The organism is Streptomyces sp. ASQP_92, from assembly GCF_025399895.1.
In the GTDB taxonomy this organism is placed as follows: domain Bacteria; phylum Actinomycetota; class Actinomycetes; order Streptomycetales; family Streptomycetaceae; genus Streptomyces.
Genome location: NZ_JAODUA010000005.1, coordinates 165,805 through 223,475, shown reverse-complemented (window position 1 = coordinate 223,475; position 57,671 = coordinate 165,805). Strand labels below are relative to the sequence as shown.

The window sequence follows — 57,671 nt, the reverse complement described above, 5'->3', positions numbered from 1 at the left end:
CCCGCCGCCCGGAGCGTGCGCCGAGCCGCGGACATCGGTGCCGCTGCTCGCGGGCGCGGCACAGCGCGCCTTGGTGTTGAGTTTGGGGGTGTCGAGGGTTTCGAGGCCGTTGCGGTAGACCGTGCCGCCGTATCCGTCAGTGCAGGGCAGCGGGGCGAAGAAGGTGACCGCCATGCCCAGCTTGGCTCCCTTGGTGTCGATGGCCGTGGCGCCCGCAGCGGTCAACGGCGGTATTTTCACCAGGAGTTCCTCGATTCCGCGCTGCCGGGTCACGGCCACGTCCGCCGTCGTGAGGAGGTTGGCCAGCACCACGCTGAGCTCCGGGTTCAGGTCCCTGAGCAGCCCGCTGAGCTGGCCGGCCGCGTCGGGGGCCGCGGCGATCAACCGGCGCAGGTCGGTGTCGGAGCCCTTCAGGGTGGCGGCCAGGCGCTGCGCGCCCGAGGCGAAGGTCTTGATGGCCGCGCTCTCCTCGGCCTGGGTGCTCAGGACGGTCTGGCCGTCCGTGAGGAGCGCGACCGTGCTCGGCAGCGCCTTGTCGGCGGCCTTCACGAAGTCGTCACCGTTGTCGAGGAGCACCTGAAGGTCGTCGCCACGCCCCTCGAAGGCCTTCCCGAACTCGTCGACGACCGTCCGCAAGGACTCCGGCGGCACTGATGAGGCAAGGCTGTCGACGCTGGTGAGTACGGTGGTGACGGGGGCCGGGGTGCTCGTGTCGTACTGGTCGATCTCGCCGCCGTCGCCCAGATAGGGCGCCCCCGTGGAGGTGGGCCGCAGATCGATGTACTGCTCGCCGACCGCCGACAGGTTGGCCACCACGGCCTTGAGAGCGCTCGGGATGGGCGGGGCCGAGTTGTCGATGCGCAGTTCGGCGACGACGCCCTCGTCGGTGAGCCCGATGGGGCCGACCCGGCCCACCGACACACCCCGGTAGGTGACATTGGAGTGCGTGAACAGGCCTCCCGTCTGGGCGAGATGGACCTTCACCGTGTAGTAGTCGCGGATGCCGATGTAGTGGCCGACGTCGGCGTACCGGAAACCGGTGTAGCCGAGCACGAGCACCCCGATGACGAGGAACGCGAGGTTCTTGAGCCTGGTCGAGAGCGTCAGCATCAGCTCGCCCCTCCGGAGCCGGCGACGGACGGCAGCGCCAGCGGTGCCTTCGTGGTGCTCGGCGCGTTCTTCGCGCTCGGCGGCTTGGACGCCGATGGTGCGGCGAGCGGCGGAATGAGCGTGGTGCCCGGCGCGGCGGTCACCGTGAGGTACACGTTGAGGTAGTCGCCCTTGACTCCGTGCAGCACCTCGTCGGTGAACGGATAGGTGAGCAGCACCTGGAGCGAGTCCGGCAGGTCCTTGCCGGAGTCCGCCAGGGTCTTGAGGATCGGTGCGATCGCCTTCAGATCGGCCACCATGTCGTCCTTGCTCTTGTTGATCGTCGAGACGGCGACCGTGGAGAGGGTGTCGAGCGACTTGAGCATCGTCAGGAGTGAACCCCGTTGGTCCTCAAGGACTTTGAGGCCCGGGGACAGCCCGGTGAGCACGGTGGCGACCTGCTCCTTGCGGGTGGCGAGGGTGGCCGAGAGCCGGTTGACGCCGTCGAGCGCGCCGGTGATGTCGCCGCGGTGGCCGTCCAGGTCGGTGACCAGGGTGTTGACCCGCTGAAGCATCGAGCGGACCTCGGGCTCGCGTCCGCCGATCGCCTTGTTGAGCTCGGTGGTGATGGTCTTGAGCTGGTTGACGCCGCCACCGTTGAGCAGCATGGAGAGCGCTCCCAGAACCTCCTCGACCTCCGGGTTGCGGTTGGTGCGCGAGAGCGGGATCGCCGCGCCGGGACCGAGGCGGCCCTGGGCGTTTTCCCTGGCCTCCTTCGCCGGCGCGGAGAGCTGGACGAACTTCTCGCCGAGCAGGCTCGACTGTTCCAACTGGGCGTAGGAGTTGGCGGGCAGCTTCACGTCTCCCCTGATCCGCATGGTGACCTTCGCGGACCAGCCGTCGGAGGCGAGGGACACCTTGGTGACCCGGCCCACGGCGACGTCGTTGACCTTCACCGCGGCCTGCGGGACCAGGCTCAGCACATCGGCGAAGTCGGCGGTGACGTCGTACGGGTGGCTGCCGAGGTCGGCGCCTCCGGGGAGCGGGAGCTGGTCGATCCCGGAGAACGACGGCATCGAGCACCCGCCCAGGGCCAGGGCGACGACGACCGCGAGACCCGCAGCCACCGCGGCCCCCGTCCGTCGGGCCGGACGCGCCGTCGTCATCGGCTTCCCTTCGTCGCCGCGCCCTCGGGAGACGCCCCGGCGGTGCCGCCCGCGGGGCCCTTCGCCGGTTCGGCGGCGCTCGCGTACACGGTGCCGACCGGGGGCAGCGGCAGCGTCGGAAGCGCTCTCAGACGGTCTTGCGGTACCGGTACGAGGCCGGCGCCGCCCGCCACCGAGGGGTTGCGCGGGAACACGATGTCACCGCCCATGCTGATCTCGTTGATGTTGCCCCGGCCGTCGAGGGTGCGGTGCACCGGGTCGTAGGCGTTGAGAGCGTTCCCGGCGGCCAGTGGAGCGGTGTCCAGGGCTTCGGCGAGGGAGGCCCGCTGGTCGACGAGGAGCTGGGTGAGGGGGGCGAGCTTGTCGACCTCGGTCTTGAGGGCGCCGCGGTTGTCCCGGATGAACGTCTTGACGTTGCCGAGCGCGGTGCCGAGTTCCTTCAGGGCGCCCGCCAGGTTGTCCTTGTTGTCGGCGAAGAACGAGGTCACGTCGGCGAGTTGGTTCTGCGCGTCACGCACCGCGCCGTCCTTGTTCTTCAGCATGGTGGTGAACGTCTGGAGATAGGAGAGCGTCGCGAAGAGGTGCTCGCTGCTGCCGTCCAGGGTCTTGGCGGCCTTGCCGAACTGCTCGACGGAGTCGCCGATCGCCGCGCCGTTGCCGTCGAGGTTCTTGGCCCCCGTGTCGAGCAGCCCTGAGAGCGCTCCCTTGGAGTTCGCCTCGCCGGGGCCGAGCGACGAGCTGAGTTGGGTGATGGAGGCGTAGAGCTGGTCGACCTCGACGGGGGTGGCGTTGCGGTCGGCGGGTAGTTCCGCCCGGTCGGCGATCTCGGGGCCCCCGGTGTAGGCGGGGGCGAGCTGGACGTACCGGTCGGCCACGACACTGGGCGAGACGATGGCGGCCCGCGCGTCCTTGGGCACCCGTACGCCCGGGTCGAGCGTGACCACCACCTCGACCCGCTGCCCCCGCGGGGTCACCGAGTCGACCTCGCCGACCTTCACCCCGAGGATCCGCAGGTCGGACCCGGGGTAGATGCCGATGGCGCGGTCGAAGTAGGCGGTGATCCGTTTGCCCGCGGGAGCGGCGAACACCCGCAGGCCGCCGATCACGGTGACGGCGATCACCGCGAGCGCCAGCGCGATGGTGAGAGCGCGTCGCCGGCTCATGGGTAGCCTCCGTTCTTCGGCGGCATGCAGCCGGTGCCGGGGAGCGACTTCGCCGGGAGGTAGTTCCGGGGGACGAGACCGCAGAGGTAGGTGTCGAACCAGCGGCCGTTGCCGACGGTGTTGCCGACGAGCCGGTAGTAGGGCCCGGCCAGGGCGAGGGTGCGCTCCAGGCCCTGCTGGTTCTTGACGAGTACATCCGTGACCCGCCCCAACGCGGCCAGGGTGGGCTTCAGTTGGGCCGTGTTGTCCTTGACGAGGCCGGTGAGCTGGGTGCCGAGACCCCGGGTTCCGGTGAGGAGCGCCTGGATGGCGTCGCGGCGCTGTCTGAGTTCGCCGAGGAGCAGTCCGCCGTCGTCGATGAGGGTCTCGAAGCTGCTCTTCCGGTGGGCGAGCGTCTTGGTCAACTGCTCGCTCCCCTTGAGGAGTTGGGCGAGTTGGGCGTCGCGCTGGGAGACGGTCCTGGACAGGGCGGAGAGCCCGGACACGGCGGTGCGGACATCGGGCGGCGAGTTCTTGAAGGTGTCGGAGATCGTCTCGAAGCTCTTGGCGAGCTGAGCGGTGTCGATGTCACCGATGGTGTTGCTGAGCCCTTCGAAGGCCTGGGTGACGTCGTACGGGGAGGTCGTGCGGGTCAGTGGGATGCGGCGGCCCGGGTTCTGGCGGGCGCCGCCGAGCGGGTCGATGGCCAGGTACTTCTCGCCGAGGAGGGTCTTGATGGCGATGGCCGCGGTCGAGGCGTCGCCGATCCAGGCGTCCTTCACCTTGAAGGAGACCTTCACCTTGGCGCCGTCCAGAGCGACGCCGCTGACCTCGCCGACCTTGACCCCGGCGATCCGTACCTCGTCGCCGTCGCGCAGCCCCGCGGACTCCGAGAAGTCGGCGCTGTAGGTGGTGCCGCCGCCGATGAACGGCAGCGAGTCCGCGTGATACGCGCCGACGCCGATCAGGGCCAGGACCAGCAGGCCCACCAGGCTGACCGCGACCGGGTTGCGTTCCTTCATGGGCTTGAGGCGGGGGCGCCGGAGCGCGGGGAGTCTCATCCCTGGCACCTCGATTGGCTGACCGGGATTCCGGTGGGCGGCGGGCTGCCGTCCTCGGTCTTCACGCCGGACACCTTCGCCTCACAGAGGTACAGGTTGAGCCAGGACCCGTACGACGCGATCCGGGTCACCGCGCGCATCTTGTCCGGGGTCTTGCGCAGGAAGTTCTCGACCTGGGGAGCGCTCTCGGCGAGGTTCGAGGAGAGCCGGCCGAGCTGTTTGACGTCCTCCTTGAGCGGGGCCCGGCCGTCCTCGAACAGTCCGGCGGTGACCGTGGTGAGGTCGCCCATAGCGGCGAGCGCCTCACCGAGCGGCTTGCGGTCCCCTGCGAATCCGGACACGAGGCGCTGGAGGGTGACGACGAGGTCGTTGAAGCCCGCTTCGCGGTCGTTCACCGTGGTCAGGACGGTGTTCAGGTTGGTGACGACCTCGCCGATCACCTTGTCCTTGGCGGCGACGGTCGTGGTGAGCGAGCCGATGTGCTTCAGCAGGCTCTCCACGGTCCCGCCCTCGCCCTGGAGTACCTGCACGATGGAGCCCGCGAGGTCGTTGACGTCCTTGGGTGAGAGCCCTTCGAAGAGGGGCTGGAAGCCGTTGAAGAGCTGGGTGAGGTCGAGGGCGGGCGTGGTGTGCTCGAGCGGGATGGTCGCGCCCGGCGCGAGCGTGGCGCCGACCGTCCCGGCGCCCCGGCCCAGTTCGACGTACCGCTGGCCGACCATGTTGAGGTACTTGATCGAGGCGGTCGCCGCGGCGGGCAGGGCCCGGCCGCGCTCCACGGAGAACGTGACCTGCGCGAGTCTGCGGTCCACGACCTCCACCCGGTCGACCTGGCCGACCTTGACGCCCGCGATGCGGACGCTGTCGCCCTCGACGAGGCCGGTGGTGTCGGTGAACCGGGCCCGGTAGGACGTGGTGTCGCCCACACCGGTGTTGGCGATGGACAGGGCGAGCACGGTGGTCGCGACCACCGTCACCAGGACGAAGACCAGCGACTTCACGAGCGGGCCCGCGATGCTGCGGCGCCTCACTTGATGCTCACCTCCGCCCCCCTCAGGGCCGGCCCGAGCAGCAGACTGCTCCAGTCCGGCAGGGACTGCGGGGCCTGCCGGAGGGCGGGCGCGAGCAGTTCGTTCACGAGCTGGTTCTCCTGGGGCGAGTTCGGCAGCCCGAGCCCGGCGCCGGCGGCGGACACGGTGCCGGTGAGAGCGCTCTCCGCGGGGAGCGGCGCTCCGAGGTAGGGCACCGGGTAGCAGTGCGGGCCGTCGCCGCCGGTGTAGGCGGGGGTGTCCCGTCCGGGGACGTACTTGCCGAGCGGGGGCACGGCCTTCACGGTGACGTGGAGTCCGGGTCTGTCCGTGCCCTTGCCGAGCGCCTTGTCCATCGCGGGCACGAACCCGGCCAGGGTGCGCAGGGTGCAGGGGAAGGACGCGGAGTACCGCGCGAGCAGCTCCAGGGTGGGGCGGCTCACCTCGCCGAGCCGGATGATGTTGTCCTTGTTCTGCTGGAAGAACGCCGTGAGGTCCTGGGCGGTCCTCGTGGTCTGCCCGTACACGCCGAGGAGTTGGGTCTGCTGGTCGACCAGGGTGCCGGTGGTGGTCGTGGCGTCCGTGAGCGCTCTCAGGACGTCCGGGGCGGCCTCGCTGTAGGTTCCGGACACCTTGACGAGCTGCACCAGGTCGGCGTTGAGGGCGGGCAGGTTCGGGTTGAACTTCTTCAGGTGCGCGTCCAATGTGACCACGATGTCGCCCAGTTGGGAGCCGCGCCCGCGCAGCGCGGTGGCGACGGCGGAGAGCGTCGCCGACAGCTTGTCGGGCTTGACTGCGGTGAGCAGCGGCAGCACATGGTCGAGCACCTGCTCCAGCTCGATGGCGTTGCTCGACCGGTCCTGGGGGATGGTCGCATCGGCCGAGAGCGCTCTCGGCGAGGGGTTCGGCGGCGGTACGAGCGCGACGAACCGTTCGCCGAAGAGGGTGGTCGGCAGCATCTGCGCCCGTACGTCGGACGGAATGTGGCGGCGCTTGTCCGGCTGGAGGGCGAGGGTGAGCCGCGCGCCCTCGCCATCGGCGCTGATGGTGCGGACCTCTCCGACCACCACCCCGCGCAGCTTCACCTCGGCGCCCGGGTGCATCTCGTTGCCGACGCTGCCCGTCTCCACGGTCACCGTGTCCGCGCGGACGAAGTCCTTGTCGTACACGGCGATCGACAGCCAGACGAGGAGCGCCGGAACGAGCAGGAAGACGACTCCGGCGGTGCGTCGCCGCACCGTTCGCGCGTTCATCCGGCCACCTTCACGGTGGTGGTGGCGCCCCACAGGGCGAGCGAGAGGAAGAAGTCGGTGACGGCGATCAGCACGATCGCGTTGCGGACCGAGCGGCCCACCGCGACGCCCACCCCGGCCGGCCCGCCCGTGGCGCGGAAGCCGTAGTAGCAGTGGGCGAGGATCACCATCACGCTGAAGATCAGCACCTTGAGCACGGACAGCAGCACGTCGGTCGGCGAGAGGAAGAGGTTGAAGTAGTGGTCGAAGGTGCCGCGTGACTGGCCCTTGAAGACGACCGTGGTCAGCCGGGAGGCGAAGTAGGAGCTGAGCAGGCCGATCGCGTACAGCGGGATGATCGCGACGACGCCGGCGATGATCCGGGTGGTGACGAGGTAGGGCAGGCTGCGGATGCCCATGCCTTCGAGGGCGTCGATCTCCTCGTTGATGCGCATCGCGCCGAGCTGGGCGGTGAAGCCCGCGCCGACGGTCGCGGAGAGCGCGAGTCCGGCGACGAGCGGGGCGATCTCACGGGTGTTGAAATAGGCGGAGACGAATCCGGTGAACGCCGCGGTGCCGATCTGGTTCAGGGCGGCGTACCCCTGGAGGCCGACCACGGTCCCGGTGAAGAGGGTCATGGCGATCATCACGCCGATGGTGCCGCCGATGACACCGAGGCCGCCGCTGCCGAAGGCGACCTCGGCGAGCAGCCGCTGCACCTCCTTGAGGTAGCGCCGCAGGGTGCGCGGGATCCACAGCAACGCCCTTGTGTAGAAGACGAGTTGGTCGCCAGAACGGTCGAGGAAGCTGAAGACGGCCATGGGTCAGCCGCCCTTCGGGGGGACGATCTGGAGGTAGATCCCGGTGAGCACCATGTTCACGAAGAAGAGCAGCAGGAAGGTGATGACGACGGACTGGTTGACCGCGTCGCCGACGCCTTTGGGGCCGCCGCGCGGGTTCAGTCCGCGGTAGGCGGCGACGATCCCGGCGATGAACCCGAAGATCACCGCCTTGATCTCGCTGACGTAGAGGTCGGGGAGCTGGGCGAGGGCGGAGAAGCTGGAGAGATAGGCGCCGGGGGTGCCACCTTGGAGGATGACGTTGAAGAAGTAGCCCCCGAGCGTGCCGACGACGGAGACCATCCCGTTCAGCAGCACCGCGACGAACATGGTCGCCAACACCCGGGGAACGACCAGCCGTTGGACCGGCGAGACGCCCATGACCTCCATGGCGTCCAGCTCTTCACGGATCGTACGGGAGCCGAGGTCGGCGCAGATCGCGGAGCCGCCGGCGCCCGCGATGAGCAGCGCCACGATCAGCGGGCTGGCCTGCTGGATGACGGCGAGCACGCTGGCGCCGCCGGTGAAGGACTGGGCGCCGAGCTGCTGGGTGAGCGAGCCGACCTGGAGGGCGATGACGGCGCCGAACGGGATGGAGACCAGGGCCGCGGGCAGGATGGTGACGCTGGCGATGAACCAGAACTGCTCGATGAACTCCCGTACCTGAAACGGCCGTTGGAAGACGGCCCGGATGACCGCGGCGGCCAGGGAGAAGAGGCGGCCGGTCTGGCGGAACGCGCCGAGGCCGGGCACGGGCCTGCGGGGCCGGCGGTCCGCGGGGGGCGGCGCGGGCTCGGAAGCCCTCTCGGCCTGCGTCGTCATGGTGTCGCCTCCTGGGCCGGGGCCATGCCCTTCTCGACGGCGCGGCGGGCCGCGGGCGGCAGCTCGTCGAGCATGCCCATCACCCGGAGCTTGCGGCGCAGCACCGCCTGCCGAGCGGGCAGACCGGGCGACGGCTCCAGTTGCGCGACGAGGGGGCGGGGCGAAAAGGGCGGCCCCTGCGCCGAGTTGAGCTGCTCCTTGGCGAGGGTGGCGGCGTCCTTCTCCTCGGACATGCCGATGGGGCCCTCGCGGCGCCCGCTGAGGAACTGGGCGACGACCGGCTCCTCACTCGTCAACAGCACCTCGCGCGGCCCGAACGTGACGAGGTTGCGACGGAAGAGCATGCCCATGTTGTCGGGGACGGTCGCGGCGATGTCGAGGTTGTGGGTGACGATCAGCATCGTCGCGTCGATCTGCGCGTTGAGGTCGATCAGGAGCTGGGAGATGAAGGCGGTGCGCACCGGATCGAGCCCGGAGTCCGGCTCGTCGCAGAGGATGATCTGCGGGTCCAGGACCAGGGCGCGGGCGAGCCCGGCGCGTTTGCGCATGCCGCCGGAGATCTCGCCGGGCAGCTTCTCCTCGGCGCCGAGCAGGCCGACCATGTCGACCCGCTCCATGACGATGCGGCGGATCTCCGACTCCTTCTTGCGGGTGTGCTCGCGCAGCGGGAAGGCGATGTTGTCGAAGAGGGACATCGAGCCGAACAGCGCGCCGTCCTGGAACATGAGGCCGAAGAGTTTCCGGGTCTCGTAGATGTCCCGTTCGGGGCTGCTCACCATGTCGACGCCATTGATGAGCACCCGGCCGCGTTCTGGTTTGAGCAGCCCGATGAGCGACTTGAGGAAAACCGTCTTTCCGGTGCCCGAGGGTCCGAGCATGACACTGACTTCACCGGCGGGCAGGGTGAGGGTGACGTCCTGCCAGATGTTCTGCTTGCCGAAGGACTTGGTCAGACCTTCGACCACGACTTCGATTCCCATCCCACCTCCAGCAGGCACATACGAAGTGACGAGAGAGCACCGAGGGGCGCACGGTAAGGTGCCCGATGGCGCCGAAACAAGATCCCGGACGGCCACATCGGTGAAATCCCTCGCGATTGTCACTCGTTGACAAATTCCCGAGTCGGCCTGGTGGACGACTGCGCAACAATGGAGCGGTACGGCGGTGGTGCGAAAGCGCGGGCGCCGACGAGCGGCGGTACGGCGTGGTGCTCAAGAACGGGGGCGCGGCGGCCGGGGGGAGGTGAACCGCGGCGCCCCCGCCCCGGGAAGAGCCCGGGCCCGACCGGCAGGGGTGGTCGGGTACTTCGTCCAGGTGGCCCCCGGCCGAAGAGCTCGGCCGAGAGCCCGGACATCGGCGGACCGGATGGTGCCTGAGCTGCCCGGACCGACCGCACACCGGACGCTACGGCCGGGTAACCTCGCTCTGCAATACCAGTTCCAGAAGTTTCCGCGAGCCCGCGCCCGGCCGTCGCCAACTTGTCATCCGAGCAGTACTCCCCGCACGAAATTTGTCACCTGTTGATGGGTTTCTCTTGTCACTGGACAAGGTGTGGACGGTGGTACGGAGAGAACCGGGAACATCGGCACGAAGGGCCGGGTGGAGTCGGCGGTATTGCGCACGGATCGACAAGAAAAACCGGCCGGTTGCTCATCGTGGACACAAGGAAGAACCCAGCTCGGCACAATCTTGAACGGCAGGATTGTGCGCCGATGTTTCTCGCAAGTAACGTCCGCATCGTCACGGATCGTACGTGGCCGAATCCGTACCCGTAGCTGGTGAAACCGGAGGAATTACTGTGCGAAGCACCCTAGGAAAACTGGCGCTGATATGCGGCGCCGCGACGGCGGCGTTCACGCTGGCGACCGCGCCCGCTCTGGCCGCGGCGCCCACGCACTGGGTCGTCGGCCCGAACTCGCCCGAGAACTTCAGCGCCAAGTCGAGCAATGTCGTCCTTTCGATCAACGGCATCGACATGACGTGCACCTACTCCGACGCGGGCGGCTCCCTCCACAGCGCCACCGGCAACCCGGCGGCGGTCGGCACCATCAACCCGGTGCACTTCGGCAGAACCGGTGAGCCGTGCACCAGCTTCCTCGGCGCGGTCGACACGGTCGCCAACACCCCCTGGACGCTGAACGTGACCGGCTACAACGCGGCCACCGGGGTGTCGCAGGGATACATCTCGGGCGTCAACGCCCGTGTGACCGTGTCGACTTGCGCGTTCACGGTGACCGGCACCGCGCACGGCACGTACACCAACTCCACCGGTGACCTCAAGGTCGCCGCCAACCCGACCGAGCTGACGGTCTCCGCTCCGACGGCGGGCTGCGCGGGCGTGGTGTCCGCGGGCGACCACCCGTCATTCAACGGCGACTACTACGCGGTGGTGAGCGGCACCAGCACGCACCCCACCATCGTCGGCTCGTAGCACCGCATGACACATCGCTACTCCCCCGGACCGCCCGGCCAGGCACCCGACAGGCCGGGCGGTCCCCCAGACGCGGCGCACCGCGCGCCGGACGTTTCGAGGAGCTGAGCCAGTGGAGCTGAACGCGACGTGACAAGCACGCACGGACCGGCCGGCCGGTGGCGGAGCGTGGGCACGCGGGGGGCGGTCGCGGCGGCCACCGTGGTCCTGGCCGGGATCGTGCCCGGCGCGGACGTGGCCCTCGGAGACCAGCGGACCAGTACGGAACTCACCTACACCTGTGCCTTCCCGGCCGGCCCGCATCCGGTGAAGGTGGGGATCGGGGCCCGCTTTCCGGCCCGGGCCGCGACAGGCACCGCCATCCGGCCCACCGACGTGACGACCTCCCTGACGCTGCCCGACGCCGCGGTCGCCGAACTCACCCGGCTCCGGGCCGCCACCACCGGGGCCACCACCCGGCTGACCACCGAAGTGGCCCAGAACGGTGCCACCGCCCAGGCCCTGTGGCAGGGCGCGGCCCCCTCCGTGCCGCTCACCCCGGCGGGCGGCGTCGTGCTCAGGGCGACCGGCGAGGTCCCCACCGTCACCGCGAACAGCCCCGGTGCCCTCACCCTCACGGCGGCGGGTCTCACCCTCGACTTCCGCCCGGTCACCACCGAGGGCGGCCCCACCGACCCGGCCACGCTCTCGGTGCCCTGCACGCTCGCCCCGGGCGCCAAGGGCCTGCTGGCCACCGTGCCGGTCGGCCCGGCGGCCTCTCCCACCGCGCCGGCCCCCAGCACTTCGGCGACGGGCCCGGGGACCGGCGGCGGACACGGCCCCGCTGAGAGCGCTCCCACAGTGGTCGCGCCCCCCGCACAGGGCGCGAAGCCGACCGCCACCGCGCCGGAGTGCCGCGGCGACACCACCCAGCCGCTCGCGCTCTCGGCGTACGCCACCGGCTATGCCGACGTCACCAAGATGAGCGGCGCCTCCCTGATCCCCGTCTTCTGCGCCCAGGTCGTCCAGGGGCCCAACCGCCTCAAGCGGATCGAGGTCAGGCCGGGCGTCTTCGAACTCCATCTGCTCCAGTCCTCGACGGGCCGGCTCGACTATCGCGGCCGCGCCCAGACCCCGCCGGGCCCGGCGACGTTCCTCACCTTCGGGTTCATGCCGACCACCGCCACGATGACGCTGGAGCAGACCGGCCCCATGACCATCGACTCCGACCTCAACAACACGGCGGGGCACGGCGAGACGTACATCAGGATCCCGCTGGTGCTGCGCGTCTCCGACGTGAAGGTCAACGGGACCCCTCTGGATGTCGGCCCCAACTGCCGTACCAGCGCGCCGGTTTACTCCGCCGACCCGGACCCGGCACGCGACACCAAGGACCACATGGTGCTGCTCGGGGTGCTCAGGAAAGGCACGGACACGGTGTGGCGCGGGTACTCGCTGTCCCGGGGCGGACCGCTCGACGGCTCGGTGACCATTCCCCCGTTCTCCGGCTGCGGAGTGGGCGAGGACCTGAGCCCGCTGTTCACGGCGTCGGTGTCCGGGCCCGCCAACACGGTCAAGCAGAACCAGGGAGCGCCGTGCGCGTCCGGCATCCCGGACGACCCCGCAGAGCTCTGCACCGCCGACAAGCAGCCGACGACCGTTCCGCCGCCCCTGCGGTGAGCGCCCCCGGGCACGAACCACCACGCCGAGCAGTACCACCGCGGTGCTATTCGGCCAACTCCCGTACGACCAGCGGCCGTTGCCGCATCCGCCCATTTTCCGGACAGGACGTCGTGAGTCGAGACGTCCGAGAGGGGACGACCTCATGAGACCCGTATCCACCCGTCTGCGCGCGGGACTGCTGGCCACCTGCACGGCGTTGACCGCTCTCGCGGCCACCGGGCCGGCCTCCGCCGACGCCCAGGCAGCACCCCAACTCAACGGCGCCTGGGCGCCGTTCACCCGCTGCCCGGTGGACGCTCCGGCGATGCTGGCGGCCGACGGACGCATCGACATCGTGCAGTGCATCGCCTCCCACGCGGCGAGCGGCTCCATCAAGCTCGGCTCCACCGAGGTCGTCACCGGCGCGAGCGACCTCCAGCTCGGCGTGGTGCAGCACACCACCGGGGCGCCCACCCTCGTCGCCCCGGCCGGCGGCGCCCTGATCGCGGACTCCGCCGACATCCCGGGCGGACTGCTGGGCCTGATGTGCCCGAGCGACATCCCCGTCATCAGCGACATCTGCCGGGGGATCACCAACGCCACCCTCAACCGGGTGGTCGCCACCGTCGAATCGGCCGGTACGCCCAGCGACTTCAACCTCACCGCGGGCGCCACCTCGGGACAGCCGATCATCGCGATCCCGGTCCGCATCCACCTTCAGAACCCGCTTCTCGGCGGCTCCTGCTACATCGGCTCCGCCGCCCATCCGGTCGTGCTGCGCCCGCAGAACATCACCGCGCCGACGCTCGGCATCCAGCGCTTCGACGGCAACGGAACGGCCAACACCGCGGGTGTCATGAACCGGCTCAGTCTGGTCGACGCGAGCCAGACGGACACCACGTTCGCGGTGCCCGGTGCAAGCGGTTGCGGGCTCGCCGGGATGCTCGACTGGGCGGTCAACCTCAAGACCGGACTGCCCTCGGCGGCGGGCAGGAACAGCGTCGTCCTCAACAGCGCCTCGACGTATCTGGCCGGTCTGCGGGCCCCCGGCACGGTCGTCCCGAACAACGGCAAGCTGCTCTCGGAGTACTGGCACTCGGCGGTGCGGTAGCCGTCGCCGCGGTTCCCCGGTCCGGTCCGTCCACACTCCCGGCGGACCGGTCCGGAATCGGCCGACAACCGATGCGCAGGCAATCGAACGCCGCCCCAAGTGTTGTCCACGGCACGGGAGTTGTTCTAGGTTCAGCAGTCCGCGAAAGGTACGCACCTGTCGGTCGGTGGGAGCGCTTTCTCCATCGGCCCTCCCCCCGCCGGGGCGCCGTAGTGCAAGGGGAGTGAGATGCCCACAGCCGCGCAATCACCGGACACCCAGGAGCCGTTGGGACCGCTCCCACAGGAGTTCGCCGCCATCATGCGCCCCGAACTGCCGGGTCTACTCAAGGAGATCGGCGCGGAGGTCACCCGCGCCTACCCCGAGTACGCCCGATTACTCGAAGGCCCCTACGGCGAGGCGATCCGGGTCGGCGTGGAGCAGAACCTCACCGTCTTCGTCGACCAGGTCGCCTCCCCCAGCGCCCCCTCGACCCTGCGCGACGAGATGTGCCGGCGCTTCGGCCGGTTCGAGGCGTACGAGGGCCGCAGCCTGGAGACCCTCCAGGGCGCCTACCGGCTCGGCGCCCGGGTGGCCCTGCGCCGCGCCAAGAAGATCGGCCGGCGCTACAACCTCTCCCCCGCCCTGATGCTCAGCTTCGCGGACGCGCTGTTCACCTACGTCGAGGAGCTGGAAGCGCTCTCACGGGAGGGCTACCTGGAGGTCACGTCGTTCTCGGGGGAACGCTCGGACGCGCTGCGCCGGCGGCTGCTGCATCTGATCCTGGCCGGCTCTCCGGTGCCGCGCGCCGCGATCGCGGAGCTCGCGGAACGGGCCCGCTGGCCGCTGCCCGAGCGGGTCACGCTGGTCGCGCTCCGATCCGGTGGAAGCCTCACCCGCACGGCGCTGGACAACGATGTCCTGGCCGATCCGGGCGAGCCGCTTCCCCATCTTCTGGTGCCGGGTCCGGTCGACGAGGTACGAAGACGGATGCTGGACGCGGCCCTGCACGGCTCATGGGCGGCGGTCGGCCTCGAAGTTCCCATCGGCGGTGCGTCCGATTCGCTGCGCTGGGCCCGCCGCGTACTCGAACTCGCCGCCTGCGGAGTCATCGACAGTGACGCGGGGACCCTGTACTGCGAGGACCACCTCGTCACCCTGTGGCTGCGCTCCGACCCGGCCCTGCTCGAACACCTCGGCCGCCGCGAACTCGCGCCGCTGGACGCGCTCACGCCCGGCCGCCGCGACCGGCTCATCGAAACCCTGCGAACCTGGCTCGCGACCCGGGGCACCGCCGCCCACATGGGCCAACTCCTCGATGTGCACCCGCAGACCGTGCGCTATCGGATGCGCACCCTGGAGTCCATCTTCGGCGACCGCCTCACCGATCCCGAACACCGGTTCGCCACCGAACTAGTGCTACGCGCAAGGGACCTCGGCCACCGGGAACGGCCCTGAACTTGCCCCGATCGGCGCCATAATCATCCGAATCACTTCGAAAACAACGGATAAATATCGTCAAGTACCCCGGTAGGGGCGAACCCGCCGCGGGATATGCCCGTCTGAGTGGGCGGATGTCCGAAGGATGTCCGTACCACCCGCACTACGCCAGAGGCATACCCCATGTCTTCGCATCTGCCGGCTGTCTTCCGGGGCTCCGCCGCCCCCCACCCCCGCACCCTGCTCGACGTACTGGACGCGACGGCGGCCGCCCATCCGGACGCGCCCGCACTCGACGCGGGCGGCGAGCGGCTCACCTACCAGGACCTGTGCGACCGGATCACCGAACGCGCCGTACGGCTCACCCGCCACGGCATCGGCCCGGGCGACCGTGTCGGCATCCGGATCCCGTCCGGCACCTGCGACCTGTATCTCGCCATCCTGTCGGTCCTGTTGTGCGGCGCGGCGTATGTGCCGGTCGACGCGGACGACCCCGAGGAGCGCGCGGCGACCGTCTTTCGCGAGGCGGGGGTGTGCGCCGTGATCGAGGCCGACGGGCGGATACTGCCGGGGCCGGCGGCGCCCCTCGCGGCCCGCTGGCGGCCCGCCCTGCCCGACGACGACGCCTGGATCATCTTCACGTCCGGCTCGACGGGCCTGCCCAAGGGCGTGGCGGTCACCCACCGCTCGGCCGCCGCCTTCGTCGACGCGGAAGCCCAACTCTTCCTCAGCGAACGGCCGTTGGGGCCCGGCGACCGCGTGCTCGCCGGCCTCTCGGTCGCCTTCGACGCTTCGTGCGAGGAGATGTGGCTGGCGTGGCGGCACGGCGGCTGCCTCGTTCCGGCGCCCCGGTCCCTGGTGCGGGCGGGGCATGAACTCGGCCCCTGGCTCGTCGAGCGCCGCATCACGGTGGTGTCCACGGTGCCCACCCTCGCGGCGCTCTGGCCGGACGAGGCGCTCGATGAGGTGCGGCTCCTGATCGTCGGCGGGGAAGCCTGTCCGGGCGCCCTCGCGGACCGGTTCGCGGTCAAGGGCCGCGAGATGTGGAACACCTACGGGCCCACCGAGACGACGGTCGTGGCGACCGCCGCGCGCATGCTTCCCGGCGAGCCGGTCCGCATCGGACTTCCCCTCGCGGGCTGGGAGTTGGCGGTCCTCGACCCGTCCGGCCACCCCGTCCCGTACGGCGGCGAGGGTGAGCTGGTCATCGCCGGCGTCGGCACCGCCCGCTATCTGGACGCCGCCAAGGACGCCGAACGGTTCGCCCCGCTGGCGCTCCTTGAGACGCGGCGCGCCTACCGCACCGGCGACCTGGTACGCGCCGACGCGGCCGGCCTCGTCCACCTCGGGCGCGCCGACGACCAGGTCAAGGTGGGCGGGAGGCGAATCGAACTCGGCGAGATCGACGCCATGCTGAGAGCGCTTCCAGGCGTGCGCGCCGCGGCCGGCGCGGTGCGCGGCACCCCCGCGGGCGGGCAGATCCTCGTTGGTTATGTGGTGCCCGACCAGAGCGGCTTCCGCACCGACCAGGCCCGCGGCTTCCTCGCGCAACGGCTGCCGGCGGCGCTCGTACCGCTGCTCGTCGAGGTCACCGAACTGCCCACGCGCACCTCCGGCAAGGTCGACCGGGACGCGTTGCCGTGGCCGCTGCCGTCCCAGCGCGGCCCCGCCGGCGACGGACCGCCGGCCGGCTCCACCGCGGCACGCCTCGCCGGGGCGTGGGAGCGGATGCTGGGGGTGCGCCCCGAACCGGACAGCGATTTCTTCGCGCTGGGCGGCTCCAGCCTCAGCGCGGCCAAGCTCGCCTCCGAGCTGCGCGAGCACTACCCCGGGGTGTCCGTCGCCGACCTCTACCGCCGCCCCGTGCTGCGCGACATGGCCCAGCACCTCGAATCCCTCGACGGGCCGGCCGCCGAGGCACGGCCCGTGCGGCCGGTGCCCCGCAGCACGGGTGTGGTCCAACTCCTCGTCACCACAGCCCTGTTCGGGATCTCGGGAGTGCGCGGGCTGCTCGGGCTCGCCACCCTCGACAACATCCTGGGCTGGCTCGCGCCACAGGCGTGGGCGCCGCATGTGTCCTGGTGGTTCGTGCTGACCGGCACCGTCGTCCTGATGAGCGCGCCCGCCCGGTTCGTCATCGGTGGCGCCGCGGCCCGCCTCCTGACGTGGGGGGTGGTGCCGGGCGCGTATCCGCGCGGCGGCCGTGTCCATCTGCGGCTGTGGACGGCCGAGCGCGTCGTGGCCGCGTTCGGCGTGCCCTCGCTGCTCGGTACGCCCTGGGCCCGTCTGTACGCGCTCTCCCTGGGCTGCCGGGTGGGCCCGCAGGCGGCCCTGCACGCCATGCCGCCGGTGACCGGACTCGCCACCATCGGCCGGGGGGCCGGGGTGGAACCGGAGGCCGACATCAGCGGATGGTGGCTGGACGGCGCGACGCTGCACATCGGCGCCGTGCACATCGGCGAGGGCGCCCGCGTCGGCCACCGCAGCACCCTGATGCCCGGCGCGGTCCTCGGCGCGCACGCCGAGCTGGAGCCCGGCGCCTGCCTGGACGGGCAGGTCCCGCCGGGCCGGCGCTGGGTCGGCTCCCCGGCCCGCCCGGCCGACGCCTACGAGCGCGTCGCGGGTGTCGGCCGGCCCGAGCCCCGCCGGGAGCGCTCTCACCGCTGGGCCGCCGCGTATGCGCTCTCCCTCACGGTGCTGCCCCTGCTGAATCTGGTCGCCGCGGCCCCCGCGCTCATCGGGGTCTACTACCTGGTGCGGTCCTGCGACACGCTCTCGGCGGTCGCGCTGCGGCTGTTCCTCGCGGCACCGGTCATCACCGTGGTCACCACGCTCACCTCGATGCTGACGCTGGCCGCCCTGGTCCGGCTCCTCGGCCGCGGTCTCAAGCCCGGGTTCCATCCGGTGTGCGGGGGCGTCGCCTGGCGGGCCTGGCTGGTGACCCGGCTGCTCAGCGGGGCCCGCGGCAGCTTCTTCCCGCTGTACGCGAGTCTGGCGACCCCGGTGTGGCTGCGGATGCTGGGCGCCAGGGTGGGCCGGCGCGCCGAGATCTCCACGGTGCTGCCGCTGCCCTCACTCCTGACGGTCGAGGACGGAGCGTTCCTCGCCGACGACACACTGGTGGCGCCCTTCGAACTGCGGGGCGGCCGGCTGCGGTTGGGGACGGCGTCGGTCGGCCGCAAGGCCTTCGTCGGCAACTCCGGCATCGTCGGGCCCGACCGCCGGGTCCCCGACGGCGCCCTGATCGGGGTGCTCTGCGACGCTCCGGCGCACAGCGAGCCGGGCAGTTCGTGGCTCGGGCGCCCCGCGCTTCCGCTGCCCCGGGTCGCGGCCACCGTCGACCCCGGCCGCACCTTCGACCCCCCGCGCCGCCTGGTGCTGGCCCGGGCCGGGGTCGAGCTGTGCCGGGTGGTGCCGGTGATGTGCTCGGTGCTGCTGGCGCAGGCCGTTCTCATCGGCGAACAGAGCGCTCTCAACCGGGGCGGGCTCGCGTTCGCGGCGCTGGCCGGGACCGGGCTGCTCGTGGTGGCCGCCGCGGTGGCGGGCCTGGTGGCGACCGCCGCGAAGTGGGTGCTGGTGGGCCGGTTCACGGCGGGCGAGCATCCGCTCTGGTCGTCCTTCGTGTGGCGCAACGAGCTGTACGACACCTTCGTCGAGTCGTTGGCCGTGCCCTGGATGGCGGGTTCGTTCACCGGCACCCCGGTCCTCAACTGGTGGATGCGCAGCCTGGGCGCGCACATCGGGCGCGGGGTGTGGCTGGAGACGTACTGGCTGCCGGAGACCGATCTGATCACCGTCGGGGACGGGGCGAGCGTCAACCGCGGGTGTGTGCTGCAGACCCATCTCTTCCACGACCGCATCATGCGCCTGGACACCGTACGGCTCGGCGAGGGCGCGTCGCTGGGCCCGCACAGCATCGCGCTGCCGGGCACCGATGTCGGCGCCCGGGCGTCGGTGGGGGCCGCGTCCCTGGTGATGCGCGGGGAGAGCGTGCCCCCGGACACCCGCTGGGCCGGCAACCCCATCGCGGGTGAGCAGACCACGCCACGGAATGCCCAACAGTCCTGCGCGACACCGATTCTGACGGTGCATCAGGACCAGGAGCGCGAGGGGAGCGCCGCATGATCCGGTGCAGTCGGCGCTCACTCGTGCGGGTGGCCGCCCTGTCCGCGCTCGGCACGATCTCCGTGGCGCAGGACGAGGCCGCCGCCCGCCGGGACCGCTACTTTCCGCAGCACGGCTCGTACGGACACGACACGCTCGCCTACGACCTGCGGATCGCCTACGACTCGGCCAGTGGCCGGCTCGCGGGCACCGCGCTGATCCAGGCCGTCGCCCTGCGGCCCCTCGATCGCGTCGAGCTCGACCTGTCCCGGCTCAGCGCGCAGGCGGCCCATGTCGACGGCAGGGCGGCCCGCATCCGCCAGCGGCAGGGCAAGCTGTATGTGACACCCCATCAACCGGTCCCGGCCGGCGCGGTGTTCACCACCAAGGTGCGGTACGCGGGGCGGCCCGGTCCGATCCGTTCGCCGTTCGGGAGCATCGGCTGGGACCACACCGGCGACAGCCACGACGGCACGCTGGTTGCCTCCCAGCCGCTGGGCGCGCCGTCCTGGTTCCCGTGCAACGACCGGCCCGACGACAAGGCCGCGTACACCTTCCGGGTCACGGTGCCGCGCGACCGCCAGGCGCTGGCGAACGGAACACTCACCGAGTGCCGCAGCGAGGGCACCACCGATGTGTGGACGTACCACCACCCCGGCCCCATGGCCACCTATCTGGCCGCGCTCTACACCGGCCGTTTCCAGCACGACAGCGCCCTCGCGCCCGGGCCGCCGGGCGCCGCGGCGATCCCGGTGCACAACGCCTATCCGTCCCGTATCGCCGAGGCGGCCCGGCACGACCTGGGCCGCCAGCCCGACATGCTGCGGCACTTCTCGGAACTGTTCGGGCCCTACCCGTTCGAGGCGTACGGGGCGGTGGTGGTGGACGCCGACCTCGCGGCGCCGGTCGAGAACCAGACGCGGTCGGTGTTCGGGCGCAACCACATCGACGGGCGGCGCGGCTGGGAGACGCTGGTGGCGCACGAGTTGGCGCACCAGTGGTTCGGCAACAGCGTGGGCATCCGCGAGTGGCGGCACATCTGGCTCAACGAGGGCTTCGCGACGTACGCCGAGTGGCTGTGGTCGGAGCACATCGGCGAGGACAGCGCCGACGAGATCGCCCGCCGCGAGTGGCGGGGTCTTGCGCGGCGTGGCCAGAACCTGCGGCTCGCCGAACCCGGGCCGCGCCGCATCTTCGACGACCGGCTATACACCCGGGGCGCCTGCACCCTGCACGCGCTGCGTCTGACGCTGGGCGACGAGCGGTTCTTCGCGGTGCTGCGCGGCTGGCACGCGGCGCGGCGCGGCCGGATCGGCGACACCGTCGCCTTCATCGCCCACGCCGAGACCACCACCCAGGAGACCCTGCGCCCCCTGCTCCATGCCTGGCTCTACGACAAGAAGCTGCCGGACTTACCGACGCGCATCGCCGACTGAGGGCGCCCCGGGCCGGGCTCGTGCCATCGTCCGGGAGCGCTCTCACCGCCCTGTCGTCGTATACAAACCTTTCCGACCACACGCCCCCGATGCGGTTCTATGTCGTCATTTCTCCGGCATGGGGCCCTTGCCGAGTCCCCCGGGCCACCCCTTACTGTGCGCTTGGCTGTTACCGGCCGATGTCACAGGACTTGGGGGGGGAGGGCCGGGTGCGGATGCCGCGCGCTGGACGAGGGGGACGGTTCGCGGTGCATGTGCTGCGCGGCCAGGCGCAGGTGCACTTCCTGCCGAGCGCGCCGACCGGCCTGATCTTCACGGTGGCCCTGTTCACCGCGGACTGGCGGTACGGGCTCTACGGGCTCGTCGGCACCGCGATCGGCACCGGCACCGCGCAGTTGCTCGGCGTGGACCGGGGCCGGGTGGCCGCCGGGCTCGAAGGGTTCAACGCCTGCCTCGTCGCGGTCGGCTTCGCCGTGTTCCTCGGCCCCGGGCATCCCTCCACGATGGTCCTCGCGGCGGGCGGCTGCGCCGTCGTCACCGTCGTCACGGCCGCCGCCACCACGCTGCTGCGCGGCTGGGGGCTGCCCACCCTGACGCTGCCGTTCTGCCTGACGGCGAGCGCGATGACGATCGCCGCGCCGCGCTTCGAGCGGGTGTGGCACGGCGGCCCCGCGACGGCCGCACCGATCCGGGCCGCCGGGGGCGCCGTCGCGCTCGCGCTCGACGACATCGGGCGCGCGTTCTTCGCGAACATCGCGCAGATCTTCCTCGTGCCCCAGTGGTACGTCGGCGCGATCTTCCTCGTCGGCATCTTCGTGGCCAGCCGGACGGCGGGCGCGATGGCCTGCGTCGGCAGCGCCGTCGGGCTGGTCACCGCGTGGGCGCTGGGCGCCCCGACGCCCAGGATCGTCGACGGCACGATGGGCTACAACGCCGTGCTCGTGGCGATGGCGCTGTGCGGGGTGCTGCTCGCCGCCGACCGGTGGAGCCTCGGCTTCGCGGTGGTCGGGGCCGCGGTGGCCACGGTGCTCGGGCCCGCCCTCGACGCGCTGTTCGCTCCGTCCGGCGGGCACTCCTTCACCTGGCCGTTCGTTCTCACCACCCTGGTGTTCGTGGCCTCCGTACCGGCGCTGCCCCGCCTCCACCGCACGGGAGCGCCGACCGTGCTGCCGCTCACCGAGCCGGTCGGCTCCGGCGTGGTGCTGGGCGCCTGAGGGCGCGGGGAGACCTCCTCACTCCCCCGGCCGACACGGCATGCGCGCCCCCTGGGGCGGTGTGAGGGTGCCAGTGTGACCACCGCCAGCGATACAGCACCCGTGTCCGCGCCGCCCGTGCTCGATGTGCGGCAGCGGAACATCGTGTTCGGCACGATCATGCTCGGCATGCTGCTGGCGGCACTCGACCAGACGATCGTGGGCACGGCCCTGCCCACGATCGTCGCGGACCTCGGCGGCGCCGCCCACATGTCCTGGGTGGTCACCTCCTACCTGCTCGCGGAGACCGTGGCGACCGCGCTGGTCGGCAAGTTCGGCGACCTGTTCGGCCGCAAGGTCGTCTTCCAGGTCTCCGCGGTCACCTTCATCACGGGCTCGTTCCTGTGCGGCCTCGCGACGAACATGTCGCTCCTCATCGCCTGGCGGGCCCTCCAGGGCATCGGCGCGGGCGGCCTGATGGTGACCGCGATGGCGTTGATCGCCGATGTGATCCCGCTGCGCGACCGCGGCAAGTACCAGGGCGCGATCGGCGCCGTGTTCGGCGTCTCGACCGTCATCGGTCCGCTGCTCGGCGGCCTGTTCACCGACCATCTGAGCTGGCGCTGGGCGTTCTATGTGAACGTGCCCATCGCCGTCCTCGTCGTGATCGCGGCCGCCCGGAACATCCCCTCGGTCCGCTCGGTCGCCAAGCCCGTCATCGACTACCTGGGCATCGGCCTGGTCGCGGTCGGGGCCAGCGCCCTGATCCTGGGCACCAGTTGGGGCGGCAACGAGTACGCCTGGGGCTCGGCGACGATCATCGCGCTGTTCGCGGGCGGCCTCGCCGCGCTCGCCCTGTTCTGCTGGGTGGAGACCCGGGCCGTCCAGCCGATGCTGCCGATGCGGCTGTTCCGCAACCCCGTCTTCACGGTGTGCTCGGTGCTCAGCTTCATCGTGGGCTTCGCGATGCTCGGCGCGATGACGTTCCTGCCGACCTATCTCCAGTACGTCGACGGCGACTCGGCGACCGTCTCCGGGGTGCGCACCCTGCCGATGGTGATCGGCCTGCTCATCGCGTCGATCTTCAGCGGCAACGTGGTGAGCAGGACTGGCCAGTACCGGATCTTCCCCATCGTCGGCGCCCTCGTCATGGGCGTGGGCCTGTATCTGCTGTCGCTGATGGGCCCGGATGTCGGCGCCTGGCTCGAATCGCTCTACATGTTCGTGCTCGGACTCGGCATCGGCCTGTGCATGCAGGTGCTCACCATCGCCGTGCAGAACACCGTCGACTACGCGGATCTGGGCACGGCGACCTCGGGTGTCACCTTCTTCCGTACGCTCGGCAGCTCGTTCGGCACCGCCGTCTTCGGCACCATCTACGCCAACACCCTCAAGACCAATCTCCAGGACGGGGTGGCGGCGGCCGCGCGGATCGGCGGTGGGGACCCGGCCCGCATCGCGGGCGCCGCCCAGTCCCCGGCGGGGCTGCACCAACTGCCGCCCGCCACGGCCGCACCGCTCGTGCAGGCGTACGCCGACAGCCTCCACACCGTCTTCCTGTGGACGGTGCCGGTCGCCGCCATGGGCTTCGTCGTCGCGCTCTTCCTCAAACAGGTCGAACTGCGCGACAGCGCGCGCTCCTCCTCCACCGACATGGGTGAGGGCTTCGCCCAGCCGACGACGGGCGACTCGGCCAAGGTGCTCGAACTCGCCGTCGGCAAGATCGTGCGCGGCGCCGACATGAACACCGCCCGGCGCATCGTGGCGGCGTCCGACAGCCGGCTCGACGTGGCCGGCGCCTGGGCGGTCATGCAGGTCGAGCAGTACACGCGGATGGTCGGCCACGCGAGCCTCGGCCTGATCGCGTCCCGCCGCCAGGTGCCGCCCGAGGTACTCGTGCCGGTGTTCCAGCGGATGGTCGAGGAGGGCTTCCTCAGCCGCGAGGGCAGCTACTTCTCGCACACCCCGGCCGGGGAGCGCGAGGTCGAGGCCATCACCCACTCGTGGTCGTCCTGGCTGAACGAACAACTGGAGAAGGACCGCGGCCGCCCCCGCAGCGCGGAACTGCGCGCCGCCGCCGACACCATCGCCAAGCGCCTGATGGCCGAGGACCTGGCGAACGGACTGCCCTCGGCCCGTGCGAAGGCGGGTGCGGCGGCGGGTGCGGCGGCGCCGTCCTGAGCGCGCGGCACGCGCACTTGCCAACTCCCTTGCCCTAGCGGGTACTTACGCCCCGCACCGCGCTTGGGCCCCGGCCCGGCCGGTCAGTCCGTGAACACCGCGTCGAGGTAGACCCAGGCACCCGCGACCCGCGAGAAGCGGCTCTGCTCGTGCAGCGAACCGGCCTCCCCTTCGTGGGTGTAGTGCGCGCGGAAGGTGACCGTGCCGGTGGTGTGGAAGGCGCTGCCGTCGGCCGTGTCCAGGATCTCCAGGCGGGTCCAGCGCATCCCGGGGTCCAGGTCCAGCTCGGTGGGCCGGGTGTCCGGGTGCCAGGTGCGCAGCAGATACGGCCCGTCCTGCACCGCGAAGGCACTGAACCGCGAACGCATGAGCGCCTCGGCGGTCGGAGCGGCGGCCGCACCGGAGTGGTAGCGGCCACAGCACTCGGCGTACGGGGCGGGCAGCCCACAGGGACAGGCCTTCGGAGGGGCCGGGCGCGCCGGGCGTGCGGGGCGCTTGGTGCGACGGGACGACATGGCTTCATCTGACCACAGCCGACGGACCGGACGGCTCGCGGGTGGCACCCGCGCTCGCGGGGCGGGTGTGGCGGGGTGCCCCTCGGAGCGCCCCCTGCCTCCGGCCTCACGGCCTCCTTAGGATGCCCGCATGCCACGGTGCCCCGCGCGTACCCCCTCGCTTCCCATCGAGCACCCCGAGCGCCCGCAGCACGCACCCGCCCCATCGACGCCTTCGACAGGGAACCCGTCATGACCACAGCACGAGACCTGCTGATCGTCAGCATGGACGTCACCACCGCCGACCACTCCGTCCAGCAGGGCGAGCTCTCGCTGGCGCTGGCCGGGGCCGAGCTCCTCGACCTCGCCGACGCCTTCGTCCTCACCCTGGAGGGCGATCGCATCGTGCCCGCGCCGACGGCACCGCTCGACCTGGCGGACCGGCAGTTGACCGAGGCCGCGGCGGCCCTGTCGCGACAGGAACCGTACGAGTCCGTGGAGGACTGGCTGTGGCGCCGGGGCCGCGGCCTGTACGCGGCCCATCTCGCCGCTCTGGAGGCGGACGGCGGCGTGACCCCGCAGCACCGGCACTGGCTCCCCCTGCGTACCGAACGCAAGGCGGTCGCCGACTCGCCGGACCGGCGTGCGGCGGTGGAACGCTGGGCCTCCGGCGAACCCGTCCTCGCCGCTCTCGCGCTCGCCGCCCGGCTGCGCGACGAGCCGGTGGAGGACCTCGCGGGCCGCGCCGGTGACACCGTCGTGACCGTGGTGACGGCCGTCGACGACGCGGTGACGGAACTGGTGGCCGTGCGGCAGCGCCGCGCCATCGAGAACGCGGCCTTCGACAACATCTGGCGAGGGCAGTGACCGTCAGGTACGCATACGCCCGGCGCCATTGCCTGGACACTCCCGGGGGTGCGCCCGGCGGCTCCCCCCGGGGCGCACCCCCGCCGCACGGACGCCCCCACCATCCACTATCGGCCATACGTGGAGTTACCGTCGTTAACCATGTGTCACGCCCCCTACGGTGATCCACATGTGCCGTGACGCGGCAAAGCGGCCCACCGACAAGGGAGTTGAGGCATGAGGCAAAGGGTGCGGGCACTGGTCGCGGTCGGGGTTCTGGTGCTGGGGACGGGAGGTGCCGGCACCGCGCAGGCGGCCGTCGCGGCGCCCCGCTGCCCGACGGCGGAGCTCTTCGCCACGGCCAACACGGCGATCATCACCGACCCCGCCGACCCGCGGCTCAGGGACCGCCTCCAGCGCTTCGGCCACGACGTACGCAAGATCATCCACGCCAACGGCGCACGGCCCGGGGCCTCGACGCTGCTCGACGGGGTGTTCTGGTCGGGCGAGTTGAAGCGGGCGACGTATGAGCGCTCGCGCGTGTTCGACGTCTCCGAGGTCAATCGCGACGGGCTGCGCCACATCGCCGGGGTCGTCGCCAAGCGGTACCACCAGGAGTCGGTGCTGACCTTCCGCTGCCTGCCGCGCACCTCACGCGAGGTCGACGCGGTGGAGATCCGGGCCGCCGGGGTGTCGGCGCGGGCGCTGCACGACACCCTGGTGGCGGACCCCGAGGCGCGCGAGGAGCTGGGCGGCGGCTCGGTCACCCGCGACGGGCGCCTCATCCTGGTCGCCCCGCTCGGCGACCTGCCCCTGGCGCGCGAGTTCACGCAGTCCCTGGGTGTCGACTGGCGCAAGGCCGAAGTCCGTTACGGGGATGAGGAATTCGTCTCGTAATCGCCGTGGGCCCGATGCCCGATCCGTCTTCCGGGATCGACGGGTCGACCGTATGCTCCTGCGCCGGACGTGACCGTTACCACCGGTAATAGGGAGCACTGTGGCGCGCACGGGCAGTACGAGACGGACTTTTGTCGCGGGTACGGCAGCGGTGGGCGCGGCGGCCGCCCTGGGAGTGGAGGCGCAACCCGCCTCGGCGGCCTCCCCCATCACGGCAGGCACCACGGCAAGTACCACGGGCGGCACCGGCGGGCCCGGCCAGAGCGTCGCCGTGCTCGGTGGCGGCGTCGCCGGGCTCACGGCGGCACACGAGCTGGCCGAGCGGGGGTTCAAGGTCACCCTCTTCGAGCGCCGGGCGCTCGGCGGCAAGGCCCGCTCCATGGACGTACCCGACAGCGCCAGGGGCGGACGCAAGCCGCTGCCCGCCGAGCACGGCTTCCGCTTCATCCCCGGCATCTACCACAACCTGCCGGACACGATGCGGCGCATCCCGTTCCCCGGCAACGCGCACGGCGTCTGGGACAACCTGGTGGCGCCCAGGGAGATGATGTTCGCGCGGACCGGCCAGGAGGACCTGCGGCTTCCGATGCCGGGCGCGGGCACGCCCCAGCCGCTCACTCTCGACGACATCCGCCGGGCCCTGACCGGGGTGCTGGGCACCTTCCAGCGGTTGCCCGCCCGCGAGATCGCCTACTTCGTGGACCGCCTCGCGGTCTTCCTCACGAGCTGCCAGGAGCGCCGCGACGGCCAGTGGGAGTCCGTCCCGTGGTGGACGTTCACCCGGGCCGCGCGGATGAGTTACGACTACCAGCGCATCCTCGCCGTCGGCGTGACCCGCAACATCGTGGCGACGAAGGCGGAGGAGGCCAGCACCCGCACGGTGGGCACCCTGCTCGAAGCCTTCGTGTTCAACGCCCTGGGCCGGGGCGCCGACGGGCCACTCGACCGGATCCTCAACGCGCCGACCAACGAGGCGTGGATCGACCCCTGGGTTGCTCAACTCCGTTCCCTGGGCGTTGAGTTCAAGGTGGGCTGGACCGTACGCGAAGTGACGTGCGCGGGCGGCCTGGTGACGGGTGTTCAGGCCGAGGACGGCACCGGCGCCATCCGGACGATCACCGCCGATCACTATGTGTCGGCGCTGCCCGTGGAGCACGCGCGGGCCACCTGGAGTGCGGCGATGCGCGCCGCCGACCCGCAGTTGGCGCGCTGCGACCACCTGCGCACGGACTGGATGACGGGCATTCAGTTCTATCTGACCGAACGGCCGGGTCTGGTGCACGGCCACCTCGACTGCATCGACTCGCCGTGGTCGCTCACCGCCATCGCCCAGGCCGAGCACTGGCCGCTGCACCCCTTCGCGGCCGATTACGGCGACGGTTCGGTGGTCGACTGCCTCTCGGTCGACATCTCCGAGTGGGACAAGCCCGGGATCCTGTACGGGAAGACGGCCAAGCAGTGCACCCGCGAGGAGGTCGCGCGCGAGGTGTGGGCGCAGCTCAAAGCCGCGCTCAACGACACCGGCAAGACCGCTCTCAGCGACTCCAAGCTGCACTCGTGGTTCCTCGACCCGGGCGTCTCCGGCATCGGAACGCCCGACCCGCGCAACGAGGACGAGCTGCTGATCCACCCCACGGGCACCTTCCACAACCGCCCCTCGGCCGCGACGAGGATCCCCAACTTCTACCTCGCCGGTGACTACGTGGCCGTCCCCATCGACCTGGCCACCATGGAGGGGGCCAACACCTCCGGCCGGCTCGCCGCCAACGCCCTGATGGACCGGGTGGGTTCGAGCGCGCCCCGCTGTACGGTGACGCCGCTGTACAGCGCCCCGGAGCTGGACTTCCTCAAGAACACCGACCGGCTGCGCCTGCGGCTCGGCCTGCCGAACGCGTTCGACGTCGGCTGAGGGCACAACGGCCCGGGAGGAGTGGCGCCGGCGGGCGGGCACGGCCGGCCGGGGCCGCGCCCGGGGCCTCACACCTTGCGGGCCACGCCCGCGTACACGGGAATGGTGGCGTCGCCCTCGGCCGCGCTCTCGCCGAGTTCGGGCTGCCAGGCGGCGGCGAGGCCCACACCCGGTTCGGCGAGTTCACGGCCGTGGAAGAACCGGGTGACCTCGGCCTTGGTGCGCGGACGCAGGGTGACGCCGCCGCTCTTGTAGAGCTCCACCGCGCGGGCGGCGCTCTCCGGGTCGAAGTCGCCGGTGATCTGCGAAAGGACCAGATAGCTGCCCGGGGCGAGGACGTCGAGGAGGCGGTCGACGATCCCGTACACATCGTCGTCGTCACCGATGAAGTGGGTCAGCGCGATGAGGGAGAGCGCGATCGGACGGTCGAAGTCGAGCGTGGTGTGGGCGAGTTCGAGGATGCGCTCGGGTTCGCGGACATCGGCCTGGATGTACTCGGTGACGCCCTCGGGGGTGGAGCGCAGCAGGGCCTCCGCGTGCCGCAGCACGATCGGGTCGTTGTCCGCGTACACGATGCGGGCGTCGGGGGCGGTGCGCTGGGCGACCTGGTGGAGGTTGGGCTCGGTGGGGATGCCGGTGCCGATGTCCAGGAACTGGCGTACGCCCTGCTCAGCGAGCCAGCGCGTGGCACGGTGCATGAAGGCCCGGTTGACGCGGGCGATGTCGCGGCCGCGCGAGTCGAGCGCGAGCAACTGCTCGGCGAGCGCCTCGTCGACCGGGTAGTTGTCCTTGCCGCCGAGGAACCAGTCGTACACCCGGGCCGGATGGGGCTTGCTCGTGTCGATCGTCACGGCGGTGCGGTCTTGCCCGGTCATGTGCGCTCCATGGGGATGAAGGTCAGTGAACAGGTGGAAGAATCACGGCGGTTGAGGAACTGCGAAGGGCGCCGCGGCGGCGCGGTTCAACGGGTGGATCGGCCGCGGGGGCGGGCCGGCGGACGGGTCACGTCAGGAGGAAGTCGGCCTGTCCGGACTTCGCGCCCTGGATGAAGGCGGCGATCTCTCCGGGGGTGTAGATCAGCGCGGGGCCTTCGGGATCGGCCGACTGGCGCACCGCGACCCGGCCGTCGGCCAGCTTCATGGCCTCGAAGCAGTTGCCGCCGTTACCGCCGCTCCACGGCTTGTGCCAGCCCTCGGCGCCGAGCAGGGCCGCGGGCATGCCGTTGTAGATGTGCCCGCCGACCGGCCCGCCGTCGTATATGTGATCCATTCACAGCTCCTTGCGGAGATCCTTGAGGATCTCCTTCGTGCGTTGTGCAGTCGCGGCCTGAGCCGCCATGCGGTCCATGACCTCCAGGTGGGTGGCCACCTCGGGGCGCGCGTCGAGATAGACCGCGCCGGTCAGGTACTCGCTGTAGACCATGTCCGGCAGCTCGGGCACGGCGAAACGGAAGAGGACGAACGGCCCGTAGGTGCCCGGGTGGTGCCCGGAGGAGAACTCGGCGAGCTGCACGGTGACGTTCGGGAGCGTGGACGCCTCCAGGAGGCGGTCGATCTGGTCGCGCATCACCTGCGGCGAGCCGACCGGGCGGCGCAGCACCGTCTCGTCCATGACGACCCACAGGCGAGGGGCGTCCTCGCGGGTCAGCAGCGACTGGCGCTCCATGCGCAGCGCCACGTGCCGGTCTATGTCGGCGTGGCTGGTCGCGCCGAGCGCGCCGCTGCGCATCACCTGGCGGGCGTACTCCTCGGTCTGGAGCAGCCCGGGCACGAAGTGCGGCTCGTACGACCTGATCAGCGAGGCCGCGCCCTCCAGGCTGACGTACATGCTGAACCAGTCGGGCAGGATGTCGTGGAAGCGCTGCCACCAGCCGGGCTTGTTGGCCTCCTCGGCCAGGGCGACGAAACCTTCCGCCTCCGTGTCGGCGATGCCGTACGCCTGGAGCAGCAGGACCACATAGGGGATCTTGAGGGAGACCTCGGCCATCTCCATGCGCCGGATGGTGGCCGGAGCCACCCGCAGCACCTTGGCCGCCTCCTCGCGCCGGAGACCGGCCCGCTCGCGCAGGTCCTGGAGGCGTCTGCCCAGCACGACCTGGCCCACGGTCGGGGCGGACCGGGGTTCACTCACGACGACCTCCCCACGCGCTGTTGCGAGCAGTGTGCCATGTCGTTGCAGATAGGAGAACGGCACTCTGCATTTTTCAGAGTGCCCCTTGCCAAGTGTCCGCCGCGGGTACAAGGTAGGTCGGTGAACCAGTTCACACGCGGTGGTGGTGCACAGCCTTGAGAAAGGCGGTGTCCGGCTCCGCTTCCCCACTGTGAGGATTCCGGTCGTGGCTCCTGGTAACGCGCTCGTCCCGCAGCTCACAGGCGCCCGCTCCGGGACCGCCGTGCGGCGGTACGCCTTCGACGTGCCCGCCCGCACCGAATCGGTCTCCCTCGCACGCCGGCGCAGCAGGGACATGCTGCGGGGCTGGGGACACCACGAGGAGCTGCACGAGACCGCCTCCCTGGTGATCTCGGAGCTCGTCACCAACGCCGTCGTGCACACCGCCGGCGACCACATACTGTGCGAACTCACCGATCTGCACCGCGCGCTGCGGATAGCGGTCAGGGACCTGGGCTGCGGCTCGGCCGGGCCCCGGCTCTGCTACTCGGACGACGAGGAGGAGCGCGGGCGCGGCCTGCTGCTCGTGGACGCGGTGAGCAGTGCCTGGGGCTCTCACGACGCCCCGTACGGGCCCGGCCGGATCGTCTGGGCCGAGCTCGCGCACGGCGGGCCCGGCCAAGCGGGCCGCCCGTGCTGAGGGAAAAGCTTCCTTGGGGACCACGGTCCGGGCGACAGGGCCCGCGACCGGATGGGTCCGGAACCGCCGGGCCCCGTGGCCCCGTGCGCAGTGGGGGTGCGCACGGCGAGCCCGGGCCCGGCGGCTCCGCCGCTCCACCCGACGACGGCCTGCTGCTGCCGTCGGTCCGGCCCGCGGCTCTTGGCCGGGATGCGGTGGGGGTGCCCGCCGCGCACGGCTTCCGGCTGCTGTCCCGGCTGCCCCGCTCCGGCTGCGTGTTCGCCTCCACCGACTGGTGGTGGTGGATCGTGCCGGCCGGCTCCGACCACGAGCTGCCCTGGCCACGGCCCGTCCGCTACGCACCGGGCGCCGTGGTCCCGGACGCCGACCGGCCACGCCTGATCAACTTCCCCGACGGCGCGACGCCCTACACCCCGCCGATCCCGCTGTACCTGGTGGTCTGCCAGCTCACCGGCACCGCCCCGGCCTGGGCCTGAGGCCCGGCCGCGTCCGGAAGCGGCCCACCAGACCTCCTGCCCCGCCCCTCACCAGGCGGCGCAGTGCGGTCCCGACCTGATCGACTCGAAATTCGCCCTGAAGGCGTCGTAGACGGCCGCGTTGTCGATCTTCAGCAGCGTCTCGTCGTTGGCCCGCAGATTCGGGAACGTGTAGTTGTGACTCCCCGTGAAGACCAGCTTGCGGTTGGCCCCACCCAGGTAAGTACCCTCGATCAGAAGGTACTTGGAGTGGATACCGATGGAACGCGAAGCGCCGGAACCGTCCACCGCGGTCCCGGCGCAGCGGGCCGCATAGGTGAGGTTTCCGGCGATCGAGGCCCGCACGGCGCTCCCGAGGTGCCCGTCCTCACCGTCGTGGAGCAGCTCCACCCCGCATCCGGCGCGCTTGAGGGCCACGAGCTTGTCGGCGATCTGGACGCGGGTGAAGGCATACATGCCGATCCGGATCCGGGTGGCGCCGCCCGCGCAGTCCACGTTGTTCAGCAAGGACACGACGGTGTCGGTGCCGGGGTCGTTGTCGAACGTGGCACCCGCCTTCTCCTGACGGGGGAAGAAGTAGGTCTTGTAGGCGCCGGCGTCCTGGGTCTTGTAGTACGTGGCCAGGCCCGGCCCCGAGGAGCCGGAGGACACCAGGTCCTGCCAGTAGGCCCGGTAGGAGGCGTAGAGGCCGGAGCCCGCGTCGGGAATGGTCACGGCGTTGTTGAACAGGTTCCGCCGCTGGCTCGTGGTCAGGTTCGCCGAGGTCTGGAACACCACGTCGTCCGTGCTGCCCGCCTTCGAGAACAGGAAGAACTTGTTGTGGTTGATGGCGCCCGTGTCGCCGCTTCCGCCCAGCGCGCGGTTGCCGACGCAGCCGCGGTTCGCCGGGCACGCCAGCACCCAGGAGTCCGCGGTGCGATCCGTGCCCAGGCCGGTCGCGGCGGCGAGCATCGAGTACTCCGAACCGGTCGCCTTCCCGTTCGCGTCCACATCCGCGACGGCGTCACCGTCCACGACGAGCTTGACCTTCACCCCGCGCTGCTTCGCCGCGACCAGCGCCCCACTGACGCCGCCGTCGGTGAACAGGTAGACCGAGCCGTTGATCTCGGCGCCCGCCGGAGTCCGGTTGATGAGCGAGATCAACTGGTTGCGTATCGCGTCCTGTTGGGCCGGGCTCCCCGCCGGGTCGTTGAAGGTGGCGGTGAGGGCGACCGCGTCGTCGACGGCCACCGCCTGCGGCGCCCCCAGCAACGAAGCCCCCATCACAAGAACCGCCGCCGCGGCCGCACTTCGTATGCGCACGTACCCACCCGTTCTGAAGATCCACACATCTGACGCCCCGGAAACTACCGCACCCGCCGGGCCTGTCGATGACGCGATGTCAGTCGGTGGGCAGGCCCCGGGCCGCCTCGGCCAGCGCTTCGAGGACCGGCCGGAACAGCGGATGCCCCTCGGCTCCCCTGCGGACCGCGGCGAACACCCGCCTCGTCGCGGCCGGGCCCGCCACGGGACGCACCACGGTGTCCTTGCGCTCCATCCCGCGCAGCGCCGAACGCGGCACGAGCGCCACCCCCGCCCCCGCGCCCGCCAGCGCCACCACCGCCCGGAAGTCGTCCGACGAGTGCACCAACTCGGGCTGGAACCCCGCCAGTTCACAGGCGAGCAGCATCACGTCGTGGCAGGGGTTGCCCGGATAGGGCCCGATCCAGTCGTCGTCGGCGAGCGCCGAGAGCGGCACCTGCGGGTCCTGGGCGAGGGGATGTGAGGCATGCAGTACGGCGTCGAACGGCTCGGCGTACAGCGGCACCCGCCACAGCCTGCTGTCGTCCTCGCGCGGCGCGCCCCGGTACTCGACGGCGAGCGCCAGGTCGGCCTCGCCGTCCAGGACCAGCGGCAGCGCCTCGTCGCCCTCCGCGTCACGCACCCGTACCCGGATCGCGGGACGCGTCTCGCGCAGCCGGGCGATCGCGGGCGCCAGCACCTCGGCGATACCGGTCGCGAAGGCGGCCACGGTGACCTCCCCGGCCGCGCCGCCCGCATAGGCTGCCAGCTCCGCCTCGGCCCGCTCCAGCTGCGCCAGGACCGCGTGGGCGTGCTCCAGGAGGATCTCCCCCGCCGCCGTGAGACGGACACCCTTGCCGCTGCGGGTGAGCAGGGTGTGCCCGGTCTCCTGCTCCAGGGCGGCGAGCTGCTGGGAGACGGCGGAGGGGGTCAGATACAGCGCTGCCGCCGCGGCGGTCACCGTACGGTGGTCCGCCGCGGCACGCAGGATGCGGAGCCGTCGGGGGTCGATCACTCAGCCATTGTCGCGCGCGGGTCAGCCCTTCATCGACGCGCGGGCGTCCACGAACGCCGCCACGGTCTTCTCGATGTCCTCGGCGGAGTGCGCGGCCGAGAGCTGGACGCGGATACGGGCCGCACCCATCGGCACCACCGGGTAGGAGAAGCCGATCACATACACGCCCCGCTCCAGGAGCAGCTCGGCCAGACGGGCCGCCTCGGCGGCGTCACCGATCATGACCGGTGCGATCGGGTGCTCGCCGGGCAGGATCTCGAAGCCCTCCTCGGTCATCCGGGTCCGGAAGAGCCTGGTGTTGGCGGCGAGCTTCTCGCGCAGGTCACCGGCCGACTCCAGCAGGTCGAGGACCTTCAGGGAGGCGGCCGCGATGACCGGGGCCAGCGAGTTCGAGAACAGGTACGGGCGCGAGCGCTGGCGCAGCAGGGCGACGATCTCGGCACGGGCCGCGACATAGCCGCCCGAGGCGCCGCCGAGCGCCTTGCCCAGGGTGCCGGTGATGATGTCGACGCGGTCGCTCACCCCGTGCAGGGCCGGGGTGCCCGCGCCGCCGGGGCCGGTGAAGCCGACCGCGTGCGAGTCGTCGACCATCACCATGGCGTCGTAGCGGTCCGCGAGGTCGCAGATCTCCTTCAGCGGCGCGATGTAGCCGTCCATGGAGAACACGCCGTCGGTGACGATCAGACGGCGGCGCGCACCGGACGCCTCCTTGAGCTTGGCCTCCAGATCGGCCATGTCGCGGTTGGCGTAACGGAACCGGGCCGCCTTGGACAGCCGGATGCCGTCGATGATCGAGGCGTGGTTGAGGGCGTCGGAGATGACCGCGTCCTCGGCGTCGAGCAGCGTCTCGAAGACGCCGCCGTTGGCGTCGAAGCAGGAGGAGTACAGGATCGTGTCCTCCTGGCCGAGGAACGCCGACAGGCGCCCCTCCAGCTCCTTGTGCACGTCCTGGGTGCCGCAGATGAACCGCACGGACGCCATGCCGTAGCCCCAGCGGTCCAGGGCGTCCTTGGCCGCGGCGACGACCTCGGGGTGGTCGGCGAGGCCGAGGTAGTTGTTGGCGCAGAAGTTGAGCACGTCACCGGAGGGCACGGTGACGGAGGCGCTCTGCGGGGTGGAGATCACGCGCTCGGGCTTGAAGAGGCCGGCTTCCTTGATCTCGTCGAGGGTCTTGCGGAGTTCGTCGCGGACGTTCGCGTACATACGGGGTGCTCCTAAAGCGGGCGGGAGGCCGGCCCCGTCGGCGGGAAGGGCCGGCGGGGGCGGCCCACGGGAGGGGCCTGCGGGGCGGGGCTCGGGGCTGCGGCGCGGAATGCCGGGGCGGGCTGCCGGGGGGGGGGCTGCCGGGGGCCCCGGGGGGGGCAGCTTCCAAGAGGGAAGCCGCCGAAGGGAAGCTCAGGCGGTCCAGTCGAGGATGATCTTGCCACTGCGGGCGGTGGCGGCCTCGTCGAACGCCGCGTCGAAGTCCTGGTAGCCGTACTTGCCGGTGATCACCGGACTGAGGTCGAGACCGCCTTCGAGCAGCACCGTCATGGCGTACCAGGTCTCGAACATCTCGCGTCCGTAGATGCCCTTGATGGTGATCATCGAGGTGACGATCTTCGCCCAGTCCACCGCGAACTCCTGAGCCGGCAGACCCAGCATCGCGATGCGGCCGCCGTGCGTCATGTTCGCGACCATGTCGCGCATGGCCTCCGGGCGGCCCGACATCTCCAGGCCGATGTCGAAGCCCTCCTTGAGCCCGAGCTGACGCTGGGCGTGGGCGATGTCGTGCTCGGCGACATTGAGCGCGAGGGTGGCCCCGGCCTTGCGGGCGATCTCCAGACGGGACTCGCTCACATCGGTGATCACGACACTGCGCGCACCGGCGTGCTTGGCGACCGCCGCGGCCATGATGCCGATCGGCCCCGCGCCGGTGATCAGCACGTCCTCGCCGACCAGCGGGAACGACAGCGCGGTGTGCACGGCGTTGCCGAACGGGTCGAAGATCGCTGCGATGTCCAGGTCCACCTTGGTGCGGTGCACCCACACATTGGACGCGGGCAGCGCCACGTACTCGGCGAACGCACCGTCCCGGCCGACCCCGAGGCCGATCGTGGAGCGGCACAGGTGACGCCGGCCGGCCAGACAGTTGCGACACTTCCCGCAGACCAGGTGCCCCTCGCCGCTGACCAGGTCGCCCACCGCGATGTCCTGGACGTCCGCGCCGATCGCGGCCACCTCGCCGACGAACTCGTGCCCCAGAATCAACGGCGTCCTGACCGCGCCCTGCGCCCAGCCGTCCCAGGAGCGGATGTGCAGGTCGGTACCGCAGATACCGGTACGAAGAACCTTGATCAGCACGTCGCCGGGCCCGGTCTCCGGCTCGGGTACGTCCATGAGCCACAGTCCGGGTTCGGCGTGCTGCTTGACAAGTGCCTTCATGGGCGGGGCTCCCGGCGTACGGTGAGGGGCGGTCCGGCCGCGGAATCGAGGCCGGGCGGGGGGTGTGACGGGTGAGGGGCGAGGGGTGGGGCGGACAGTGGACGACTGACAGATGTCAGATGTCAGACGCCGGATGTCGGATGTCGGATGTTCGGTGTCGGCTGACGGATGCGAAGGATGGGACGGTCCGGTGGGACCGGCCGATCTTGCTGATCACCAATCTGCCGAGACCTGGCCGCCGAGTCCATCGAGGATTTCTTAAGCAGGCCAACAGCCGAGCTTCACGCGCGCCCCTCACGCCCCACCCATCGACTGACGCCGGTCGCCTCACAGCGGGGCGCCGGACCCCCAAGGGCATCCGATACGGGGTCGAGGGTCGAGAGCGCGACGCACACCCGGCAATAGGCAGGAGCAGCCATATGGAGCAGTAGCGGTCGGGCAGCCCTGCGCGCTTCGGCCCAGTCCTCGACCGGGCGCGAGAGCTTCGGGCCGCCCTCGCTATCGTGGCCGCACCACAACGAGGGGATGGCGCGGACGTGAAGCGGGGGGCAGGGGGCGACCCGGTGATCGGCGGGGTGGGCGGTCGGCACATCCGGGTGCCCGTCGGGGTCGATGCCCACCGCTGGGCGACGCGTGGCGGTTGTCGGCGCGTGCTGTTCGTGGTGCACAACGTGACCTCGGCGACCCGGCTGCTCGATGTGCTCCCGCTGTTCGACGACGACATGGGTGTACAACTGCTGGCCACCCACACGGGATCGTCCGCGTTCGACGGCGGGGTTGAGGCGCTCCTCACCGAGACAGGGGTGCCGGTGCTCCCCTGGGAGCAGGCGCTCAGCACGCCGGTGGACCTGGCGATCACGGCCAGCCTGGGAGGCCAACTCCACCGAATTTCCGGGCCGTTGACCCTGCTCTCCCATGGTGTCGGCTACAATAAGACGCTCTCCACACCGGACACCGGACACCGGACACCGGACACCGGACACCTCTCGCCCGAGCCCTCGTCCTCGCCGTCGGCGCCGCCACCCTGCGGGGGCTCACCTTCGGTTTCGCCTGAGAGCGCTCTCACCTCCGCGCCCGTCTTCGGCCTCTCCCCCGAGTGGCTGCTGCACCAGGGCGAGCCGATCGCGGACGCCATGGTCCTTTCGCACCCCGAGCAACTGGACCGGTTGCGGGCGGCGTGCCCGCAAGCGGTTCCGACGGCCGTCCTCGCGGGTGATCCCTGTTTCGACCGGATGCTGGCGGCCCGCCCGTACCGAGAGCGCTTTCGCAGGGCGCTCGGGGTCCGCCGAGGCCAGCGTCTGGTGCTGCTGAACTCGACCTGGAACCCCGAGTCGCTGTTCGGTGACGGCGGCGGGGACGACGTACTTCCCTCGCTGCTTCCCCGGCTCACCGCCGAGTTGCCCGCCGACGAGTACCGCGTCGCTGCCGTGCTGCACCCCAACATCTGGTACGGACACGGCCCCGGCCAGATCCGAGCGTGGCTCGACCGGGCGCTGCGGGCCGGCCTCGCCCTCGTCGACCCGCTGCACGACTGGCGCCAGGCGTTGCTCGCGGCGGATGTGGTCATCGGCGACCATGGCTCGGTCAGCTATTACGCGGCGGCTCTGGGCACCCCGGTCCTGCTCGGCGCGGCTCCCTCCGGCGGCCTCGACCCGCGGTCCCCGGTAGCCGAATTCGTGGGCCAGGCCCCCCAGTTCGACCCGCATGGGCCGCTGGCCGCGCAATTGGACGCCCTGCTGGCGCGGCATCGCCCCCTCCCGGGTCCGGCCCGCCTCACCACCTCCGCGCCCGGGGCCTCGGCGGCCCTGCTGCGACGGCTTTTCTACCGCCTCATCGGCGTTCCCGAGCCCCGGTGGCCCGCGCTCCTGGAGCCTCTTCGGCTACCGCCTCGCCAACTCCCGTCGCCCACGGCCTCGTTGAGCGTTCTCACCCGGGTGACGCAGGACCCGTACGAGATCCATATGACGCGGTACGCGGACCCCCGGTACGAGCCAGCGGGCGAGGGCCACCTCCACCTGGCCGTCCATGAGGACACTCGCGATCCGGAGCAACTCGCCCTGGCCGACGTCCTGTTGAGGGACGGCGCACCGGGCGACGTCCGGTTCGGTTCGCCCGCCGGGTGGACGTCCGAGGTACTCGCGCGCCACCCGCACAGTGCGCTCGCCGCCTACATCACGGGCCCGGACGAGTGCACGGTGCGGACGCGCGGCGGGGTGCTCCTGCGCCTCGCCGGCGAGCCGGATGGTTTGGACGGCCTCGACCCGGCGGCCGCGGCCTCCGCCCTGCATGCGTGGCTGACCTCGGGCCGAACCGTGCGGCAGGCGATCGACAAGGGGCTGGCCGTCCGCACGGGCCCCATCGCACACCACGTCACCGTCATGGGATGACGGCCATCGCCGTATCCGGCACGGGATGACGGGCGCCGTGGTGTCCGTCACGGCGAGACAGCGCTCCCCGCAGCCGTCACGGCGCGCCGATGGTGGTCACGGGGCCTGCTTGGATTCGACCTGTCCCGCCGGGTGGTCGCCCGCCGCCAGGTCCTGGCACGCCAACTGCCAGGCCTTGTCCCCCGGGTAGAGCTCGGAGCGGAGGTAGGCCCAGGTCAGGCGCTGGACGGTGGAGACCCGCTCGGGGTTCTCGTCGGTGGTTTCGGCGACGTCGTATCCGCTGATGCCGCCGAGCCCGTGTTCGCCGCCGAACAGGGTGAGCAGGGTCTTGGGGCCGGGCGCGAGGTGGTACGGATCGGCGTGCCAGGACGGCCCGTTGACGGTCATGTGCGAGGAGGTGTCCTGGTCGCCGGCGACCACGAGGGCCGGGGTGGCCATGTGGGTGAAGTCCGTGGTGAGGAAGACGGGGTAGCTCGCCGCCACCTGCTCGGTGAGAGCGTCACCACCTCGGCCGGGCGAAGCGAGCAGGAGCCCCGCCTTGATCCTTGGCTCGGTCAGGTTCACTTCCGTGCCGTCGTCGTCGGTGAGCCGGGCCCCGAGGAGCAGGCTCGCGGTGTGGCCTCCCATCGAATGCCCGGCTACGGCGATCTTGTCGCGGTCCAATCGGCCCGGGAGTTGGGGGACGGCCGATTCGATCTCGTCGAGCCGGTCGAGGATGCGGGTCATGTCCTCGACCCGGGATCGCCAGTAGAGGGGCGCTCCGGGGGTTTCGGGGTCGAGGGTCAGTGTGCGTGAGCTGAGATGGGTGGGCTGGATCACGACGAATCCGCGGGCGGCCCAGTAGTGGGCGAGGGGGGCGTAGCCGTTCAGTGAGGAGAGGTGGTTCGAGTGGCCCTGGCCGTGGGAGAGGAGGATGAGCGGGAGGTCGGTGCCGGTGCCGGTCTGGGGCGCGGTGACTCGTAGGCGCAGGTCCACGGCGCGGCCGGGGGTCGGCAGCACGATCGGGCCGACCGACAGGGCGGGGACGTGCGACGTGATGCGGGCGTCGACCGCACGGGTGGGAGTCGATTCGCTCATGGTGTGCAGGACCTTTCACTGGGTGGGCGTACTGGGGGATTTCTAGGGGGTGTTGAGCCGTGTCGAGGCATGGAGGACGTCACGCTGAAGTCCGGCCGGCCTGTAGTCCTGCCGCCCGCCTGCCGCCTCTGTCGGCGTGGCCGGCTTTCGCCGCCTTCCGCCGTGACCGAACTCCGCGTAGGTGTCATGGGGCGTACGGGCACAGGGGTGGGCAGTCGGGTATGCCCGGCGGGATTCCGCTAGGCTGTAAGCGGAACGTCGTTCCGTTTAATATACGGAGCACTGTTCCGTTTAGTCAATGGTGATCGGAAGGAGACCGCGGTGCCCAGGACGAGTGCCACCGGGGACGGAGCGGCCAGAGGCAAGCGGGCCGATGCGGTGCGCAATCAGCAGACGCTGCTCGACGCCGCCGCGGCGGTGTTCGTCACCTCGGGCGTCGACGCGCCTATTCGCGAGATCGCGGCCAGGGCGGGCGTGGGCATGGGGACGATCTACCGCCACTTCCCGACCCGGGCCGATCTCGTCGTCGCCGTCTACCGCCATCAGGTCGAGGCGTGCGCCGAGGCGGGGCCGACCCTGCTGGCCGACGGGGACTCGCCCTTCGCCGCCCTGCGTCAGTGGGCCGACCTCTTCGTCGACTTCCTGGTCACCAAGCACGGGCTCGCCAAGGCGATGCAGTCGGACGCCGGCGGGTTCGACGCTCTACTCGCCCATTTCCAGGAGCGTCTGGTGCCCGTGTGCGCCCAGTTGCTCGACGCGGCGGTCGAGGCCGGGGAGATCGCGCCCGGTACGCAGGCGTACGAGCTGATGCGGGGTATCGGCAACCTGTGCATCGGGCGGGACAGCGACCCCCGCTACGACCCCCGCCGACTCGTCGATCTGCTCCTTCGGGGACTGCGGCAGCCGGCGTCGCCCTGAGGGCCGGCTCAGTCCTGAGAGCGCTCCCCCGCGCACCGTTCGCGGAGCGCTCTCAGGTGGATCAGGTGGTAGTGGGCCTGTTCGTTCGTCAGGGACGCGATCGCCTCGTCGATCAGCGGCAGCGCGGCCGCGGCCCGGCCGCTCGCCTCGAAGGTCTCGGCGAGGTCGGTGAGGGTGCGGGCCGTGTTGTAGGCCTCCCGGGTCTCCCGGAAGAACGCGAGAGCGCTCTCGAGCCGGGTTTCCGCCTCCGTCCACCGGGCGAGACCGCGCAGGGCCCGGCCCCGGTGGCGTTCCAACAGGGCGCGGGCCCTTGGCAGATCGCGGCTTCCCTCGCCGTCGGCGGTGACACCGTCCAGGATGCGATCCGCCTCCTCGAAGCAGTCGTACGCCTCCTCGAAGCGCCACTCGCGAAGGCGCAGCAGCCCTAGGGACTCGACGGCGGTGGCGTGGCCCCGGTTGTGGCCGGCGGCCCGTTCGGCGTGGGCGGCGGCGGTGAAAGCGCTCTCCGCCTCGGTCCACCGCCCGAGTTCCATGAGGTTCAGACCGAGCAGGGTGTGCATACGAGCGGCCTCGCGGGAGGCGGGGTCGCGGGCCTCGGTGACGCGGACGCCCGCGCGCAGGGCGGGGAGCAGTTCGTCGTGGCAGCCCATCTTCAGCTGGACCGGCCACAGGGCCTGGTTCAGCCGGAAGACGGCGTCGGGGTCCCTCAACTCCTCGGCGGCGCCGACGGCTTGGAGCAGGTTTCCGAGTTCGGCGCGCAGGGCGCCCAGGGCCTCGCCCGCGTCCCTGTACCGTACGCCGCCCGGTGCCGGCGGCTCCGTGTCGCCCAGGCGCCAGCCGTGGCTGAGGGCCGCCCGGCTCGCCGGTTCCGCGAAGGTGACGCACCAGCGGACCGCGTGCCGTACGGCGTCCTGCGCCGCCGCGATGCCGTCCTCGCGCAGTGCCTCCGTCGCTGCGTACTCGCGGATGAGGGGTCTGATCCGGTAGGCGCCGCCCGTTGTGCGTGGGCCCCCGTTCCCGTCCGTGCCGCCGCTGGGAGCGCTCTCCAGCAATTGGGCGGCGGCCAGCTCCGTCAGGACCCGTTCGGCGGAGGTCTCGTCGAGGCCGAGGCCGGCGGCGGCCAGGGGCGTCCCGATCGCGGGCCAGTCGCGCTGGGCGAGCAGGCGCAGTCCGCGTGCGGCGTCCGGTGTCAGGGCGCGGATGCCGTCAGCCACCGCCGTGCGGGCCGCGTCGTCGGCGGGCTGTGCTTCCTGGCGCCAGTGCCGCTCGGTGAGGCGGGCCGCGGCGGCGCGGAGCGCGTAGGGGGAGCCGGCGCAGCGGGCCACCACGGCGGGCAGGGCCGCCCGGTCCAGCGCCACGTTCCCGGCCTTGACGACCTCGGTGAGCAGCCGTCGCGCGTCCTTGTCGGCGAGGGGGCCGACCGGGATGCCCACCGCGTCGAGGCCGGGCAGCGGATGGCGGGCCGCCACGACGACGAACACGCCGGGCGTGGAGGTGAGTACGGGGTGGATCTGCGCGGCGGACCTGGCGTGGTCGAGGACGATCAGCATCCGGCGGTCGGCCGTGCAGTCGCGCAGCAGGGCCTGGCGGTCCTCGGTGGCGGGCGGGATCTCCCCGGCCCCGATCCCCAACTTGCCCAGCAGCAGGCGCAGTACGGTCGAGGGGTCGGCTCCCGAGGCTGTGCCGGTCCCGGTGCCGCGCAGGTCGGCGTAGAGCTGTCCGTCGGGGAAGCGGCGTGCCTGGGTGCAGCCCCAGTGGAGGGCGAGGGCGCTGGTGCCGATGCCGTGCGGGCCGTGCAGCACGGCGATGCGGGGCCGGCCGTCCGCCTTGCGGAAGGCTTCTCTGCTCAGGGCTTTGCGCTCGCTGTCGCGGTCGGTGAAGAACCGGGTGGAGGCGTGCAGTGCGGGCACCCGGGTGGGGCGGCCGGGGCGCGGGGCGCTGCGGGCGAACGCCGTCCAGGCCCGGGCCAGTGCGGGGTCCTGGCGTACCGCGTCGTGGACCTGCTGGGCGATGCCGTCGAGTTCGTCGCGGCCTGTGGGGGCGCGGACCTCGTGGCCGACGATGCGGCGTACCAGCCCTCCGGCGCTCTCCCAGGCCGCTTTGCCCGCTTCGTTGGCGAGGCCCGCGCCGATCGCGCCGAGTACGGCGCCGACGGCCGCCGTCGATGTGGGATCCAGCATGTCCGCCCCCGATGTCCTGCCGCCCCGCCTGCCCCGGCCACGCTAGCAACATCCTTTGCGGCGGGCCGAGTTCGTTCGGGGTTGGCCGAAATCGTGCGGTGCCCCGGGGTGCTAGGAGACCGGCACCACGGTGAGGTGGGCGCGGACCCGCCGGACGGCGGGCGGCGGCTCGTTCTCGCGGAGCACCAGGGTCAGGCGGCGCAGCCCGAACTTCCGCAGGGTGCGCGGGGATTCGTTGACCAGGCGGCAGCTGGTGCGGCCGCGTTTGGGGTCGGGGTGGCGCAGATGGCGTACCGCTCCGTCGTGGTGGACGGCCGCGTCGCCCACCGCGTCGACCCAGTGTGGAAGTCCGAGGCGGAAGGCGGCGTCCATGATCGGGTCGTCGGCGATCTCGCGGCGGATGTCCTGCAGGCCGGGAGCGCTCTCATCGTCGGCGAGGGCGGCGGCGAACTGGGCCAGCAGGGGCAGGCACCAGGCCGTCTCGTGCTCGGCGAGCACCGCGGCGGCGTCCGGGTGGAACAGGACGAAACGCAGGAAGTTGTGGTCGGGCATGGCCGTGGGGTGCGGTCCGATGCCGCCGAAGAGCGCGTCGTAGGCCGGGTTGGTGTGGGCCACGCCCCAGCCCGGGTCGAGGACCACGGACGGGAAGGGCAGGGCGTCCGTCATCGCGAAGTAGTCCTCGACGTAGGCCCGCAGTTCGGGGTCGTCCGGGAGCCCGGGGGCCTGTGTTCTCACGGTCGTCGTGTCGTCGGCGGCGCGCTCTCTCGCGGCCGTCCGCTGTCCGGGCGGCTCTTGGACCAGGGCAAAGGGCCGCCCCGTCATCAGGGCCCGCACTGCCGGAACCTTGGTCACCGAATCCTTCGCCACCGATTCTTCCGCCATCGAGTACGCGACTCCTCTTGCTGGCCCGCGAGTGCGGCGGCCGGCCTTCGGGCCCGCCCGGGGCTCGGAGGGCGATCTTCACACCGCGTGGCGATCCTGATACCGCCACCACAATGATGTCAAGCATCGTGGCATTCCGGCCCCCCGAAGCGTTGATTGCGCCACAACTGTGGCAAGTTCTGGTTGTTGTTGCCGGGACCCGCTAATCTCCGGAGCATCCACTGTTGCGCCCACAGACTTCGCATGATCTAGGAGAACTACTGGTGACGGACGGCTTCTTGGTTCCGGGACCGGCGGCCACGGGCCCCCTCGCGGCCGTCGTCGCCCGTGTGGCCGAGCTCGCCGACAAGCTCGGCATGGGCCAGGCGGACGTGTTCGACGTCCACCGGCTCTCCGAGGCCTCGGGCGTTCCCGCCGACGTCGTGGCCGCCCTGCTCGACGGGCGGCCCGCCGGCGAACCCGACTTGCAGGCCCGCTTCCTCCAACGGTTCAGCCTCCTGCGCAGCACCCGGCTCAAGCCCAACGGGCGCCCGCACACCCAGCAGGAGATCGCCGACGGCGCGGGCATGTCGCGCCAGCAGGCGGGTGCGCTGATCAACGGCGACCGCCGCCCGACGATGGAGCACTGTGACGCGATCCAGCGCTTCTTCGGCGTGCACGCGGGGTTCCTGACCGCCGACGACACCGACGCGCTCGGCGGCGCCCTGCTGCGCACCGAGCAGGAGCTTCTGCAGCAACTCGCAGGGCGGGAACGGGAGGTGGCCCTCGCCGGCGCCCCGGGCGGCGACGCGCTGGAGCGGCTGCTCCAGGACCACGGGGTGCGCGGCATCGCCTGGCGGGCCGCCCAACTGCCCACCGACAAGCACCGCGACAAGGTCACCGAGTGGCTGGACATGCTCCTGGAGAGCGTGAAGCGGTCGGAATCCTGACGTGTTCCGCACCGCCCGGCCCCTGCGGTCCGCCGCGCCCGCCGCCCTGTCCGGACAACCGAGTCCGTTCATTTCCGGCCTCGCGGTGATGCCGAGTTCAACGAACTCCGGCTCAATGTTGACTGGATCAATCGCGCACGGCTCGGCAAAGTGCTGGGCAGGGACGGATTGCTCGACGAAGTGCTGCTCGATGAACGGCTTGCGGGGAGAACGGTGGGCATAGGCAAGGAGATGCGCCGGCTGTGCGGCGAGCTGGTCGCGGGAATCACGATCCCCGCCCCCGCGGAGCCGACCGCGCTGTACACCGCCCTGTGCGAGGGCATGAGCCGGCGCCGGGGCCGTCCCGTCGAGTTCCGCATGGCGGCCTTCCCGCCCGGCACCGCGAGCGGCCTGTGGCTCGACATGGCGGACCGGGACCTGGTGGTGGTGGAGGAGCGCACCGCGCCCGACCATCAACTGGTCATCCTGGGGCACGAGTTGTGGCACATGAACGCGGGCCACGGAAGCCACCACGTGGACGGTACGGCGGTCGCGGCCCGGCTGCTGCACGCGGAGGGCGACCTCGGCGCGGCCGTACGCAAGGTGGCCGCCCGCACCCGTTCACACCTTTCGGAGGAGACCGACGCCGAGAGCTTCGGTCTGCTCCTCGGAAGCAAGTGCCGTCCCTGGCTCGAAGCCTCCGGCGGCCGGGGGCCCGACCGCGAGCTGCTCGCCGGCCGCATCGAGGCCGCCCTGGGCTACCGCTGGCCGCAGGGCTGAGGCGTGCGGGACCCGGAATTCTATCTGCCCGCCATCCTGCTGATCACGGCTTTCGCGTGTCGCCTCCCGGGCATCCGGCAAACCTGGCGCGACCCGCTCCTGCGCACGGTCAACGCCCTGCTGATCGTGGCGAGTTCAGTGTTCTTCTTCGCCGCTCCCACCACCATCGCGGGGATCAACAGGATCACCGGTGTACCGAACTTCTCGGCGCCGCTGGTGTATTCGATCCTCACCGCGTTCAGCGCCTCCTGCCTGGTGCTCATCATCAACTGGCGGGGCGGCCCGCCGCAGGCGGCCCGCCGGGTGACGCTGCGGTGCGTCACCGCGTACTCGCTGGTGATCATCACCCTGTTCACGCTGTTCGCGCTCGCCGATGCCCCGGTGGAACGGCTGCGCGACCTCGACACGTACTACGCCAACACCGCGTACATGCGCGAGATGATCGTCCTGTATCTGGTAGCGCACACCGTCGCGGCGCTGGTCACCACCTGGTTGTGCTGGGGGTGGTCCCTGAAGGTGCGGGGCTGGCTGCGGGCAGGGCTCGTCCTGATCGTCGTGGGCTACCTGCTCAACCTGGTCTTCGACGCCGTCAAGTACGTGGCTGTGGGCGCTCGTTGGCTGGGCCGCGACCTCGATTACCTCAGCACGGGTGTGGCGCCCCCCGTGGCGTCGGTGTCCGCGCTGCTCATCGGCTCGGGCTTCATCGTCCCGCTCGTGGGACCCCGGCTCTCGGAGACCTGGAGGTCGTGGTCCGCGTACCGCAAGCTCGGTCCGCTGTGGTGCGCCCTGCACGCGGCACCGGCTCCCGCATGCGCCGCGGTCAAGATGAACTGGTGGTCGCCGGTGCGGTTGCGCCTCACCCAGCGCGAGTCCGGCATCCTCGACGGCTTCCTCTCCCTCGCCCCGTACTTCGACCGCACCCTGCACGGCGAGGCCCTCGACGCCGCGCTCCGCTCGGGTGCCGAGCCCAAGCAGGCCGAAGCGGTCGCGGATGCGGCCATGATCGCGGCGGCACTCGCCGCCCGGAACAACGACCCGGAAGGCGCGGCCCTGTCCGCCACCGCGCCGGATCCCTCCCCGACCATCGGGCGCGCCCGCGACTTGATCGGCGTCTCCCAGGCCTACAGCTGTTCAGCCATCGTCGAAGCAGTCCGCGTCAACGCGGCAAGGTCGGAGAACACACACCCATGAGCACATCGGACGTCCCGTCGGCACCGTCCCACAGACCGGCCGCGGTGGTCGTCGGCGGCGGACTCGCCGGCATGCTGGCCGCCGCCGCGCTCAGTGGCTCGGTCGGCCACGTCACCGTCGTCGAGCAGGACGCCCTGCCTCACGGCCCCGAGCCGCGGAGCCACCTGCCGCAGGCCCGGCATGCCCACATCCTGTGGTCGGGCGGCGCGGAGGCGATGGAACAGCTGCTGCCGGGAGTGACCGAAGCCTGGCTCGCCGCGGGTGCCCGACGAATCCCGCTCACCTCCCAGATGGTCGCGCTCTCACCACAGGGCTGGTACAGGCGCTGGCGCGACTCCCACTATCTGATCTCATGCGGCCGGGACCTCCTGGACGCCACCGTCCGCGAGCGGGTCCGCGGACTTCCGGGCGTCACCGTCCTCGACTCGACCCGTGTCATCGCACTCGAAGGAAGCGCGCGCCGGGTCACGGGGGTACGAGTGCGCAGGGCCGACGGGTCCGAGGAGCTGCTCCCGGCGGAGTTCACGGTGGACGCCAGTGGTCGGGGCGCTCACACGAGGCGATGGCTCGGCGCCCTCGGCGTACCCGCGGCCCGGGAGGACGTCATCGATCCGGGCGTGGTCTACGCCAGCCGCGTCTTCCGCTCACCGGCCGGGACTCAGAGCTTCCCGGTGGTCAACGTGCAGGCGAACGCGCGAGCGTCGGCGCCCGGAAGGACCGCTGTCATCCTGCCCATCGAGGGCGGCCAGTGGCTGGTCACGCTCTCGGGCACGCGCGGCGCGCGGCCGACGGGCGACCCCGACGCCTTCGCGCCCTTCGCCCTGGGCGCCCGGCATCCGGTCGTCGGTCGGCTCATCGCCGACGCCGAGCCGCTCAGCGACGTGTCCACCTTCGCCCACACCGCCAGCCGCAGGCATTTCTTCGAGAAGGTCAGGGGCTGGCCCGAGGGGTACGCGGCACTCGGCGACGCCGTCGCGGTGTACAACCCGGTGTACGGCCACGGCATGTCGGTGGCGGCCCAGGGCGCACTCGCGCTGCGCGAGGCCCTGGCCACGCAGGGCGTCACCGCTCCCCGGCTCGCCCGACGGGTCCAGTGCGCCGTGGCCGGCCCGGTGCGCACGGCATGGCTGCTGGCGGGCCAGGACATCTTCTATCCCGGCGCGACGGCCCGCCGGCCCCATGCTGTCGAGCGGTTCGTGGGCCGCTGCGTCGACCGCCTCATCCACACCTCGACCGGCGACTACACGGTCGCCACCGCGCTGACGGACGTCATGACGCTCACCGCACCCGTCACCGCGCTGGCGCGCCCCGGGGTGCTGGTGGCCGCGCTCCGCGGTCCCGGCCGACCGCCGCTGGCAAACCCTCCGCTGACGGAGCGTGAACTCGCCCTCGTCCAGAGCCCGCAGAAGACGCCGTAACCCCCGCGCCGCACAAGCGCGGCCGGGGCGGGCCGATTTGGGCCGGGTACCGATGCTTCCATAGGATCCGGCGATGATCACCAGAAAACGGCTGGCGGCCGGAGTGTGCGCGCTGGCCGCCACTTTCGCCACCGGCATCCTCCCGGCCACGGACACGGCCTCCGCGGCCGCCCGGCTCGACGGGCAGTCCGAGCAGGCCGCGCCCAAGGTCGACCTCGTCCTCGACGTCTCGGGTTCCATGCGGACCGCCGACATCGACGGCAAGTCGCGGATGGCCGCCGCCAAGCAGGCGTTCAACGAGGTGCTCGACGCGGTCCCGCAGGAGGTCCAGCTCGGGATACGGACCCTGGGCGCCAACTACCCGGGCGAGGACCGCAAGGTGGGGTGCAAGGACACCCGGGCGCTCTACCCAGTCGGCCCGCTGAACCGTACCGAGGCCAAGACGGCCGTCGCCACGCTCGCGCCCACCGGCTGGACCCCGATCGGGCCGGCGCTCCAGGGTGCGGCCCAGGACCTCAAGGGCGGCGACACCACCCGCCGGATCGTGCTGATCACCGACGGCGAGGACACCTGCCAGCCGCTCGACCCGTGCGAGGTGGCCCGCGACATCGCCGCCCAGGGCATCCACCTCACCATCGACACGCTCGGCCTGATCCCGGACGCCAAGACCCGCGAGCAGCTCACCTGCATCGCCGAGGCGACCGGCGGCACCTACACCTCGGTGCAGCACACCGATCAACTCTCCGGCAAGGTGAAGCAGTTGGTGGACCGGGCGGCGGACCCGGTCCAGGTGCCGGTGGCCACCGCGGGCGCCGCGAGCTGTGAGAGCGCTCCCCAGCTCAAGCCCGGCCTGTACACGGACCGCGAGAAGTTCGCCGAGCACCGCTCCTACAAGGTCGATGTGCTGCCCGGCCAGGAGCTGCGCGCCTCCGCGAGCATCGGCGTGGACCGGCAGACCAACCCCGACTACGGCGTGCTGCTGCGGGCGGTGACCGCGCACGGGCGGGAGATCGTGCGAGGCTCCGAGGCGGGCGACGGACGCACCGACGTGATCTCCACGGGTCTGCGCTACCCCAAGGCCCCGGCCGACGACTCGGACGACAAGTCGACCCCCGAGTCCGTCTGCCTCCAGGTGTCCAACTCCTTCTCCGCGGCGCCCGGCGTCAAGACCGACCCGGGCCTGCCGGTCGAGCTGGCCATCGAGGTGGTGGACGGGCCGGACCAGGCGTCCGACGTGGCCGCGTTCGGCCTCGGCCGGGGCTGGTGGCTGCTCGGCGCGCTCGCGCTGACCGGGCTCGTGGCGGGCCTGGTGTGGGGCTGGATCTCGCGCTGGCGCATCGCGGTCTGGCGGACCAGCTGATGCCGAACACCATCACTCACCCCGGGGGCCAACTGATGCGTACCGTACGGATGTTGGCGGCGGCGGCGCTGGCCGGCGCGGCCCTGCTGGGCGGGGCGCAGGCAGCCCTCGCCGACTCGCCCTCACCGAGCCCTTCCGCCGCGAAGAGCGATGCCGCGCCCACGGAGGCGGGTACCGCGTTCCGTACCGCGGTCGCCGTGCGGCAGGGCCAGAAGGCCACGGCGTCCGCGTCCAGCGGCGACTATCTGTACTGGATGTTCCCGGCCGACGCCGGGCAGCGCCCGACCGTCGCGGCCAAGGTCACGCTCCCCGAAGCCGCGTCGCGGCACGGCGCGTCCACCTGGCGCATCGACGTGTACGACGGGCTGCGCCGCCGCCAGCCGTGCATGTACGGGACGCAGTCGCGCTCCGCGGGGCAGGACGCGACCGCGGTCGAGCTGTCCTGCACCCTGCGGCCGACCGTCGCCTGGGCCGACACCTGGTCCGCCGAGCCGCTGCCGGGCAGCTACTACGTCCGGCTCACGGCGGTCTCGCTGCCGGACACGGACCGGGGTCTGCCGTTCACGGCGGAGGTCGAGCCGACCGTCCTGGACACGGGCGGTGCCCACGCCGTGGACGGCAGCCTGGCCACCCCGCTCGGCGCGAGGTCCTCGGTGGAACCGGACGGCGGCTGGGCGTCGGGCTGGTGGACCGACCGCTGGCTGTGGACGGCCGCGGGCGGCGTGCTGGCCGCGCTCGCGGGCGTCGGCGGCTACCGCCTGACCCGCGGCCGGGGCCGACCCTCCCGGGTGCCACACGGCGCGTGAGGGCGGCGGCCGAGAGCGCGGGATGAAAGGGCGGGGCCGAGGGCCGGAGCTGGGAGGCCGGGGCTGAGGCGCCGGGGTCGGGGCGCCGGGGTCGGGGTCGGGGTCGGGGGACGCTCGCCGAGAGCGCTCTCAGTCCCGTGATCCCTCTCCCTCCCTGCCCGCGCTCCCCCACCGGGGAGCGTGGGCAGGGCTCGTTCCCGCAGCGGTGCGAGGACGCGATCGCCGGCTTCCGCTCGGGGCGGGCCGGGCGCCGCCGGGCGCCCGGAATTCCGGCAAGAAGGGCGCGGGCGGTTCGATAGCATGGCCCTGCCCGTCGGGCGGGGGCGTCACCTGGTGCGATCCTCCGGACGGGCCCTCCCTACCTGGGTTCGCCGTGGCCTCGCCGCGGTTCCGCACGTACGAACATAAGGAGCATCCGAGGATGTCTCGACACCTGATCACCAGCGCGCTGCCGTACATCAACGGAATCAAGCACCTGGGCAACATGGTCGGGTCGATGCTTCCCGCGGATGTGTACTCCCGCTATCTGCGCCAGCGCGGCCACGACGTCCTGTACATCTGCGCCACCGACGAGCACGGCACCCCCGCCGAGCTGGCCGCGAAGGAGGCGGGTCTGTCGGTCGCCGAGTTCTGCGCGCAGGCGCACGACACCCAGAAGGCGATCTACGACGGCTTCCAGCTGGCGTTCGACTACTTCGGCCGCAGCTCCTCGCAGCAGAACGTGGAGATCACCCAGCACTTCGCGCGCAAGCTCGCGGAGAACGGGTTCATCGAGGAGCGGGCTATCCGCCAGGTGTTCTCGGTCGCCGACGACCGCTTCCTGCCGGACCGTTACATCGTGGGCACCTGTCCGCACTGCGGTTACGACAAGGCGCGCGGCGACCAGTGCGAGAACTGCACCCGCGTCCTGGACCCGACCGACCTGCTGGAAGCGCGTTCAGCGATCAGCGGCAGCAGCGACCTGGAGGTCCGCGAGACGCGGCACCTGTTCCTGCTCCAGTCCAAGCTCCAGGGCGAGGTCGAGGAGTGGATCGACCGGGTCGGCGGCGAGTGGCCGCAGCTCGCCTCATCGATCGCCCGCAAGTGGCTGACCGAGGGCCTGCACGACCGCGCGATCACCCGCGATCTGGAGTGGGGCGTGCCGGTGCCGGCCGACACCTGGCCGGAGCTGGCCGCCGAGGGCAAGGTCTTCTACGTCTGGTTCGACGCCCCGATCGAGTACATCGGCGCGACGAAGGAGTGGGCCGACCTCGACCCGGCGAACCGCGACTGGAAGTCGTGGTGGTACGAGCCCGAGGGCGCGGCCGACGTCCGGTACACCGAGTTCATGGGCAAGGACAACGTCCCGTTCCACACGGTGATGTTCCCGGCGACCGAGCTGGGTGTGCGCGAGCCGTGGAAGAAGGTCGACTACGTCAAGGCCTTCAACTGGCTCAACTACTACGGCGGCAAGTTCTCCACCTCGCAGCGCCGTGGTGTCTTCACCCATGACGCGCTGGAGATCCTGCCCGCCGACTACTGGCGCTACTTCATGATGGCCAACGCCCCCGAGTCCGACGACACGTCGTTCACCTGGGAGCACTTCACGGCGACGGTCAACAAGGACCTCGCGGACACGCTCGGCAACTTCGTGAACCGCGTACTGTCGTTCTCCCGCAAGCGCTTCGGCGACGACGTGCCGGCGGGCGCCGAGGCCGGGCCCGCGGAGACGAAGCTCGGTGAGGAGATCGCCGGGCTGCTCGCCGAGTACGAGGGCCACATGGAAGCGCTCCAGTTCCGCAAGGCGGCCGCCTCGCTGCGGGCGCTGTGGTCGGCCGGCAACTCCTACTTGGAGGAGAAGGCGCCCTGGCTGGAGATCAAGACCGACCCGGAGGCCGCCGCGCTGACCCTGCGCACGGCGATGAACCTGATCCACCTCTACTCGGTGGTGTCCGAGCCGTTCATCCCGTCCTCGGCGAAGGCGATGCGCGCCGCGTTCGCGCTCGCGGACGACACGGCGAGCTGGGTCACCCCGGAGCAGGCCAGGGCGCTGGACGCGGTTCCCGCGGGGACCGCTTTCACGGTGCCGCCCGTCCTCTTCGCGAAGATCACCGATGAGGACCTGGAGACCTACCGAGAGCGCTTCGGCGGCGCCGACGCGGCCTGATCGCGCCGCGGCGGAGGGGCCCCCACCCGTGCGGGTGGGGGCCCCTCCGCCGTCTGCCGACGGCGTCGGACGGGCCATGCGGGTCAGGCGGGGTCAGACGGTGAGCAGCGCCGGGTCGCTCACGCCCGTCGCGCCGGTCTCGACATGTCCGGCGAACCGGCGCAGGAAGGTGGTGTCGGCGTCGGAGGTCACCGACACGTCGTACCACCTCTTGCCGGCGCGCAGGTCGACGCTGAACCTGACGGTCGCGCCCGCGGCCACCGTGAAGGTCTGGGCCGCTCCCCCGTAGGCGGCCGCACTGGCGACCTTGAGGTGGACGGCGGCCTTGCCCGCGTTGGTCATGGTCAGGTCGAGGTTGCCGGTGCCCGCGTTGTGGCGTGCGGTGACCTCCGGTCCGGCCGTCCTGCCGGGTCCGCGGAACGTCCGCAGGAACCCGTTGGGGCCGAAGACGCTGAGGTTGGTGACCCCGCTCGAATAGGTGGTGTTCCAGGCGTCGGAGATCGTCTTGCCGGCCTCGGTGGTGTAGGTCCACGGGCCGTCCGTACGGTTGGCCGAGGTGACGAGGAACTGCGCGCCGGCCGAGGCGCCGCCGCTGAAGGTGAGCGTGAACTTGCCGGTGCTCACGTTCGCCGCCCCGTCCACGAACGGGGTGTAGCGCAGCGGCCGGGTGGGCCGGGTGCCGCGCTCCTGCTTGGGCAGGGTGCCGGTGGTGGGCGGCACCGGCACGAAGTCGGGGTGGCGGTTGTGGTCCGGCGGGAGGTACGCCGCCGTCGACGGCAGGACGGGCTCCGCGGTCTGGCTGCGGCTGAAGTCGAACGCGGAGGTCAGATCGCCGCAGATGGCGCGCCGCCAGGGCGAGATGTTCGGCTCGCGCACCCCGAAGCGGCGCTCCATGAACCGGATGATCGAGGTGTGGTCGAACGTCTCGGAGCAGGTGTAGCCGCCGGTGCTCCACGGCGAGACGACGAGCATCGGCACGCGCTGGCCGAGTCCGTAGGGCCCGGCCGCGTAACTGGCGTTGCCCGGGAAGTAGTCGGGAGCGGTTTCGACGGTGGACAGACCCTGGTCCGCGCCGGAGGGCACGAAGGGCGGGACGACGTGGTCGAAGAAGCCGTCGTTCTCGTCGTACGTGATGAACAGGGCGGTCCTGGCCCACACCTCCGGGTTGGAGGTGAGCGCGTCCAGGACCTGCGAGATGTACCAAGCGCCGTAGTTCGCGGGCCAGTTGGGGTGCTCGGTGAAGGCCTCGGGGGCGGCGATCCAGGAGACCTGGGGCAGCGTCCCGGCCTGGACGTCGGCCCGGAGGATGTCGAAGAAGTCGTCGCCGTTCTTGGCGTCGGTGCCGGTGCGCGCCTTGTCGTACAGCGGGTCGCCCGGCTGGGCGTTGCGGTAATTGTTGAAGTACAGCAGGGAGTTGTCGCCGTAGTTGCCGCGGTAGGCGTCGTTGATCCAGCCCCACCCGCCCGCCGCGTTCAGTCCGTCGCCGGTGTCCTGGTAGATCTTCCAGGAGACGTCGGCCTCCTCCAGGCGCTCGGGGTATGTGGTCCAGCTATACCCCTTCTCGTCGTTGCCGAGGACGGGCCCGCCGCCGGTGTTGTCGTTGCCCGTGTAGCCGGTCCACATGTAGTAGCGGTTCGGGTCGGTGGAGCCGATGAACGAGCAGTGGTACGCGTCGCAGAGGGTGAAGGAGTCGGCCAGCGCGTAGTGGAAGGGGATGTCCTCGCGGGTGAGGTACGCCATCGTCGTGGAGGTCTTGGCGGGGATCCACTGGTCGTACTTGCCGTTGTTGAACGCCTTGTGGCTGCCGGCCCAGTCGTGGTTCAGGTCCTGGATGAACTGCAGGCCGAGCTTGTCCGCCTTGGGCCGGAACGGCAGCACTTCCTTGCCGCCGCCGACCTGGTGGAACACCGACTTGCCGCTGGGCAGGGTGACCGGACGCGGGTCGCCGAAGCCGCGGACGCCCTTCAGGGAACCGAAGTAGTGGTCGAAGGAACGGTTCTCCTGCATCAGGACGACGATGTGCTCGACGTCCTGGATGGTGCCGGTGGTGCCCGCGGCCGGGATGGCGGCGGCCCGGGCGATGCTCTGCGACAGCGCGGCGAAGGCGGCGGTGCCGCCCGCGAGCTGCATGAACCGGCGCCGGTTGAGTTCAGCCATGAGTGGAGGCCTCTGCAAGCGTGAGGGAACAGGGGGGCGAGAGGGGTGTATCAAGAACACCCAGGGCCGCGAAAGACCCCATGTCGTCACTGTGACGTTCCGCGGTACGGGAAACGAACAGGAACCCCATGTCACGCCCGGCGCCCCATGCTTGTGGCGTACCGGCGCGCCAGCTCGTGCCGGGGCGCCAGCTCGTGCCGGGGCGCCAGCTCGTGCCGGGGCGCCCGCGAGCGGCGCTCACGCCATCCAGAAGAAGACCGCGGTCATGCGCTTGTCTTCGAGGGTGCTGCCGCAGTAGTTGGTGGCGCTGTGCATGGTGTTGGCGGTGTAGAGCAGGAGCCGGTTGTAGCGGTGGGCGACGCGTACGTCCTCGGTGAAGGAGTCCGGGGGCACGAAGCGCGTTCCGAGCGCTTCCACCAGGTTGTTGTGCGGCGCCGTGACCATGTTGCCGCCCAGGACACCGCCGGGCAGGCTCTGCCGGAAGAAACTGGTGCCGCAGTCCTTGGGGGCTGTCGGGCTGAGGTAGAGCACCGCCGCGTAACGGCACAGCGCGCGCGAGTCGGTGTGCGGACGCGGCTCGCTCTCACCGGCGCCGACGACCTGCACGCAGTTGTGGTTGAGGGTCGCACCGCCCGGAGCCACGGCCTGCCAGAGTTCCTTGGCTCCGGTGTGCTGCTTGACCAGACGCTCCACCCGGGCGAGCTCGGCGGGTGCGAGACCCGGCATGGCGCGAAGTCCGGGCCAGGATTCGGGCTTGTGCGGATATCCCTCCACCCAGTCGTCCTTGGCGACACAACGCGCCCTGACTTCATCGATATTGGGCAGCACATCGTCCAACACCCAGTAATCCCGGCCGAGTTTGGGCTTGCGATAGGGAAGGACCGGGAGCGCCGGACGATGGGGGGCCATGCGGCAGACCATACTGACAGCTCACCTGCGGCTCTCCACCGAACAGGTCAACCTTTGGCCAATACGGGGGAATTGCCGTGGGAGGGATATCGGGCACGGGCTCGTAAATGTCCGGAGCGCGAATGACCTTGAAGAAAAGGGAGGGAAAGAACGAACCATGGAGCGGTAAGGGATCGCTGTGCATTTCACCAGGAGACCGTTTTCCCGTGTCTTCCTCGGGCGGGCCGGTCGGCGTCGCGGGGCGGCGGCCGGGGGCGCGAGCGCCCTCCTGGCGGGGGTGGGGCGGCCGGCCGCACCCCGAGAGCGCTCTCGGGGTGCGGCCGGCCGCCCCACCGGCACCCGCCCCACCGCACCCGTCCGGCCGCGCGACGGCCGTTACAGCGCCCGGCTCGTGGGCCGCCCCCGCATTCCGGGCGGGGATTAGGCTCATGGGTGATATGGACGACGACCGACCGACTTCGCGGCGCAGCCGAGCCACACCCCTGGCACCCAAGGCCGACAAGGACACCGTGCGGCGGCACAACCTCAGTCTGGTACTGCGGGCCGTGCACGACGAGAGCGCTCTCAGTCGCGCGGGGGCCGCGGCCCGTACCGGTCTGACCCGGGCCGCGGTGTCCTCGCTCGCCGATCAGCTCATCCGGGGCGGGTTCCTGACGGAGTCGGGCAAGTCGTTCAGCGGCCAGGCCGGACGCCCCGGCACCATGCTGATCCCGGCCCGCACCGGTCCTGCCGGGGCCGGAGTCGAGATCAACGTCGACTACGTCTCGGTGTGCGTGGTGGATCTCGCGGGCACCGACCGGGTCCGTCTGACCGAGCATCTGGACAACCGGGGCCAGCCGGCGGCCGACGTGCTGGAGCGGGCCGCACGGATCGCCGCCCGCGCCGTGGACTCGTCAATCGAGCAGGACCTGCGTCCGGTCGGCGTGGAGCTCGCGCTGCCGGGTCTGGTCTCCCGGGGCACCGTTCGCCAGGCGCCCAACCTGGGCTGGAGCCAGGTCGAGGCGGAGACGTTGTTCGGCGAGGCCTTCCAGCATCTCCTCCCCAACTCCCCTGCCCTGCCCGTGACTTCGGACAACGAGGCCAACCTGGCCGCCCTCGCCGAGCTGTGGTTCGGCTCCCCGGCCGAGCGGGTGGACCACTTCCTGTATCTGAGCGGGGAGATCGGCGTGGGAGGGGCCCTGGTGGTCGGAGGCGAACTGCTGCGCGGCGCGCACGGCTTCGCGGGGGAGATCGGGCACGCCGTGGTGGACCCGGACGGCCCGCGGTGCCGCTGCGGATCGCGGGGCTGCCTGGAGCAGTACGCGGGCCAGCTGGCGCTGCTGCGCTCGGCGGGACTCGGCGAGGATTCCGGCGTGCCGGGCGTCAGCGAGCTCGAACGCCGGGCACGCGCGGGCGACGAGAGCGCTCTCGGCGCGCTGGCCGACGCCGGTCGCATGCTGGGCATCGTCCTGTCCGGTGCGGTCAACCTCTTCGACCCGGAGGCCGTCGTGCTCGGCGGCATCTACCGCGCCCTGACGCCCTGGCTCGCTCCCGCCGCCGACCGCGAACTGTCCCGGCGCACGGTGTCGGGCCTGTGGCCCCCCGACAGCGGCCGCCTGCGCGCGTCGTCGCTCGCGGGGGACGCCGCCCGGGGAGCGGCGGGCCGCGTCGTACGAAGGGTGCTCGGGGACCCGCTGGCGTACGCGTAGCCAAGGCTCCGCCGACCGCACACGAGCCGACACCCCCGGCCGGCCCCGGCCCTCCCGAGCTTCCCCGGCTCCCCGGCCGCCCGGCTCCCCGCCCGCGCGGCCATTCCCCCTGATCGCGCTCTCCTCGGGCGACCGTCCGTACCGACGAGTGACATCCGCAACGGGCGCCCCGCACTGCCGGTCATCCTCGCTCACAGCGAGTCGGGCGCCACGGTTCGCGGGAGTAGCGAGGACTGCCTGTCCGGGCATGGCGATCCCGCCGAGGTGCTGGCCGTGCTGGCCGTGCTGGCCGTGCTGGCCGTGCTGGCCGTGCTGGCCGTGCTGGCCGCGATCCTGCGGTCGTCGGGGGTGATCGAGGCCTCACTCGCCCTGGCCGACCGCCATACGCGTGCGGTCGTCGTCGCGCTGGAAGCGCTCCCGGCCGGCGATGGACGGGATCTGCCGGCCGAGTTCGCGGTCCGTGCGCTCGCCACCGCGCCGCAGGCGGAGGCGGCCGCGCGGGCGCGTACGGCTGCCGAAACCGGCGGCGAACGGCCGGGCTGAGCCGAGAGCGCGACCACGGCCCGACCGGAGCCCAACCGGAGCCCAACCGGTGCCCGTCAGGGGCCCGGCAGGGGCCCGGCGGTAAGTCGGGAGGCGCCCCCTCGGCAGGTTGCATAAACATTCAGGAAGATGCATACTCTTCCTATGTCCAAGGTTCTCACCTCCCTGCCCGCCGGCGAGCGCGTCGGCATCGCCTTCTCCGGCGGCCTCGACACCTCCGTCGCGGTCGCGTGGATGCGCGACAAGGGCGCCGTCCCGTGCACCTACACCGCCGACAT

Annotated in this window: 47 protein-coding genes (2 of these 47 only partly in view); 25 read left to right on the top strand and 22 right to left on the bottom strand. The window is 71.4% G+C overall.

Annotated elements, in window-relative coordinates; translation table 11 throughout:
* The 9 genes in view from N4G70_RS14995 to N4G70_RS14955 are tightly spaced (at most 3 nt apart) and all read right to left on the bottom strand, a layout consistent with a single transcriptional unit that may run on beyond the window.
* Positions 1-1,110 carry the 5' portion of an MCE family protein gene (locus N4G70_RS14995; RefSeq protein WP_261713117.1) on the bottom strand. The gene continues 183 nt to the left of window position 1, outside the view, so 1,110 of the gene's 1,293 nt are visible here — the first part of the coding sequence; the start codon lies at positions 1,108-1,110; the stop codon falls past the left edge of the window.
* Positions 1,110-2,255, bottom strand: coding sequence for an MCE family protein (locus N4G70_RS14990; protein ID WP_261713116.1), 1,146 nt, complete (start codon positions 2,253-2,255; stop codon positions 1,110-1,112). Before N4G70_RS14990 ends, N4G70_RS14995 begins: the two co-directional genes overlap by 1 nt.
* Entirely contained in the window at positions 2,252-3,418 is a 1,167-nt protein-coding gene (locus N4G70_RS14985) for an MCE family protein (RefSeq protein WP_261713115.1), read from the bottom strand. The genes N4G70_RS14990 and N4G70_RS14985 overlap by 4 nt, the downstream gene beginning before the upstream one ends.
* Positions 3,415-4,458 carry an MCE family protein gene (locus tag N4G70_RS14980; RefSeq protein WP_261713114.1) on the bottom strand — a complete coding sequence of 348 codons (1,044 nt, stop codon included), beginning with the start codon at positions 4,456-4,458 and terminating at the stop codon, positions 3,415-3,417. Before N4G70_RS14980 ends, N4G70_RS14985 begins: the two co-directional genes overlap by 4 nt.
* On the bottom strand, positions 4,455-5,486 hold the full coding sequence (locus N4G70_RS14975; protein WP_261713113.1) for an MCE family protein: 1,032 nt from the start codon (positions 5,484-5,486) through the stop codon (positions 4,455-4,457). The genes N4G70_RS14980 and N4G70_RS14975 overlap by 4 nt, the downstream gene beginning before the upstream one ends.
* Complete coding sequence (locus N4G70_RS14970; RefSeq protein WP_261713112.1) at positions 5,483-6,736, bottom strand: MCE family protein; 1,254 nt, start codon at positions 6,734-6,736, stop codon at positions 5,483-5,485. The genes N4G70_RS14975 and N4G70_RS14970 overlap by 4 nt, the downstream gene beginning before the upstream one ends.
* Complete coding sequence (locus N4G70_RS14965) at positions 6,733-7,536, bottom strand: ABC transporter permease (RefSeq protein WP_261713111.1); 804 nt, start codon at positions 7,534-7,536, stop codon at positions 6,733-6,735. Before N4G70_RS14965 ends, N4G70_RS14970 begins: the two co-directional genes overlap by 4 nt.
* Positions 7,537-7,539: 3 nt before the next feature.
* Positions 7,540-8,376, bottom strand: a complete 837-nt coding sequence (locus N4G70_RS14960) for an ABC transporter permease (RefSeq protein ID WP_261713110.1) — start codon at positions 8,374-8,376, stop codon at positions 7,540-7,542.
* A complete protein-coding gene (locus tag N4G70_RS14955) occupies positions 8,373-9,356 on the bottom strand; it encodes an ABC transporter ATP-binding protein (RefSeq protein WP_261713109.1) in 984 nt (327 codons plus the stop codon). The genes N4G70_RS14960 and N4G70_RS14955 overlap by 4 nt, the downstream gene beginning before the upstream one ends.
* A gap of 818 nt (positions 9,357-10,174) precedes the next feature.
* Here N4G70_RS14955 and N4G70_RS14950 point away from each other — a divergent pair.
* The 8 genes from N4G70_RS14950 to N4G70_RS14915 all read left to right on the top strand — a co-directional run bounded on the left by N4G70_RS14950 (position 10,175) and on the right by N4G70_RS14915 (position 23,892).
* Entirely contained in the window at positions 10,175-10,807 is a 633-nt protein-coding gene (locus N4G70_RS14950; protein ID WP_261713108.1) for a hypothetical protein, read from the top strand.
* 129 nt (positions 10,808-10,936) lie between these two features.
* The gene (locus N4G70_RS14945) at positions 10,937-12,466 is read left to right on the top strand and encodes a DUF6801 domain-containing protein (protein WP_261713107.1); all 1,530 of its coding nucleotides are present in this window, start codon (positions 10,937-10,939) and stop codon (positions 12,464-12,466) included.
* Between the two features lie 145 nt (positions 12,467-12,611).
* Positions 12,612-13,559: a hypothetical protein gene (locus N4G70_RS14940; protein WP_261713106.1), complete on the top strand. Its 948-nt coding sequence runs from the start codon at positions 12,612-12,614 to the stop codon at positions 13,557-13,559.
* Between the two features lie 228 nt (positions 13,560-13,787).
* On the top strand, positions 13,788-14,996 hold the full coding sequence (locus tag N4G70_RS14935) for a helix-turn-helix domain-containing protein (RefSeq protein ID WP_261713105.1): 1,209 nt from the start codon (positions 13,788-13,790) through the stop codon (positions 14,994-14,996).
* 165 nt (positions 14,997-15,161) lie between these two features.
* The gene (locus N4G70_RS14930; RefSeq protein ID WP_261713104.1) at positions 15,162-19,103 is read left to right on the top strand and encodes a Pls/PosA family non-ribosomal peptide synthetase; all 3,942 of its coding nucleotides are present in this window, start codon (positions 15,162-15,164) and stop codon (positions 19,101-19,103) included.
* Positions 19,100-20,518 (top strand): M1 family metallopeptidase, encoded by a 1,419-nt coding sequence (locus N4G70_RS14925; protein WP_261713103.1) that lies wholly within the window; start codon positions 19,100-19,102, stop codon positions 20,516-20,518. Before N4G70_RS14930 ends, N4G70_RS14925 begins: the two co-directional genes overlap by 4 nt.
* Positions 20,519-20,733: 215 nt before the next feature.
* Positions 20,734-21,732: an urea transporter gene (locus N4G70_RS14920; RefSeq protein WP_261713102.1), complete on the top strand. Its 999-nt coding sequence runs from the start codon at positions 20,734-20,736 to the stop codon at positions 21,730-21,732.
* 75 nt (positions 21,733-21,807) lie between these two features.
* Positions 21,808-23,892, top strand: coding sequence for an MDR family MFS transporter (locus N4G70_RS14915; RefSeq protein WP_261713101.1), 2,085 nt, complete (start codon positions 21,808-21,810; stop codon positions 23,890-23,892).
* A gap of 83 nt (positions 23,893-23,975) precedes the next feature.
* Here N4G70_RS14915 and N4G70_RS14910 read toward each other — a convergent pair whose 3' ends face one another.
* Positions 23,976-24,407, bottom strand: coding sequence for a YchJ family protein (locus tag N4G70_RS14910; RefSeq protein ID WP_261713100.1), 432 nt, complete (start codon positions 24,405-24,407; stop codon positions 23,976-23,978).
* 231 nt (positions 24,408-24,638) lie between these two features.
* Here N4G70_RS14910 and N4G70_RS14905 point away from each other — a divergent pair, with 231 nt between their 5' ends.
* From N4G70_RS14905 to N4G70_RS14895, 3 genes are all read left to right on the top strand, one after another.
* On the top strand, positions 24,639-25,253 hold the full coding sequence (locus tag N4G70_RS14905) for a GPP34 family phosphoprotein (RefSeq protein WP_261713099.1): 615 nt from the start codon (positions 24,639-24,641) through the stop codon (positions 25,251-25,253).
* Positions 25,254-25,469: 216 nt separating this feature from the next.
* Entirely contained in the window at positions 25,470-26,129 is a 660-nt protein-coding gene (locus N4G70_RS14900; RefSeq protein WP_261713098.1) for a hypothetical protein, read from the top strand.
* 100 nt (positions 26,130-26,229) lie between these two features.
* The gene (locus N4G70_RS14895) at positions 26,230-28,038 is read left to right on the top strand and encodes an FAD-dependent oxidoreductase (protein WP_261713097.1); all 1,809 of its coding nucleotides are present in this window, start codon (positions 26,230-26,232) and stop codon (positions 28,036-28,038) included.
* Positions 28,039-28,106: 68 nt separating this feature from the next.
* Here N4G70_RS14895 and N4G70_RS14890 read toward each other — a convergent pair whose 3' ends face one another.
* The 3 genes from N4G70_RS14890 to N4G70_RS14880 all read right to left on the bottom strand — a co-directional run bounded on the left by N4G70_RS14890 (position 28,107) and on the right by N4G70_RS14880 (position 30,168).
* Entirely contained in the window at positions 28,107-28,913 is an 807-nt protein-coding gene (locus N4G70_RS14890) for an SAM-dependent methyltransferase (RefSeq protein WP_261713096.1), read from the bottom strand.
* A gap of 127 nt (positions 28,914-29,040) precedes the next feature.
* Positions 29,041-29,307, bottom strand: coding sequence for a DUF397 domain-containing protein (locus tag N4G70_RS14885; RefSeq protein WP_261713095.1), 267 nt, complete (start codon positions 29,305-29,307; stop codon positions 29,041-29,043).
* Positions 29,308-30,168: a helix-turn-helix transcriptional regulator gene (locus N4G70_RS14880; protein ID WP_261713094.1), complete on the bottom strand. Its 861-nt coding sequence runs from the start codon at positions 30,166-30,168 to the stop codon at positions 29,308-29,310.
* Positions 30,169-30,373: 205 nt separating this feature from the next.
* Between N4G70_RS14880 and N4G70_RS14875 the strand changes: the two genes are divergently transcribed.
* Entirely contained in the window at positions 30,374-30,847 is a 474-nt protein-coding gene (locus N4G70_RS14875) for an ATP-binding protein (protein WP_261713093.1), read from the top strand.
* 83 nt (positions 30,848-30,930) lie between these two features.
* Positions 30,931-31,323 carry a hypothetical protein gene (locus N4G70_RS14870; RefSeq protein WP_261713092.1) on the top strand — a complete coding sequence of 131 codons (393 nt, stop codon included), beginning with the start codon at positions 30,931-30,933 and terminating at the stop codon, positions 31,321-31,323.
* Between the two features lie 48 nt (positions 31,324-31,371).
* Here the strand turns inward: N4G70_RS14870 and N4G70_RS14865 are convergent, their stop codons facing one another.
* The 4 genes from N4G70_RS14865 to tdh all read right to left on the bottom strand — a co-directional run bounded on the left by N4G70_RS14865 (position 31,372) and on the right by tdh (position 36,043).
* Positions 31,372-32,625: a phosphatidylserine/phosphatidylglycerophosphate/cardiolipin synthase family protein gene (locus N4G70_RS14865; RefSeq protein WP_261713091.1), complete on the bottom strand. Its 1,254-nt coding sequence runs from the start codon at positions 32,623-32,625 to the stop codon at positions 31,372-31,374.
* A 79-nt stretch (positions 32,626-32,704) separates the two neighbouring features.
* A complete protein-coding gene (locus tag N4G70_RS14860) occupies positions 32,705-33,619 on the bottom strand; it encodes a LysR family transcriptional regulator (RefSeq protein WP_261713090.1) in 915 nt (304 codons plus the stop codon).
* Positions 33,620-33,640: 21 nt separating this feature from the next.
* A complete protein-coding gene (locus N4G70_RS14855; protein WP_261713089.1) occupies positions 33,641-34,822 on the bottom strand; it encodes a glycine C-acetyltransferase in 1,182 nt (393 codons plus the stop codon).
* A 192-nt stretch (positions 34,823-35,014) separates the two neighbouring features.
* On the bottom strand, positions 35,015-36,043 hold the full coding sequence (gene tdh, locus N4G70_RS14850) for an L-threonine 3-dehydrogenase (RefSeq protein ID WP_261713088.1): 1,029 nt from the start codon (positions 36,041-36,043) through the stop codon (positions 35,015-35,017).
* Between the two features lie 536 nt (positions 36,044-36,579).
* Between tdh and N4G70_RS14845 the strand changes: the two genes are divergently transcribed.
* Positions 36,580-38,430 (top strand): hypothetical protein, encoded by a 1,851-nt coding sequence (locus N4G70_RS14845; RefSeq protein ID WP_261713087.1) that lies wholly within the window; start codon positions 36,580-36,582, stop codon positions 38,428-38,430.
* 96 nt (positions 38,431-38,526) lie between these two features.
* Here the strand turns inward: N4G70_RS14845 and N4G70_RS14840 are convergent, their stop codons facing one another.
* Positions 38,527-39,507: an alpha/beta fold hydrolase gene (locus N4G70_RS14840; RefSeq protein WP_261713086.1), complete on the bottom strand. Its 981-nt coding sequence runs from the start codon at positions 39,505-39,507 to the stop codon at positions 38,527-38,529.
* A 321-nt stretch (positions 39,508-39,828) separates the two neighbouring features.
* On the opposite strand from N4G70_RS14840, the gene N4G70_RS14835 reads away from it, so the two are divergent.
* Positions 39,829-40,425 carry a TetR/AcrR family transcriptional regulator gene (locus N4G70_RS14835; RefSeq protein WP_261713085.1) on the top strand — a complete coding sequence of 199 codons (597 nt, stop codon included), beginning with the start codon at positions 39,829-39,831 and terminating at the stop codon, positions 40,423-40,425.
* Between the two features lie 8 nt (positions 40,426-40,433).
* On the opposite strand, the gene N4G70_RS14830 is transcribed toward N4G70_RS14835, so the two are convergent.
* The gene (locus tag N4G70_RS14830; protein WP_261713084.1) at positions 40,434-42,605 is read right to left on the bottom strand and encodes a tetratricopeptide repeat protein; all 2,172 of its coding nucleotides are present in this window, start codon (positions 42,603-42,605) and stop codon (positions 40,434-40,436) included.
* A 111-nt stretch (positions 42,606-42,716) separates the two neighbouring features.
* Positions 42,717-43,487, bottom strand: coding sequence for a hypothetical protein (locus N4G70_RS14825; protein WP_261713083.1), 771 nt, complete (start codon positions 43,485-43,487; stop codon positions 42,717-42,719).
* A gap of 263 nt (positions 43,488-43,750) precedes the next feature.
* Here N4G70_RS14825 and N4G70_RS14820 point away from each other — a divergent pair, with 263 nt between their 5' ends.
* From N4G70_RS14820 to metG, 7 genes are all read left to right on the top strand, one after another.
* Positions 43,751-44,416 (top strand): helix-turn-helix transcriptional regulator, encoded by a 666-nt coding sequence (locus N4G70_RS14820; RefSeq protein ID WP_261713082.1) that lies wholly within the window; start codon positions 43,751-43,753, stop codon positions 44,414-44,416.
* 231 nt (positions 44,417-44,647) lie between these two features.
* Positions 44,648-45,175: a toxin-antitoxin system, toxin component gene (locus N4G70_RS14815; RefSeq protein ID WP_261713299.1), complete on the top strand. Its 528-nt coding sequence runs from the start codon at positions 44,648-44,650 to the stop codon at positions 45,173-45,175.
* Positions 45,176-45,178: 3 nt separating this feature from the next.
* Positions 45,179-46,366 carry an MAB_1171c family putative transporter gene (locus tag N4G70_RS14810; protein WP_261713081.1) on the top strand — a complete coding sequence of 396 codons (1,188 nt, stop codon included), beginning with the start codon at positions 45,179-45,181 and terminating at the stop codon, positions 46,364-46,366.
* Entirely contained in the window at positions 46,363-47,784 is a 1,422-nt protein-coding gene (locus N4G70_RS14805; RefSeq protein ID WP_261713080.1) for an NAD(P)/FAD-dependent oxidoreductase, read from the top strand. Before N4G70_RS14810 ends, N4G70_RS14805 begins: the two co-directional genes overlap by 4 nt.
* 73 nt (positions 47,785-47,857) lie before the next feature.
* Entirely contained in the window at positions 47,858-49,144 is a 1,287-nt protein-coding gene (locus N4G70_RS14800) for a VWA domain-containing protein (RefSeq protein ID WP_261713079.1), read from the top strand.
* 35 nt (positions 49,145-49,179) lie between these two features.
* Entirely contained in the window at positions 49,180-49,950 is a 771-nt protein-coding gene (locus N4G70_RS14795) for a hypothetical protein (RefSeq protein ID WP_261713298.1), read from the top strand.
* A gap of 421 nt (positions 49,951-50,371) precedes the next feature.
* Complete coding sequence (gene metG / locus N4G70_RS14790; RefSeq protein WP_261713078.1) at positions 50,372-52,096, top strand: methionine--tRNA ligase; 1,725 nt, start codon at positions 50,372-50,374, stop codon at positions 52,094-52,096.
* A gap of 93 nt (positions 52,097-52,189) precedes the next feature.
* On the opposite strand, the gene N4G70_RS14785 is transcribed toward metG, so the two are convergent.
* Positions 52,190-54,253, bottom strand: a complete 2,064-nt coding sequence (locus N4G70_RS14785; RefSeq protein ID WP_261713077.1) for a phosphocholine-specific phospholipase C — start codon at positions 54,251-54,253, stop codon at positions 52,190-52,192.
* 237 nt (positions 54,254-54,490) lie between these two features.
* Positions 54,491-55,162, bottom strand: coding sequence for a DUF6445 family protein (locus tag N4G70_RS14780; RefSeq protein ID WP_261713076.1), 672 nt, complete (start codon positions 55,160-55,162; stop codon positions 54,491-54,493).
* Positions 55,163-55,599: 437 nt separating this feature from the next.
* Between N4G70_RS14780 and N4G70_RS14775 the strand changes: the two genes are divergently transcribed.
* The 3 genes from N4G70_RS14775 to argG form a co-directional block, all read left to right on the top strand.
* The gene (locus N4G70_RS14775; RefSeq protein WP_261713075.1) at positions 55,600-56,850 is read left to right on the top strand and encodes an ROK family protein; all 1,251 of its coding nucleotides are present in this window, start codon (positions 55,600-55,602) and stop codon (positions 56,848-56,850) included.
* 273 nt (positions 56,851-57,123) lie between these two features.
* Complete coding sequence (locus tag N4G70_RS14770) at positions 57,124-57,393, top strand: hypothetical protein (RefSeq protein ID WP_261713074.1); 270 nt, start codon at positions 57,124-57,126, stop codon at positions 57,391-57,393.
* Positions 57,394-57,537: 144 nt separating this feature from the next.
* A protein-coding gene (argG, locus tag N4G70_RS14765) for an argininosuccinate synthase (RefSeq protein ID WP_261713073.1) crosses the window boundary here: on the top strand, positions 57,538-57,671 show its 5' portion. The gene runs 1,315 nt beyond the window's last position; the window shows 134 of its 1,449 coding nt (coding positions 1-134); the start codon lies at positions 57,538-57,540; the stop codon falls past the right edge of the window.

Bases quoted from the DNA above. Each gene is read 5' to 3' on its own strand.
- N4G70_RS14990 (WP_261713116.1), bottom strand. From the start codon at position 2,255: ATGACGACGGCGCGTCCGGCCCGACGGACGGGGGCCGCGGTGGCTGCG.
- N4G70_RS14985 (WP_261713115.1), bottom strand. From the start codon at position 3,418: ATGAGCCGGCGACGCGCTCTCACCATCGCGCTGGCGCTCGCGGTGATC.
- N4G70_RS14980 (WP_261713114.1), bottom strand. From the start codon at position 4,458: ATGAGACTCCCCGCGCTCCGGCGCCCCCGCCTCAAGCCCATGAAGGAA.
- N4G70_RS14970 (WP_261713112.1), bottom strand. From the start codon at position 6,736: ATGAACGCGCGAACGGTGCGGCGACGCACCGCCGGAGTCGTCTTCCTG.
- N4G70_RS14965 (WP_261713111.1), bottom strand. From the start codon at position 7,536: ATGGCCGTCTTCAGCTTCCTCGACCGTTCTGGCGACCAACTCGTCTTC.
- N4G70_RS14960 (WP_261713110.1), bottom strand. From the start codon at position 8,376: ATGACGACGCAGGCCGAGAGGGCTTCCGAGCCCGCGCCGCCCCCCGCG.
- N4G70_RS14955 (WP_261713109.1), bottom strand. From the start codon at position 9,356: ATGGGAATCGAAGTCGTGGTCGAAGGTCTGACCAAGTCCTTCGGCAAG.
- N4G70_RS14940 (WP_261713106.1), top strand. From the start codon at position 12,612: ATGAGACCCGTATCCACCCGTCTGCGCGCGGGACTGCTGGCCACCTGC.
- N4G70_RS14935 (WP_261713105.1), top strand. From the start codon at position 13,788: ATGCCCACAGCCGCGCAATCACCGGACACCCAGGAGCCGTTGGGACCG.
- N4G70_RS14930 (WP_261713104.1), top strand. From the start codon at position 15,162: ATGTCTTCGCATCTGCCGGCTGTCTTCCGGGGCTCCGCCGCCCCCCAC.
- N4G70_RS14925 (WP_261713103.1), top strand. From the start codon at position 19,100: ATGATCCGGTGCAGTCGGCGCTCACTCGTGCGGGTGGCCGCCCTGTCC.
- N4G70_RS14920 (WP_261713102.1), top strand. From the start codon at position 20,734: ATGCCGCGCGCTGGACGAGGGGGACGGTTCGCGGTGCATGTGCTGCGC.
- N4G70_RS14910 (WP_261713100.1), bottom strand. From the start codon at position 24,407: ATGTCGTCCCGTCGCACCAAGCGCCCCGCACGCCCGGCGCGCCCGGCC.
- N4G70_RS14905 (WP_261713099.1), top strand. From the start codon at position 24,639: ATGACCACAGCACGAGACCTGCTGATCGTCAGCATGGACGTCACCACC.
- N4G70_RS14900 (WP_261713098.1), top strand. From the start codon at position 25,470: ATGAGGCAAAGGGTGCGGGCACTGGTCGCGGTCGGGGTTCTGGTGCTG.
- N4G70_RS14890 (WP_261713096.1), bottom strand. From the start codon at position 28,913: ATGACCGGGCAAGACCGCACCGCCGTGACGATCGACACGAGCAAGCCC.
- N4G70_RS14885 (WP_261713095.1), bottom strand. From the start codon at position 29,307: ATGGATCACATATACGACGGCGGGCCGGTCGGCGGGCACATCTACAAC.
- N4G70_RS14855 (WP_261713089.1), bottom strand. From the start codon at position 34,822: ATGTACGCGAACGTCCGCGACGAACTCCGCAAGACCCTCGACGAGATC.
- tdh (WP_261713088.1), bottom strand. From the start codon at position 36,043: ATGAAGGCACTTGTCAAGCAGCACGCCGAACCCGGACTGTGGCTCATG.
- N4G70_RS14840 (WP_261713086.1), bottom strand. From the start codon at position 39,507: ATGAGCGAATCGACTCCCACCCGTGCGGTCGACGCCCGCATCACGTCG.
- N4G70_RS14830 (WP_261713084.1), bottom strand. From the start codon at position 42,605: ATGCTGGATCCCACATCGACGGCGGCCGTCGGCGCCGTACTCGGCGCG.
- N4G70_RS14825 (WP_261713083.1), bottom strand. From the start codon at position 43,487: ATGGCGGAAGAATCGGTGGCGAAGGATTCGGTGACCAAGGTTCCGGCA.
- N4G70_RS14815 (WP_261713299.1), top strand. From the start codon at position 44,648: ATGCGCCGGCTGTGCGGCGAGCTGGTCGCGGGAATCACGATCCCCGCC.
- N4G70_RS14805 (WP_261713080.1), top strand. From the start codon at position 46,363: ATGAGCACATCGGACGTCCCGTCGGCACCGTCCCACAGACCGGCCGCG.
- N4G70_RS14800 (WP_261713079.1), top strand. From the start codon at position 47,858: ATGATCACCAGAAAACGGCTGGCGGCCGGAGTGTGCGCGCTGGCCGCC.
- N4G70_RS14795 (WP_261713298.1), top strand. From the start codon at position 49,180: ATGCGTACCGTACGGATGTTGGCGGCGGCGGCGCTGGCCGGCGCGGCC.
- metG (WP_261713078.1), top strand. From the start codon at position 50,372: ATGTCTCGACACCTGATCACCAGCGCGCTGCCGTACATCAACGGAATC.
- N4G70_RS14785 (WP_261713077.1), bottom strand. From the start codon at position 54,253: ATGGCTGAACTCAACCGGCGCCGGTTCATGCAGCTCGCGGGCGGCACC.
- N4G70_RS14780 (WP_261713076.1), bottom strand. From the start codon at position 55,162: ATGGCCCCCCATCGTCCGGCGCTCCCGGTCCTTCCCTATCGCAAGCCC.
- N4G70_RS14775 (WP_261713075.1), top strand. From the start codon at position 55,600: ATGGACGACGACCGACCGACTTCGCGGCGCAGCCGAGCCACACCCCTG.